The organism is Streptomyces sp. RP5T (assembly GCF_003933965.1).
Lineage (GTDB): Bacteria > Actinomycetota > Actinomycetes > Streptomycetales > Streptomycetaceae > Streptomyces.
The window spans coordinates 1-46,832 of sequence record NZ_RSAJ01000005.1 but is presented as its reverse complement, the minus strand read 5'-3'; the positions used below and the strand labels follow the sequence as shown (position 1 = coordinate 46,832).

At 71.3% G+C, this 46,832-nt stretch carries 53 protein-coding genes; 20 read left to right on the top strand and 33 right to left on the bottom strand.

Annotated features, from left to right (window positions below):
* The 3 genes from EHS43_RS01155 to EHS43_RS01145 all read right to left on the bottom strand — a co-directional run.
* Positions 1-1,317: L-aspartate oxidase (locus tag EHS43_RS01155; protein WP_125188569.1), on the bottom strand; the 1,317-nt coding region annotated here is incomplete at its 3' end.
* Positions 1,314-2,306, bottom strand: a complete 993-nt coding sequence (panC, locus tag EHS43_RS01150) for a pantoate--beta-alanine ligase (protein WP_125188567.1) — start codon at positions 2,304-2,306, stop codon at positions 1,314-1,316. The genes EHS43_RS01155 and panC, both read right to left, overlap by 4 nt.
* Positions 2,303-3,232: a Rossmann-like and DUF2520 domain-containing protein gene (locus EHS43_RS01145; protein WP_125188565.1), complete on the bottom strand. Its 930-nt coding sequence runs from the start codon at positions 3,230-3,232 to the stop codon at positions 2,303-2,305. Before EHS43_RS01145 ends, panC begins: the two co-directional genes overlap by 4 nt.
* Before the next feature lie 171 nt (positions 3,233-3,403).
* Between EHS43_RS01145 and EHS43_RS01140 the strand changes: the two genes are divergently transcribed.
* Positions 3,404-4,642 (top strand): low specificity L-threonine aldolase, encoded by a 1,239-nt coding sequence (locus tag EHS43_RS01140; RefSeq protein ID WP_125188563.1) that lies wholly within the window; start codon positions 3,404-3,406, stop codon positions 4,640-4,642.
* Positions 4,643-4,646: 4 nt separating this feature from the next.
* On the opposite strand, the gene EHS43_RS01135 is transcribed toward EHS43_RS01140, so the two are convergent.
* Positions 4,647-4,862 carry a hypothetical protein gene (locus EHS43_RS01135; RefSeq protein ID WP_125188561.1) on the bottom strand — a complete coding sequence of 72 codons (216 nt, stop codon included), beginning with the start codon at positions 4,860-4,862 and terminating at the stop codon, positions 4,647-4,649.
* A gap of 98 nt (positions 4,863-4,960) precedes the next feature.
* Between EHS43_RS01135 and EHS43_RS01130 the strand changes: the two genes are divergently transcribed.
* The gene (locus tag EHS43_RS01130) at positions 4,961-6,067 is read left to right on the top strand and encodes a DUF5937 family protein (RefSeq protein WP_125188559.1); all 1,107 of its coding nucleotides are present in this window, start codon (positions 4,961-4,963) and stop codon (positions 6,065-6,067) included.
* Between the two features lie 178 nt (positions 6,068-6,245).
* Here the strand turns inward: EHS43_RS01130 and EHS43_RS01125 are convergent, their stop codons facing one another.
* On the bottom strand, positions 6,246-6,911 hold the full coding sequence (locus EHS43_RS01125) for a response regulator transcription factor (RefSeq protein ID WP_125188557.1): 666 nt from the start codon (positions 6,909-6,911) through the stop codon (positions 6,246-6,248).
* A gap of 82 nt (positions 6,912-6,993) precedes the next feature.
* On the bottom strand, positions 6,994-8,196 hold the full coding sequence (locus EHS43_RS01120; protein ID WP_125188555.1) for a sensor histidine kinase: 1,203 nt from the start codon (positions 8,194-8,196) through the stop codon (positions 6,994-6,996).
* A 118-nt stretch (positions 8,197-8,314) separates the two neighbouring features.
* Here EHS43_RS01120 and EHS43_RS01115 point away from each other — a divergent pair, with 118 nt between their 5' ends.
* Positions 8,315-9,343, top strand: a complete 1,029-nt coding sequence (locus EHS43_RS01115; protein ID WP_125188553.1) for an SAM-dependent methyltransferase — start codon at positions 8,315-8,317, stop codon at positions 9,341-9,343.
* On the opposite strand, the gene EHS43_RS01110 is transcribed toward EHS43_RS01115, so the two are convergent.
* A complete protein-coding gene (locus EHS43_RS01110) occupies positions 9,308-10,459 on the bottom strand; it encodes an NADH-quinone oxidoreductase subunit D (RefSeq protein WP_125188551.1) in 1,152 nt (383 codons plus the stop codon). The genes EHS43_RS01115 and EHS43_RS01110 overlap by 36 nt on opposite strands.
* 31 nt (positions 10,460-10,490) lie before the next feature.
* Here EHS43_RS01110 and EHS43_RS01105 point away from each other — a divergent pair, with 31 nt between their 5' ends.
* Positions 10,491-10,994, top strand: a complete 504-nt coding sequence (locus EHS43_RS01105) for a PH domain-containing protein (RefSeq protein WP_125188549.1) — start codon at positions 10,491-10,493, stop codon at positions 10,992-10,994.
* Positions 10,991-12,325: a PH domain-containing protein gene (locus EHS43_RS01100; RefSeq protein WP_125188547.1), complete on the top strand. Its 1,335-nt coding sequence runs from the start codon at positions 10,991-10,993 to the stop codon at positions 12,323-12,325. Before EHS43_RS01105 ends, EHS43_RS01100 begins: the two co-directional genes overlap by 4 nt.
* A 30-nt stretch (positions 12,326-12,355) precedes the next feature.
* On the opposite strand, the gene EHS43_RS01095 is transcribed toward EHS43_RS01100, so the two are convergent.
* The gene (locus tag EHS43_RS01095; protein WP_185806075.1) at positions 12,356-13,612 is read right to left on the bottom strand and encodes a hypothetical protein; all 1,257 of its coding nucleotides are present in this window, start codon (positions 13,610-13,612) and stop codon (positions 12,356-12,358) included.
* Between the two features lie 188 nt (positions 13,613-13,800).
* Positions 13,801-14,928: an esterase family protein gene (locus EHS43_RS01090; RefSeq protein WP_125188543.1), complete on the bottom strand. Its 1,128-nt coding sequence runs from the start codon at positions 14,926-14,928 to the stop codon at positions 13,801-13,803.
* A 174-nt stretch (positions 14,929-15,102) separates the two neighbouring features.
* Here EHS43_RS01090 and EHS43_RS01085 point away from each other — a divergent pair, with 174 nt between their 5' ends.
* The 6 genes from EHS43_RS01085 to EHS43_RS01060 all read left to right on the top strand — a co-directional run bounded on the left by EHS43_RS01085 (position 15,103) and on the right by EHS43_RS01060 (position 20,077).
* Entirely contained in the window at positions 15,103-16,905 is a 1,803-nt protein-coding gene (locus EHS43_RS01085; protein ID WP_125188541.1) for a phosphatidylglycerol lysyltransferase domain-containing protein, read from the top strand.
* A complete protein-coding gene (gene folP, locus EHS43_RS01080) occupies positions 16,902-17,807 on the top strand; it encodes a dihydropteroate synthase (RefSeq protein WP_125188539.1) in 906 nt (301 codons plus the stop codon). The genes EHS43_RS01085 and folP overlap by 4 nt, the downstream gene beginning before the upstream one ends.
* Entirely contained in the window at positions 17,804-18,307 is a 504-nt protein-coding gene (locus tag EHS43_RS01075) for a nuclear transport factor 2 family protein (RefSeq protein ID WP_125188538.1), read from the top strand. Before folP ends, EHS43_RS01075 begins: the two co-directional genes overlap by 4 nt.
* A gap of 248 nt (positions 18,308-18,555) precedes the next feature.
* A complete protein-coding gene (folB, locus tag EHS43_RS01070) occupies positions 18,556-18,915 on the top strand; it encodes a dihydroneopterin aldolase (RefSeq protein ID WP_260470330.1) in 360 nt (119 codons plus the stop codon).
* Positions 18,912-19,523, top strand: a complete 612-nt coding sequence (folK, locus tag EHS43_RS01065) for a 2-amino-4-hydroxy-6-hydroxymethyldihydropteridine diphosphokinase (RefSeq protein WP_125188534.1) — start codon at positions 18,912-18,914, stop codon at positions 19,521-19,523. Before folB ends, folK begins: the two co-directional genes overlap by 4 nt.
* 68 nt (positions 19,524-19,591) lie before the next feature.
* Complete coding sequence (locus tag EHS43_RS01060) at positions 19,592-20,077, top strand: DUF3180 domain-containing protein (RefSeq protein ID WP_125188532.1); 486 nt, start codon at positions 19,592-19,594, stop codon at positions 20,075-20,077.
* 35 nt (positions 20,078-20,112) lie between these two features.
* On the opposite strand, the gene EHS43_RS01055 is transcribed toward EHS43_RS01060, so the two are convergent.
* From EHS43_RS01055 to dacB, 7 genes are all read right to left on the bottom strand, one after another.
* Entirely contained in the window at positions 20,113-20,961 is an 849-nt protein-coding gene (locus tag EHS43_RS01055; protein ID WP_260470329.1) for a hypothetical protein, read from the bottom strand.
* Between the two features lie 177 nt (positions 20,962-21,138).
* Complete coding sequence (folE, locus tag EHS43_RS01050) at positions 21,139-21,744, bottom strand: GTP cyclohydrolase I FolE (RefSeq protein WP_125188530.1); 606 nt, start codon at positions 21,742-21,744, stop codon at positions 21,139-21,141.
* Positions 21,745-21,865: 121 nt separating this feature from the next.
* Entirely contained in the window at positions 21,866-23,899 is a 2,034-nt protein-coding gene (gene ftsH / locus EHS43_RS01045) for an ATP-dependent zinc metalloprotease FtsH (protein ID WP_125188528.1), read from the bottom strand.
* Between the two features lie 205 nt (positions 23,900-24,104).
* Positions 24,105-24,665, bottom strand: coding sequence for a hypoxanthine phosphoribosyltransferase (hpt, locus tag EHS43_RS01040; RefSeq protein ID WP_020122574.1), 561 nt, complete (start codon positions 24,663-24,665; stop codon positions 24,105-24,107).
* A 52-nt stretch (positions 24,666-24,717) separates the two neighbouring features.
* On the bottom strand, positions 24,718-25,746 hold the full coding sequence (gene tilS / locus EHS43_RS01035; RefSeq protein ID WP_125188526.1) for a tRNA lysidine(34) synthetase TilS: 1,029 nt from the start codon (positions 25,744-25,746) through the stop codon (positions 24,718-24,720).
* Positions 25,747-25,939: 193 nt separating this feature from the next.
* Positions 25,940-27,076, bottom strand: a complete 1,137-nt coding sequence (locus EHS43_RS01030) for a zinc-dependent metalloprotease (protein WP_125188524.1) — start codon at positions 27,074-27,076, stop codon at positions 25,940-25,942.
* 66 nt (positions 27,077-27,142) lie between these two features.
* A complete protein-coding gene (gene dacB, locus EHS43_RS01025) occupies positions 27,143-28,780 on the bottom strand; it encodes a D-alanyl-D-alanine carboxypeptidase/D-alanyl-D-alanine-endopeptidase (protein WP_125188522.1) in 1,638 nt (545 codons plus the stop codon).
* A gap of 79 nt (positions 28,781-28,859) precedes the next feature.
* Here dacB and EHS43_RS01020 point away from each other — a divergent pair, with 79 nt between their 5' ends.
* Positions 28,860-29,351: an inorganic diphosphatase gene (locus EHS43_RS01020; protein WP_007383738.1), complete on the top strand. Its 492-nt coding sequence runs from the start codon at positions 28,860-28,862 to the stop codon at positions 29,349-29,351.
* Positions 29,352-29,452: 101 nt separating this feature from the next.
* A complete protein-coding gene (locus tag EHS43_RS01015) occupies positions 29,453-31,120 on the top strand; it encodes a threonine/serine exporter ThrE family protein (RefSeq protein WP_125188520.1) in 1,668 nt (555 codons plus the stop codon).
* A gap of 20 nt (positions 31,121-31,140) precedes the next feature.
* On the opposite strand, the gene EHS43_RS01010 is transcribed toward EHS43_RS01015, so the two are convergent.
* Positions 31,141-32,043, bottom strand: a complete 903-nt coding sequence (locus tag EHS43_RS01010) for a DedA family protein (RefSeq protein ID WP_125188518.1) — start codon at positions 32,041-32,043, stop codon at positions 31,141-31,143.
* A gap of 135 nt (positions 32,044-32,178) precedes the next feature.
* Here EHS43_RS01010 and EHS43_RS01005 point away from each other — a divergent pair, with 135 nt between their 5' ends.
* Positions 32,179-32,544 (top strand): YbjQ family protein, encoded by a 366-nt coding sequence (locus EHS43_RS01005; protein WP_125188516.1) that lies wholly within the window; start codon positions 32,179-32,181, stop codon positions 32,542-32,544.
* 26 nt (positions 32,545-32,570) lie between these two features.
* On the opposite strand, the gene EHS43_RS01000 is transcribed toward EHS43_RS01005, so the two are convergent.
* The 7 genes from EHS43_RS01000 to EHS43_RS00970 form a co-directional block, all read right to left on the bottom strand.
* Positions 32,571-33,332, bottom strand: coding sequence for a MerR family transcriptional regulator (locus tag EHS43_RS01000; RefSeq protein WP_125188514.1), 762 nt, complete (start codon positions 33,330-33,332; stop codon positions 32,571-32,573).
* An 85-nt stretch (positions 33,333-33,417) separates the two neighbouring features.
* Positions 33,418-34,179 (bottom strand): ABC transporter permease, encoded by a 762-nt coding sequence (locus EHS43_RS00995; protein ID WP_185806074.1) that lies wholly within the window; start codon positions 34,177-34,179, stop codon positions 33,418-33,420.
* A complete protein-coding gene (locus EHS43_RS00990; protein ID WP_125188512.1) occupies positions 34,176-35,147 on the bottom strand; it encodes an ATP-binding cassette domain-containing protein in 972 nt (323 codons plus the stop codon). Before EHS43_RS00990 ends, EHS43_RS00995 begins: the two co-directional genes overlap by 4 nt.
* An 84-nt stretch (positions 35,148-35,231) precedes the next feature.
* Positions 35,232-35,873: a PadR family transcriptional regulator gene (locus EHS43_RS00985; protein ID WP_125188510.1), complete on the bottom strand. Its 642-nt coding sequence runs from the start codon at positions 35,871-35,873 to the stop codon at positions 35,232-35,234.
* A 21-nt stretch (positions 35,874-35,894) separates the two neighbouring features.
* Positions 35,895-36,431, bottom strand: coding sequence for a DinB family protein (locus tag EHS43_RS00980; protein ID WP_125188508.1), 537 nt, complete (start codon positions 36,429-36,431; stop codon positions 35,895-35,897).
* Between the two features lie 112 nt (positions 36,432-36,543).
* Complete coding sequence (locus EHS43_RS00975; RefSeq protein WP_125188506.1) at positions 36,544-38,004, bottom strand: aldehyde dehydrogenase family protein; 1,461 nt, start codon at positions 38,002-38,004, stop codon at positions 36,544-36,546.
* Positions 38,005-38,116: 112 nt separating this feature from the next.
* Complete coding sequence (locus tag EHS43_RS00970) at positions 38,117-38,941, bottom strand: helix-turn-helix transcriptional regulator (protein ID WP_125188573.1); 825 nt, start codon at positions 38,939-38,941, stop codon at positions 38,117-38,119.
* A 365-nt stretch (positions 38,942-39,306) separates the two neighbouring features.
* On the opposite strand from EHS43_RS00970, the gene EHS43_RS00965 reads away from it, so the two are divergent.
* Entirely contained in the window at positions 39,307-39,804 is a 498-nt protein-coding gene (locus EHS43_RS00965) for an ATP-binding protein (RefSeq protein ID WP_125188504.1), read from the top strand.
* Positions 39,805-39,904: 100 nt separating this feature from the next.
* On the opposite strand, the gene EHS43_RS00960 is transcribed toward EHS43_RS00965, so the two are convergent.
* The 8 genes from EHS43_RS00960 to rpmG form a co-directional block, all read right to left on the bottom strand.
* The gene (locus tag EHS43_RS00960) at positions 39,905-40,147 is read right to left on the bottom strand and encodes a DUF397 domain-containing protein (RefSeq protein WP_125188503.1); all 243 of its coding nucleotides are present in this window, start codon (positions 40,145-40,147) and stop codon (positions 39,905-39,907) included.
* A 148-nt stretch (positions 40,148-40,295) separates the two neighbouring features.
* On the bottom strand, positions 40,296-40,757 hold the full coding sequence (locus EHS43_RS00955; protein ID WP_125188501.1) for an SRPBCC domain-containing protein: 462 nt from the start codon (positions 40,755-40,757) through the stop codon (positions 40,296-40,298).
* A complete protein-coding gene (locus tag EHS43_RS00950; protein WP_125188499.1) occupies positions 40,754-41,125 on the bottom strand; it encodes a helix-turn-helix transcriptional regulator in 372 nt (123 codons plus the stop codon). The genes EHS43_RS00955 and EHS43_RS00950 overlap by 4 nt, the downstream gene beginning before the upstream one ends.
* 10 nt (positions 41,126-41,135) lie before the next feature.
* Entirely contained in the window at positions 41,136-41,507 is a 372-nt protein-coding gene (locus tag EHS43_RS00945) for a VOC family protein (RefSeq protein ID WP_125188497.1), read from the bottom strand.
* Between the two features lie 64 nt (positions 41,508-41,571).
* Positions 41,572-41,829 (bottom strand): 30S ribosomal protein S18, encoded by a 258-nt coding sequence (gene rpsR, locus EHS43_RS00940; RefSeq protein ID WP_125188495.1) that lies wholly within the window; start codon positions 41,827-41,829, stop codon positions 41,572-41,574.
* Positions 41,829-43,007: a GTP-binding protein gene (locus EHS43_RS00935; RefSeq protein WP_125188493.1), complete on the bottom strand. Its 1,179-nt coding sequence runs from the start codon at positions 43,005-43,007 to the stop codon at positions 41,829-41,831. Before EHS43_RS00935 ends, rpsR begins: the two co-directional genes overlap by 1 nt.
* A complete protein-coding gene (locus EHS43_RS00930) occupies positions 43,007-43,255 on the bottom strand; it encodes a type B 50S ribosomal protein L31 (RefSeq protein WP_125188492.1) in 249 nt (82 codons plus the stop codon). The genes EHS43_RS00935 and EHS43_RS00930 overlap by 1 nt, the downstream gene beginning before the upstream one ends.
* Before the next feature lie 2 nt (positions 43,256-43,257).
* Positions 43,258-43,422, bottom strand: coding sequence for a 50S ribosomal protein L33 (gene rpmG / locus EHS43_RS00925; protein ID WP_015658813.1), 165 nt, complete (start codon positions 43,420-43,422; stop codon positions 43,258-43,260).
* Between the two features lie 62 nt (positions 43,423-43,484).
* Between rpmG and rpmB the strand changes: the two genes are divergently transcribed.
* From rpmB to EHS43_RS00905, 4 genes are all read left to right on the top strand, one after another.
* On the top strand, positions 43,485-43,721 hold the full coding sequence (gene rpmB / locus EHS43_RS00920; protein WP_125188490.1) for a 50S ribosomal protein L28: 237 nt from the start codon (positions 43,485-43,487) through the stop codon (positions 43,719-43,721).
* 21 nt (positions 43,722-43,742) lie between these two features.
* Positions 43,743-44,048, top strand: coding sequence for a 30S ribosomal protein S14 (rpsN, locus tag EHS43_RS00915; RefSeq protein ID WP_125188488.1), 306 nt, complete (start codon positions 43,743-43,745; stop codon positions 44,046-44,048).
* Positions 44,049-44,115: 67 nt separating this feature from the next.
* Entirely contained in the window at positions 44,116-44,616 is a 501-nt protein-coding gene (locus tag EHS43_RS00910; RefSeq protein WP_125188486.1) for a hypothetical protein, read from the top strand.
* 146 nt (positions 44,617-44,762) lie between these two features.
* Positions 44,763-45,302 (top strand): DUF4232 domain-containing protein, encoded by a 540-nt coding sequence (locus tag EHS43_RS00905; protein WP_125188484.1) that lies wholly within the window; start codon positions 44,763-44,765, stop codon positions 45,300-45,302.
* Here EHS43_RS00905 and EHS43_RS00900 read toward each other — a convergent pair.
* On the bottom strand, positions 45,283-46,335 hold the full coding sequence (locus tag EHS43_RS00900; protein WP_125188571.1) for a DUF2786 domain-containing protein: 1,053 nt from the start codon (positions 46,333-46,335) through the stop codon (positions 45,283-45,285). The genes EHS43_RS00905 and EHS43_RS00900 overlap by 20 nt on opposite strands.
* A 246-nt stretch (positions 46,336-46,581) precedes the next feature.
* Here EHS43_RS00900 and EHS43_RS00895 point away from each other — a divergent pair.
* Positions 46,582-46,832: LysE family transporter (locus tag EHS43_RS00895; protein WP_185806072.1), on the top strand; the 251-nt coding region annotated here is incomplete at its 3' end.

Genomic DNA, 46,832 nt, shown 5'->3' with positions numbered 1-46,832 from the left:
GGGGTGGGCCGGCCTCTCGGGGTGCTCGACGGGCACCGGCACGCGCGCGTGGAGGCCGTTCGCCTTCTGGACTCCCACGATGTCGGCCACGATGCGCTCGGCGTAGACCAGGCCCTCGAGGAGCGAGTTGGAGGCGAGCCGGTTCGCGCCGTGCACCCCGGTGCAGGCGACCTCGCCGCACGCGTACAGGCCCGGGACGGTCGTACGGCCCCGGGGGTCGGTGCGCACGCCGCCGGAGGCGTAGTGGGCGGCCGGTGCGACCGGGATGGGCTCGGTGACCGGGTCGATGCCGTGGGCGCGGCAGGCGGCCAGGATCGTCGGGAAGCGGTGCTCCCACATCTCGGCGCCGAAGTGCCGGGCGTCGAGGAACATGTGCTCGGTGTCCCGCTCCTGCATGCGGCGCGTGATGCCCTTGGCGACGATGTCCCGGGGCGCCAGCTCGGCCAGTTCGTGCTGCCCGACCATGAAGCGCACGCCTTCGGCGTCGACCAGGTGGGCTCCCTCGCCGCGCACGGCCTCGGAGACGAGCGGCTGCTGTCCTTCGGCGTCCGGGCCGAGGAACAGCACGGTGGGGTGGAACTGCACGAACTCCAGGTCGCTGACCTCGGCTCCCGCGCGCAGGGCGAGCGCCACGCCGTCGCCGGTCGACACGGACGGGTTGGTGGTCGCGGAGAACACCTGGCCCATGCCGCCGGTCGCGAGGACCACCGCGGGGGCGTGCACGGCACCCACGCCGTCGTGCTGGCCCTCGCCCATGACGTGCAGGGTGACGCCCGCCGTGCGGCCGTCGGCGTCGGTGAGCAGGTCCAGCACGAGCGCGTTCTCGATCGTGCGCAGGCCCCGCGCGCGGACGGCCTCGACGAGCGCGCGGGAGATCTCGGCGCCGGTGGCGTCACCGCCCGCGTGGGCGATCCGGCGCCGGTGGTGGCCGCCCTCGCGGGTGAGCTCCAGGTCGCCCTCCTCGGACTCGTCGAAGTGCGCGCCGGTCGCGATCAGCCGGCGTACCGCGTCGGGTCCCTCGGTGACCAGGATCCGCACGGCCTCCTCGTCGCACAGGCCCACGCCCGCGACCAGCGTGTCGTCCAGGTGCTGTTCGGGGGTGTCGCCCTCGCCGAGGGCCGCGGCGATGCCGCCCTGCGCCCAGCGGGTGGAGCCGTCGTCGAGGCGGGCCTTGGTGACCACGACGGTCCTCAGGCCCTCGGCCTCGCAGCGCAGCGCCGCGGTGAGGCCGGCGACGCCGGAGCCCACGACCACGACGTCCGCGTCGATGGACCACCCGGGTGCGGGTGCGTGCAGTCGTATGCCTGTGCTGGTCACGAGGCGGCTCCGAAGGTCAGCGGGATGTTGTCGATCAGCCGGGTCGTCCCCACCCGGGCGGCGACGGCGAGGACGGCCTCGCCGGTGAAGTCGTCGTCGATCTCGGTGAAGTCGGACGGGTCGACGAGTGCGAGGTAGTCCAGGGCGAGCGGCGGGTCGAGGCGCCCGGCGTCGTCCAGGATCAGCCGGGCGGCCGCGCGGACCGCGGAGGGGGCACCCGGCAGGGCCTTGGCGACCGCGTGCGCGTCGGCGGCCGCGCGGGACTCGCCGAGGGCGCTCAGGGCCTCGGCACGCGCGTGCGTGGCGGGCACCTCGCGGGCCCGCGCGCGCAGCGCCTCCTGGGCCGCGTGCCGGTCGCGGCCCGCGAACAGCGCGCGGGAGAGCGCGAGCGCGGTGCGCCGTTGCCTCGCGTCGAGGTAGCGGTTGCGGCTGGAGAGGGCCAGGCCGTCGTCCTCGCGGACGGTGGGCACGCCGACGATCTCGACGCCGAAGTTCAGGTCGCGCACCATCCGGCGGATCAGGGCGAGCTGCTGGGCGTCCTTCTGGCCGTAGAGGGCGATGTCGGGGCGGGTGAGGTGGAGCAGCTTGGCGACGACGGTGAGCATGCCGTCGAAGTGGCCGGGGCGCGAGGCGCCCTCCAGGCGCTCCCCCATCGGGCCCGCGCTGATGCGCACCTGGGGCTCGCCGCCGGGGTAGACCTCGTCGACGGAGGGCGCGAAGACGGCGTCCGCGCCGGCGCCCTCGGCGATCTTGAGGTCGGCGTCCAGGGTGCGCGGGTAGCGGTCGAGGTCCTCGCCCGCGCCGAACTGAAGGGGATTCACGAAGACGGTGACGACGACCTCGCCGTCCGCTCCGGCGATCTCGCGCGCGGTGCGGATCAGGGTGGCGTGGCCTTCGTGCAGGGCGCCCATGGTCATCACGACGGCCCGGCGGCCCACGCGCGTGCGGGCGTGCAGTTCGTCGGCGGTGCGCAGCAGGGTGGTGGTCATCGGGCGTCCCCCTCGGCGCCGTCGGTCCCGGTGGCGAGTACCCCGAGGAGGTCCTCGGCGAGCTCCGGCTTGAGCAGGCCGTGGGCGAGCGCCCGGTCGGCGGTGGCGCGGGCCATCGCGAGGTAGCCCGCCACTGTCTGCGGGGCGTGCGCGCGCAGTTGCGTGACGTGCGCGGCGACGGTTCCGGCGTCACCGCGCGCGACGGGCCCGGTCAGGGCCGCGTCACCGGAGCGCAGAGCGTTGTCCAGGGCGGCGCCGAGCAGCGGGCCGAGCATCCGGTCGGGGGCCTCGACGCCGGCCGAGCGCAGCAGCTCCATGGCCTGGGCGACCAGCGTGACCAGGTGGTTGGCACCGAGGGCGAGGGCCGCGTGGTACAGCGGGCGCTTCTCCTCCTCGATCCACTCGGGCTCGCCGCCCATCTCGATGACGAGGGCCTCGGCGGCCAACCGCAGTTCCTCGGGCGCGGTGACGCCGAAGGAGCAGCCCGCGAGGCGCTGGACGTCCACGGGGGTGCCCGTGAAGGTCATCGCCGGGTGCAGGGCCAGCGGCAGCGCGCCCGCGCGCAGGGCGGGGTCCAGGACCCTCGCGCCGTAGCGCCCGGAGGTGTGCACGAGCAGCTGGCCCGGGCGCACCGCGCCGGTCTCGGCGAGGCCCTCGACGAGTCCGGGCAGGGTGTCGTCGGGGACGGTCAGCAGCACCAGGTCGGCGCGCTGCAGGACGTCCGCGGGGGTGACGAGCGGGACGTCGGGCAGCAGCAGCGCGGCCCGCCGCCTGGAGGATTCGGAGACTCCCGAGACGGCCACCGGCCGGTGCCCGGCGAGTTGGAGGGACGCGGCCAGCGCCGGTCCCACCCGGCCGGCGCCCACGACGCCGACGGTGAGCCGTGCGGGGCGGTCCTTGCTGTCTGGCTGTTGGGCTGTACTCACGCGTCGGCGGCCTTCCCGTTCCAGTCCGCATCTGGGTACCGGACGATTTCTCGTCATGTTAACGCGATCGGTTCGAGGGGCGTCCGGTTGTCCACAGGCTGTGGGTTTCCGTGGACTCCGGGTGCGCACACGCGCGTGCCCGGCCCCGGGGCCGCGCGAGATGATCCGCGCATGAGTGACGAAGAGGTGCGAGAGGCCGGACGGACGGCGGACGAGGGGCGACCCGAGCAGGTCACGCAGGGGGAGCCGACGGAACGACTCACGGAGGAGGAACGGCTCCTGCGCCGCCGCGCACGGCGCATCAGCGCCTACCGGAGCGCGGAGCGCTCACTGGCCCGCCTGGGACTGTTCGCACCCCTGCGTGAGCGCCTGGCACTGCTCGGCGACGCGGACGCGCTCCACAACCTGGACGAACCGGGTGACCTCTACGGCAACGGCGTCGTCGCCGCCCTGGAGGAGAAAGTGGCCGCTCTGCTCGGCAAGGAGGCCGCCGCCTTCTTCCCGACCGGCACGATGGCCCAGCAGGTGGCGCTGCGCTGCTGGGCGGGCCGCACCGGCAACCCCACCGTCGCCCTGCACCCCCTGGCCCACCCCGAGGTGCACGAGCGCGACGCCTTCCGGGAGGTCTCCGGACTGCGCCCGGTCCATGTGACGAGCGAACCGCGACAGCCCACGGCAGACGAGATACGCGGCTTCGAGGAGCCCTTCGGGGCGCTGATGCTGGAACTGCCGCTGAGGGACGCCGGTTTCGTGCTGCCCACCTGGGAGGAGCTCACCGAGGTCGTCGAGGCGGCGCGCGAGCGGGACGCGGTGGTGCACTTCGACGGGGCCCGCCTGTGGGAGACGACGGTCCACTTCGGGCGCCCCCTGGCCGAGATCGCGGACCTCGCCGACAGCGTCTACGTGTCGTTCTACAAGTCGCTCCAGGGCTTCGGCGGAGCCGCGCTCGCGGGCCCGACGAGCCTGGTCGAGGAGGCGAGGACGTGGCGGCACCGCTACGGAGGCACGGTGTTCCAGCAGTTCCCGACCGCCCTGTCGGCCCTCGCCGGACTGGAGCGCGAACTGCCGAGGCTGCCCGAGTACGTCCACCACGCGCGCGTGGTGGCCGCCGCGCTGCGCGAGGGGTTCGCGCAGGCCGGGGTGGCGTGGGCGCGGGTCCACCCCGAGGTGCCGCACACCTTCGACTTCCAGGTCTGGCTGCCGTACGGCGTCGACGAGCTCTCCGAGGCGGCGATCCGGCAGTCGGAGGAGACGGGGACGGCCTTGTTCATCAACCCCTGGGACGCGAAGGGCCCGGACCTGTCCATGACCGAGGTGTACGTCCGCGCGGCCGCCCTGGAGTGGACGGCGGCGGACGTACGGGCGGCGGCGGTGGACTTCGCCGCCCGGCTGCGGGAGGTGGCCGGCTAGGCGGTCAGCAGCCGGGGCGGACCCGTCGGTGCGCGCGGTGGCGCAGCACGTGCCGCAGCCACCCGCGGGCCGGCCGCCCCGCCAGGACCGCCCGGAAGCGCCGGTACTCGCGCAGCTCGCGCAGGATCCGCACGTCGTGGGTGCCGGGTGCGGGCGGGACGGGGGTGCCGAGGTGCCGGGCGCGGTGGGTGTCGAGGAGGTGCTGCTGGGTGAGGCTCATGCCCCCAGGCTGGGGCGGGACGGCGGTCGCGTCGCGTCGATTGACAGCCCCCGTCAATCGACGACGGCGTTGTCAGTGGCGGGGTGCACCATGAGGTCATGAGCGTGCGCATCGACATCGCGGGGCTGCGGCCGGAGAGGGTCGCCGTCGTGCCCTCACCCCTGGCCGAGCTCGGCATGGCGCTGCACGCGCTGGCCGAACCGGGGCACCATCCGGGGCTCCAGGCCTGGGTGACGGGCGTGACCGCGCGCCTCGACCCGCACCTGGCCGACCGGATGTGCGAGGCGGATTTCCTGTGGCGGACGACGTTCTCGGACCTGTTCATGCCGTTCGCCGGCGTCGCGGGCCGCACCACGCTCCCCGGGGCCTGCATCGCCGAGGACCTGGACCTGCTCGACAAGCTGACGGACGAGCAGTTCGTGGACGCGGCCCTGGAGTTCACCTGCGCGCTTCCCTACTGCTCGCACGGCCCGAGCGCGCTCTCCGACAGCGCGCTGCACCGGCGGGCCCTGGAGCTGGCCGCGTCACGCGGACCCCGGCAGGTGCGGTTCGCCGAGCGGCTGCTGGCCGACCCGCCGCGGATCCGGGCCTGGTTCCGGCAGTTCGTGGAGGACTGCGACGAGGCGTTCTTCGCGGACACCTGGTCGCGGCTGCGCCACCAGCTCGCGGCGGACGCCCGCCACAAGACGGACCTGCTGCGCCGCAAGGGGCTCGCGGAGGCGCTGACCGCGGTGTCGCCCGCGGTCACGCTCGACGAGGCGGCCGGCCGCATCACGGTCGACAAGCTGGGCACCGGGCACAGCGCCACCGCGGAAGGGGGTCTGCTGCTGGTCCCCACGAGCCTGGGCTGGCCGCACCTGAGCGTCCTGCACCGGTACGGCTGGCAGCCCGCCCTGCACTACCCGGCCGGCTCCCCCGAGCTCGCCGCCCCGCCCTCGGTGGAGCAGCTGGCCCTGCGCCTGACCGCGCTCTCCCATCCGGTCCGGATGCGCCTGTGCCGGCACCTGGCCCGCAGCGCCCACACCACCAGCGAGCTCGCCCAGGTGCACGGCATGACCGCACCGGAGATATCCCGGCACCTGAGCGTCCTCAAGAAGGCGGGCCTGATCACCACCCGCCGCCGCGGCCGGTACGTCCTGCACCAGCTGGACGTCACCGTGGTGGCCCGGCTGGGCAGCGACTTCCTGGAAGGGATCCTGCGCTAGCCGGCCCGGGGCCCGGCGAGCGGGACCTCAGCCCTAAAGGCTGTTGCACAACGGCGAACTCGCGCAGATCCAGCCATCGACAGCAAGGTCAACTGCCCGAATATGAATGCCTTCCTGCCGCCTTGGAACTCCGCATGAAGGAGACCCGGAAGATCGACCAGCCGTTGCGCAACACGCCCTAGCCGCCCGCGCGCACCAGCCCGGTCTCGTAGGCGAGGACCACCACCTGCACCCGGTCCCTGAGGCCCAGCTTGGTCAGGATGCGGCCGACATGGGTCTTCACCGTCGCCTCGGACAGCACCAGCCGGGCCGCGATCTCGCCGTTGGACAGTCCCTGCGCGACCAGCACCATGACCTCGCGCTCGCGGCCGGTGAGCCGCTCCAGCTCCTTGTGCTGGGGTTCCTTGCCGGTGGTGGGCAGCATGGGAGCGAACCGGTCGAGCAGGCGCCGGGTCGTCGAGGGGGCGACCACGGCGTCACCGCTGTGCACCGAGCGGATCGCGGTGAGCAGCTCGCCGGGCGGCACGTCCTTGAGCATGAAGCCGGAGGCACCCGCCTTCAGTCCGGAGAAGGCGTACTCGTCCAGGTCGAAGGTGGTCAGGATCAGCACCTTCGGCGGGTCGGGCTCCGAGCAGATGCGGCGGGTGGCCTCCACACCGTCGAGCTTCGGCATGCGGACGTCCATCAGGACCACGTCCACGGCGGTCGAGCGCAGCACCTGGAGGGCCTCCACACCGTCCCCCGCCTCCGCGACGACCTCCATGTCCGGCTGGGCTGCGAGCACCATCCGGAACCCGGTGCGCAGCAGCACCTGGTCGTCGACGAGCATCACGCGGATCGTCATCGGGCCTCTTCCGTTTCCTCGGGGTCGTGCGGCAGGTCGCCATGGGGGCGTGACAGGTGTCAACAGGGGGCGTGCGTGAATGTCAATGCGCTGGTTTGAGCGGCAGCAGCGCGCTGATCCGGAATCCTCCGCCGGGGCGGGGGCCCGCGTCCAGGGTGCCGCCGACCATGCCGACCCGCTCCCGCATGCCGATCAGGCCGTGGCCGGCGCCGTCGGCGCCGCCCTCCTCGTACAGCTCGTGCGGGGCGCCCTTGCCGTCGTCCTCGACGAGCAGGCCGAGGCCGTCGTCGAAGTAGACCAGGCGCACGCTCGCCCCCGCGTTCGGCCCGCCGTGCTTGCGGGTGTTGGTGAGCGCCTCCTGCACGATGCGGTACGCGGTCAGCTCGACGCCGCTGGGCAGCGGGCGCGGGGTGCCCTCGATCTTGAAGTCGACGGGGAGCCCGGAGCCGCGGCACTGCTCGACGAGGTCCTCGATCTGCTCGACGTCGGGCTGCGGGACGTACTCGCCGCCCTCCTGGTGCTCGCCCGTGCGCAGCACGCCCAGCAGGCGGCGCATCTCGGCGAGCGCCTGCCGGCCGGTCGAGGAGATGGTCTCCAGGGCCTTCTTGGCCTGGTCGGGCGCGGCATCGAGGACATAGGCGGCGCCGTCGGCCTGGACGACCATGACGGACACGTTGTGCGCGACCACGTCGTGCAGTTCGCGGGCGATCCGGGCGCGCTCGGCGGCGACGGCGACCTTCGCCTGCGCCTCGCGCTCCTTCTCCAGACGGGCGTTGCGCTCCTCCAGCTGCGCGAAGTAGGCGCGCCGGGTGCGGATCGAGTCGCCGAGCACCCAGGCCAGGGCGAACGGCACGGTCTGGAAGATCACGATCGCGACGTTGCCGAGCACACCGGAGTGCTCGTTCGGCCAGCGCAGCTGCGCGACGGGGGCGGCGCACAGGCCGATCGTCAGCGCGAGCCGGGACGCCCAGCGGGCACCGGTGGCGGCCACGGTGTAGACGATCACCAGGAAGGCGAAGTCGGCGGAGGTGGTCTCCACGTCCAGCGCGACCTGCGCCACACCGAGCCCGATGGCCAGCAGCAGCATCCGCTCCGGCATGAGTCTGCGCAGCGCGATCACCAGGCACAGCAGCAGGACGATCGGAACGATCGTCATCGGGGACCCGGTCCCCTGGGACTTCCCACGGACGGTTTCGCTCGCGAGCGAGATCCCGAGCAGGAAGACGGCCCAGAAGGCGTCCACCCCTGTCGGGTGCCTGCGGAGGAAGTCATAGAGGCGCTGCACGTAACCCAGCGTAGGGAAGCGTGATGTGTGCAGGGGTCAACCGGAGGACCGATCCGTGCCGGCCGCGCGTACTCCCCAAGGTGGAGGCCCCGTTCGCCTGTGCGCCTAGCCTGACGGCGTGACCAATGACACGACGGACGGCTGGACCGGCTGGCGGGCCGCCACCGAGGCCGCGCTCTACGGCCCGGACGGCTTCTACCGCAGGCCGGAGGGGCCGGCCGGACACTTCCGTACGTCCGTGCACGCCTCCGCGTTGTTCGCCGGGGCCGTGGCCCGGCTGCTGTGCCGCCTCGACGTGGCGCTGGGCCGGCCCGCCCGGCTCGACTTCGTCGACATGGCCGCGGGATGGGGCGAGTTGGCCGCAGGCGTCCTCGCCGCCCTGCCCGCGGAGGTGAGCGCCCGTACGCGCGCGTACGCCGTGGAGATCGCCGACCGTCCCGCCGGCCTGGACCACCGGATCGAGTGGCTGTCCGAGCCGCCGAGCCGCATCACGGGCCTGCTGTTCGCCAACGAGTGGCTGGACAACGTACCGGTGGAGATCGCCGAGACGGACTCCGCGGGCGTGCCGCGCCGGGTTCTCGTACGACGGGACGGCCGCGAGCGGCTCGGGGAACCCGTCGCGGGTGCGGAGGCCGAGTGGCTGCGGCGCTGGTGGCCGCTGCCGGCCGAGGAGGGGCTGCGGGCCGAGATCGGACTGCCCCGGGACGAGGCCTGGGCGGCGGCGGTCGCCACGGTCGGGCGGGGTCTGGCCGTCGCCGTCGACTACGCGCACACGGCGGCCGCGCGTCCCCCCTTCGGGACGCTCACCGGCTTTCGCGAGGGGCGCGAGAGCGCACCCGTGCCGGACGGGTCGTGCGACCTCACGGCCCATGTCGCGCTGGACGCGTGCGCGCTCCCCGGAGGGCGCCTGCTGGCCCAGCGCGACGCCCTGCGCGCCCTGGGCCTCACGGGCACACGCCCCCCGCTCTCCCTGGCGTCCGCACAACCCGCGGAATATCTGCGCGCCCTCACGCGCGCCGGCGAGGCCGCCGAGCTCACGGCGGCGGGCGGCCTCGGCGACTTCGGCTGGCTCCTCCAGCCCGTCGGCCTCGACGGCCCGCTCGTCGACGCCCTACTTGTCGATGTCCCCGACCACGAAGAACAGTGACCCGAGGATCGCCACCATGTCCGCGACCAGCGTGCCCGGCAGCAGCTCCACCAGCGCCTGGATGTTGTTGTACGAGGCCGAGCGCAGCTTGAGCCGGTACGGGGTCTTCTCGCCCTTGCTGACGAGGTAGTAGCCGTTGATCCCGAGCGGGTTCTCGGTCCACGCGTACGTGTGCCCCTCGGGAGCCTTGAGGACCTTGGGCAGGCGCTGGTTGATCGGCCCGGGCGGCAGTTCGGCGAGCCGGTCCAGACAGGCGTCGGCGAGGTCGAGGGCGTTGTGGGTCTGCTCCAGGAGGACCTCGAAGCGGGCCAGGCAGTCGCCCTCCTGCCGGGTCACCACCTTCAGGGTGTCCTGGAGCTCCCCGTAGGCGAGGTACGGCTCGTCGCGGCGCAGGTCGAAGTCGACGCCCGAGGCACGCGCCACGGGGCCGCTCACGCCGTACGCGTGGACGGTCTCCGGCGCGAGGACGCCCACGTCCCGGGTGCGCCCCCGGAAGATCTCGTTGCCGAGCACCAGGTCGTCGAAGCGGTCCATGCGCGAGCGCACCGCGGCGACCGCGGCACGCGCACGCGTGGCCCAGCCGGCCGGCAGGTCCTCCTTGAGGCCGCCGACGCGGTTGAACATGTAGTGCATCCGGCCGCCGGAGACCTCCTCCATGACGTTCTGGAGGACCTCCCGCTCGCGGAACGCGTAGAAGACCGGGGTGATGCCACCGAGCTCCAGCGGGTACGAGCCCAGGAACATCAGGTGGTTGAGCACCCGGTTGAGCTCGGCGAGCAGCGTGCGCGTCCACACCGCCCGCTGCGGGACCTCCATGCCGAGCATCCGCTCCACGGCGAGGACCACGCCCAGCTCGTTGGAGAAGGCCGACAGCCAGTCGTGGCGGTTGGCGAGCATGATGATCTGGCGGTAGTCGCGTGCCTCGAAGAGCTTCTCCGCGCCCCGGTGCATGTAACCGATCACCGGCTCCGCGCTCATGATGCGCTCGCCGTCCAGGACCAGCCTCAGCCGCAGCACGCCATGGGTGGACGGGTGCTGCGGTCCGATGTTGAGCACCATGTCGGTGCTCTCCGCGGCGCCGCCGATGCCGACCGTGGTCTCCGTCGTGGGAGTCATGGACACAGTCTCTCCTACGTACGCTGGCCCCATGGAGACGGGGAGCGGGCAGGACACAGAGGTCGCGGGGGCCGAGCCGGTGTGGACCGGGCTGCCGCCGGGGCTGCTGCGGATGCGGCGGCTGTTGCTGGTGGTGTGGCTGGGACTGCTCGCGGTGGCCCTCGGGCTGCTGCTCGGGCTGCTGTGCGGGCCGGTCTGGGCGGCGTTCGCGCTGCTGCCGCTCGCCCTCGCCGGCTGGGGCTGGGTGATGCTCGGCCGCAACTGGCGCTCCTGGCGCTACGCCGAGCGCGCCGACGACCTGCTGATCAGCCGGGGCGTGCTGTGGCGCGAGGAGACCGTCGTGCCGTACGGCCGCATGCAGCTGGTGGAGGTCACCTCCGGTCCGGTGGAGCGGCACTTCGGCCTGGCCAGCGTCCAGCTGCACACCGCCGCCGCGGCGACCGACGCCACCATTCCGGGCCTCGACCCGGCCGAGGCGGAGCGGCTGCGGGACCGGCTCACCGAACTCGGCGAGGCCCGATCGGCGGGCCTGTGACGACGCCGGGCGTCGACGACGCCGTGGACGAGAAGGCGGCCGTCACCGAGCGGCGGCTGCATCCCATAACGCCGCTCAGGCGGGCGTGGGCGCCGGTCGCCGTCGTCATCGGATGGGCCGTGCACGACCCCGACCAGGCGCAGCGCCAGCTGACCCGGCTGACCACCACCACCCTGCTGCTCGCGCTCGCCGTCATCGTCCCGGCCGCCGCCCTGTACGGCTTTCTCACCTGGTGGTTCACCCACTTCGCGGTGACCGACACCGAACTGCGCATCCGTACCGGCCTGTTGTTCCGGCGCACCGCGCACATCCGGCTGGAGCGGATCCAGGCGGTCGACGTCACCCAGCCGCTCCTCGCGCGCGTGGCGGGTGTCGCCAAGCTCCGGCTGGACGTCGTCGGCGCCGACAAGAAGGACGAGCTGGCCTTCCTCGGGGAGCGCGAGGCGCGGGCGCTGCGCGCGGAACTCCTGGCGCGCGCCGCCGGGTTCGCCCCCGAGACCGCGCACGAGGTCGGTGAGGCACCGGCGCGCGAGCTGCTGCGCACGCCTCCGCGTGATCTCGCGCTCTCCCTCGTGCTGACGGGCGCCACCTGGGGGGCGCTGGTCGCCGCCCTCGTCGTACCGCCGCTGCTGTGGTGGGCCACCCACAGCCTGTGGACGGTCCTCGCGACCGCCCTGCCGCTGCTCGGCGCGGCGGGGGCGAGCAGCGTGGGGCGGTTCGTCAGCGAGTACGACTGGACGGTGGGCGAGTCCCCGGACGGCCTGCGCATCGACCACGGCCTCCTGGACCGCACCCACGAGACGGTGCCGCCGGGCCGGGTGCAGACCGTGCGGATCGTGGAGCCGCTGCTGTGGCGGCGGCGCGGCTGGGTGCGGGTCGAGCTGGACGTGGCCGGGTCGTCCAACTCCGTGCTGGTGCCGGTCGCTCCGCGCGAGGCCGCCGAGGCGGTCGTCGCGCGCGTGCTGCCCGGGGTGACCGTGCCGCCGCCGGCGGAGCTGTCCCGGCCCCCGCGGCGGGCCGGGCGGTGCGTGCCCCTGTGGTGGCGCGGCCACGGACTCGCCGTCACCGACACGGTGTTCGCCTCCCGGCAGGGGCTGCTGCGCCGGAGCCTGGCGCTCGTCCCGCACGCGAAGGTCCAGAGCGTACGGCTCTCGCAGGGGCCCTGGGAGCGGCTGTGGCGGGTCGCGGACGTGCACGTGGACACGGGAGCGAACAAGACCGTCACGGCCCGTCTGCGGGACGCTCAGGAGGCCGCGGTGCTGCTCGGGGCGCAGGCGGAGAGGTCGCGTACGGGACGGAAAGGGGCACGGCCCGACCGCTGGATGGTCTGACCGTGCCCCTCGCGAACCGTCGTAAGTCCGTCAGGAGACCGCGCTGCGCAGCCCCTGAAGGTTGATCTGTTCGGTCTCGTCGTGGGCCGTCAGGTCGATGACCTGGCCGATGCCCCGCGACTCCTCGTCGGCCGGCTTGAACTCCGCCTCCGACTCGGCCTTGTGCAGGGCGAGGGCCTCCTGGCCGACGACGTCGGCGAGGTCCTCGTTCTGCACGGCCTCCAGGGCGTCCCGCGAGGCACCCGCCTTCGTGCCGAAGAAGTCGAACCCGCCCTCGACCCGCGGGCGTCGCACGGGAGCCGTGGGCACGACCGCCACCGCGGTCGGCGCGATGAAGTGCCCGGCGGGCTGCTGCTGCGGCTGGGCGGCTCTCGCCGGGGTGGTGGCGGCCGCGTGCTCATGCCCGTCGACCGCCTCGGGCTTCCCCCGCGCCTCGTCCTCCCGCGCGGCCTCCGCCTCGGTACCGGCGGTGGCCGACGGCCCCTTGGAGTCGGCCCCGGCCTTGGGGGCGGGCTCGGGAACGGCCTTGGGTTCGGCCTTGGGAGCGGCCTTGTGGCCGGCCTTGGGATCGGCCTTGGCCTTCGTCCCGGCCTTCGCCTTCTCCCTCGACTTCTCCTTCGTCGTGACGGCCCCGTCGCCTTCCGCGTCGAGCCGCGTCAGTGCCGCGTTCGCCCGCAGGAACAACCGGGACCCCTCCGGGGAGAAGATCGCGGGCCGCTGCGGCTTCTCCTCGGAAAGACCCTCCGAAGCGTCCGAGTCCTCCGCGGCCTCCACGACCTCGGTCCCGGTCAGTGTCTCGTCCTCGGCAGCCACCGCCACGGACTGCGCGTCGGCCTGCTCGGCCGGCGGCAGCTCCCGCACCGGGGCGGCTTCTATCTCCAGCAGTCGGCGGCCCTCCAGGGCGCTCGCCCGCTCGGTCTCCGCCGTGGCGTACCGCCGCAGCAGCGCCGCGTGTTCGTTGCGCAGCCCCGCCAGTTCCGCGCGCTTCGCCCGCAGCCGCTGCTCCAGCTTGACGCGCAGCTCCCGCGACTCCTCCAGATCGGTCTCGAGTTCGGCGACCCGCTCCTCGTGCCGCCACTCGTCGCTCGCACGCGCGCGCGTGAGGTCGGCGACCTGCTTGCCCGCCTGCCCGTCCCAACGGCGCATGACGGCCGCCCCGACGACCGCGACCGCCGCGGCGAACGCGGCTATCACGCGCAGCACGGCCTGTTGCGAGAACACCCAGGGACCGAAGGCACAGACGAGGGAGACGCCTGCGATCGCCGACGGAGGCAGCAGCCTGTGCAAAGGCGGGGAATGGCGGTGACGTCCACGTGGCATGGCCAGAAACTTACCGCGAGTAGGCGAACCATGGTGCCCCGCCCCGTAAAAACACAGCCATACCGCGACCTTCACACGGCATCAGGAATCGCGACCGCCGCCGAATTCGGCATATTGATCACTCATCGATCGCTCGTCGATCACCCACCGGCCACTCACCGGCCGCTCAACCGCTCGCTGACCCACTCCAAGGTCGCCGGGATCTCCCGCCGCCAGGTGGTGAAGTTGTGCCCGCCGCTTTCGAGGATGATCGACGAGATCCGTGTCGTTTCCGTCGCCTTCACCCGCTCTATGAACTTCAGGGTGTCCTTGTAGTTCTTCTCGCCCACCTTGCTGCTGCTGACGAGCAGTGAGGTGTCCGGCGCGGGCAGGTGCTTGAGGCACCACCACAGGTTCGCGCGGTCGCGCAGCCCCTTGTCGCCCTGGAAGAGATCGCCCGTGGTCGGGTCGACGGGCGCGTTGTAGTACGGGGACAGCCCCGCCCCCGCGGCGTACACCCCGGGGTGGTGCATGGCGAGCTTCAGCGCGCAGTAACCGCCCGTGGAGTCCCCGATGATCCCCCAGCTGCCCGGCTCCTTGCCCACCCTGTAGTGCGCGCCCACCGCCTGCGGAAGGTCCTTCGCGAAGAACGTCTCGGTCTGCGGACCGTCCGGAACGTCCGCGCACTCGGTGTCGCGCGGGGGCGCCACCGTCGGCCGCAGCATCACCAGGATCATCGGCTCCATACGGCCGTCCTTGGTGAGTTCCAGAGCCGTGCGCGGATAGTGGAGTTTGTCCACCAGCGCTCTCGCGGTGCCCGGATAACCGGTGAGCACGACCGACGCCGGGAAGGTGTGCGCGCGATAGCGCTCCTGGAAATACTCCGGCGGGAGATAGACGTACGCGGGAGACGCGATGTGCGAGGTCGGGCCGACGATGTCGACCTTCTGGACCTGCCCGACCGACGACGGCCGAAATCCGCCCCTGCCGGGCACGCCCCCGATCTCGGTCACCCTCAGGGGCCCGCCCGACCGGGTGCCCGGCGTGTGGTCCACCACCACGCCCTGGTCGGTCTCCTGGCCGAACAGGTCGGCCCAGGAGGCGTAGAACCCGAACGTCTGGTTGGCGACCAGTCCCACCACCACGAAGATCGAGAGCTGCGTCGCGAGCAACAGCCCGACGCGGCCGCTGACGGACCGCCAGCCACGGCGCGCCAGCCGCGGCCAGAACCACACCGTGCCGACGAAGAGCACCACGGTGGCCAGGACCGCCGGCACCAGCGTGTTGTTGCTCGTGAGACCCATTGCTTGCTTTCGCTTTCCTCGGCCTTTGAAACGGCTTTGAGGAGGTGAGTGAACCTCTCCTCACGAGACACCGTCCTAGAGGGCGCAATGTCGCCGGATGCCCGAATCAGGGCTCCGGATCCAAAGTCACTCGCAGAACCACGGGATGCGATGTCTGTCAGGACAGATGAGGAAATGTCGGGCGGGGTTCCGATCCGATCAACACGGCTGCGGCGTGCCCTGCACGGCCCGCGCCCCGAGGCAGTCCCCGTCCTCGTCGCCAGAGCCTGCACGCTCGTGGGCCTGCTGGACATCGCCGCCGGCGTCTTCCCACGCTTCCGGCACAGCCGTATGCACACCCTCGCCGAAGTGCTGCCCGGCGCGCTCGGCCCGTTCGCGGCGGCGCTCTCACTGAGCACCGGGGTGCTGTTGCTACTGCTCGCCCACGGCCTCAGGCGCCACAAGCGCCGGGCCTGGCGGGCGGCCGTGGCGCTGCTGCCGGCGGGCGCGCTGGCGCAGTTCACCTACCGCCACTCGCTCCTCGGCGCCGCCATCTCGCTCGCCCTGCTCGTGCCGCTGGTGCGCCACCGCGACCAGTTCAGGGCGCTGCCCGACCCGCGCAGCCGCTGGCGCGCACTCGCCAACTTCGTCCTCATGGGCGCCGGTTCCCTGGCCCTCGGCCTGATCATCGTCAGCGTCCACCCGCACCGCATGGTCGGCAACCCGAGCCTGGCCGACCGCCTCACGCACGTCCTGTACGGCCTCTTCGGCTTCGAGGGCCCCGTCGACTACCAGGGCGACACCTCGTGGACCGTCGGCGTCTCGCTCGGCGCCCTGGGCCTGCTCACCGCGATCACCACGATCTACCTCGCCTTCCGCCCCGAGCACCCCGCCGCACACCTCACCGAGGAGGACGAGTCCCGTCTCCGGGCGCTGCTGGCCAAGCACGGCGGCCGCGACTCCCTCGGCCACTTCGCGCTGCGCCGCGACAAGGCCGTCGTCTTCTCCCCCAGCGGCAAGGCGGCCGTCACCTACCGCGTCGTCTCCGGTGTGATGCTCGCCAGCGGCGACCCGATCGGCGACGTGGAGGCCTGGCCCGGCGCCATCGAGCGCTTCATGGACGAGGCCAAGGCGCACTCGTGGACCCCCGCCGTCATGGGCTGCTCGGAGACCGGCGGCGAGGTCTGGACGCGCGAGACCGGCCTCGACGCCCTCGAACTGGGCGACGAGGCGGTGGTGGACGTCGCGGATTTCTCGCTCGCCGGCCGCGCGATGCGCAACGTCCGCCAGATGGTCAAGCGCATCGAGCGGGCCGGTTACGAGACCCGGGTACGGCGCGTCCGTGACCTCGGGGAGACCGAACTGGAGCGCATCCGGCAGGCCGCCGACGACTGGCGCGGCACCGACACCGAACGCGGCTTCTCGATGGCCCTGGGCCGCATCGGCGACCTCGCCGACGGCGACTGCCTCATCGCCACCGCCCACAAGGCGGACGACCAGCCCGGCCCGTACGGCGACCTCAAGGCGATCCTGCACTTCGTGCCGTGGGGCACCGACGGCGCCTCCCTCGACCTCATGCGCCGCGACCGCTCGGCCGACCCCGGCATGAACGAACTGCTCATCGTCGCCGCCCTCCAGGCGGCCCCGAAGTTCGGCATCACACGCATGTCGCTGAACTTCGCGATGTTCCGCTCCGCGCTCGCCCGCGGCGAGAAGATCGGCGCCGGCCCGGTGCTGCGCGCCTGGCGGGGCCTGCTCGTCTTCCTGTCCCGCTGGTTCCAGATCGAGTCCCTGTACAAGTTCAACGCGAAGTTCCAGCCCCGCTGGGAGCCCCGCTTCGTCGTTTACCGAGCCTCCGGCGACCTCCCGCGCATCGGCTTCGCCGCCATGCAGGCCGAGGGCTTCGTCAACCTCGCCCTCCCGTTGCCGCGCTTCCTGCGCCGCCGCTCGCACACCGCACGCGCGTGTGCCCACGCGGGGCCTAGGCTGAACGTATGAGCAAGCACAGCGGACGCGGGCGCGTCGCCGGTCTTCCGGAATGGGACCGCTGCGCGGTCATGGGAGTCGTGAACGTCACCCCCGACTCCTTCTCCGACGGGGGCCGCTGGTTCGACACGACGGCCGCCGTCAAGCACGGCCTGGCCCTCGTCGAGGAGGGCGCGGACCTCGTCGACGTCGGCGGCGAGTCCACCCGCCCCGGCGCGACCCGCGTCGACGAGGCCGAGGAACTGAGGCGCGTCGTCCCCGTCGTCCGCGGCCTCGCCGCCGAGGGCGTCACCGTCTCCGTCGACACCATGCGCGCCTGTGTCGCCGAACAGGCCCTCGCCGCCGGCGCCCGTCTCGTCAACGACGTCAGCGGCGGCCTCGCCGACCCCGCCATGATCCCGGTCGTCGCCGACGCGGGCGCCCCCTTCGTCGTCATGCACTGGCGCGGCTTCCTGGAAGGCGGCAACGTCAGGGGCGTCTACGCCGATGTCGTCGCCGAGGTCGTCGACGAACTCCACGCGCGCGTGGACGCCGTCCTCGCGGGCGGCATCTCCCCCGACCGCGTGGTCGTCGACCCGGGGCTCGGCTTCTCCAAGGACGCCGAGCACGACCTGGTCCTCCTCTCCCACCTCGACCGCCTCCTGGGCCTCGGCCACCCGCTCCTCGTCGCCGCCTCCCGCAAACGTTTCCTCGGCCGGGTCCTCGCCGGCCCGGAGGGCGCCCCGCCGCCCGCGCGCGAGCGCGACGCCGCCACCGCCGCCGTCTCCGCCCTCGCCGCGCACGCCGGCGCGTGGGCGGTGCGCGTGCACGAGGTGCGCGCCACCGCCGACGCGGTACGGGTCGCCCGCGCCGTGGAAGGAGCGCGCACCGACGGCGCGCACGCCGCCGACAGCGGCGCGGAAGGAGCCCGGTGAGCGCCCCCCACACCGACGTCGAGCAGGTCGAGGCCGCCAACACCGCCTTCTACGAGGCACTGGAGCGCGGCGACTTCGAGGAACTGTCCTCGCTCTGGCTCACCCCCGCCGACCTCGGCGTCGACGAGAGCTACCACGACCCGGCCGACGTCGGCGTGGTCTCCTGCGTGCACCCCGGCTGGCCCGTGCTGACCGGACGCGGCGAGGTCCTCAGGTCGTACGCGCTCATCATGGCCAACACCGACTACATCCAGTTCTTCCTCACCGACGTGCACGTCTCCGTCACCGGCGACACCGCCCTGGTGACCTGCACCGAGAACATCCTCAGCGGCGGCCCTGCGCCCGAGGGCGACGGGGAACTCGGCCCGCTGGTCGGCCAGCTCGTGGTCGCCACGAACGTCTTCCGCCGCACGCCCGAGGGCTGGAAACTCTGGTCCCACCACGCCTCCCCGGTACTGGCCGAGAACAGCGAGGACGAGGACGGGGAAGCCAGCTCCTGAACCCGGCTCTGCACCCGGCCGGCCCAAGAAGTGGTTGGAATCACGAGCCCCTGGGTATGGGCGGCTACCAACCCGTGAGCCGCCGGGTTCCCCAGGGGAAACACACGGTGAAACCTCCTGGACCCGGCACCGGCCGCGCCCCCGTGGCCCGGCCCTGTCAGTGCTCGCAGGTAGATTCGTTCGAGGCCGGGGTACCGCCCGCACACGGTACGGACCGGCCGTCACCGACGATTGCAGGAGTGATTCGCGTGGATCGTGTCGCGCTGCGCGGCCTGAAGGCCCGCGGGCACCACGGTGTGTTCCCCGAGGAACGGCGGGAGGGCCAGACCTTCGTCGTGGACCTCGTCCTCGGCCTCGACACCCGGCCGGCCGCCGCCGACGACGACCTGACGAAGACCGTGCACTACGGCGTCGTGGCGGAGGAGGTCGTGGCCGTCGTCGAGGGCGAACCCGTCGACCTCATCGAGACCCTCGCCGAGCGCATCGCCCAGGTCTGCCTGAAACACGAACGGGTAGAGGAGGTCGAGGTCAGGGTCCACAAGCCCGAGGCACCGATCACCGTGCCCTTCGACGACGTGACCGTCACCATCACCCGGAGCCGAGTATGACCGCGTCCTTCGCCGCGGGTCACAGCGACCCGACCGTACAGCCGGTGCCCGCCTCCGTCGTGCAGCAGGTGGACGCCGCCGACACCACCCTCCACAACCCCAAGCGCGCCGTACTCTCCCTCGGATCCAACCTCGGCAACCGACTGGAGACCCTCCAGGGGGCCGTCGACGCCCTGGAGGACACCCCCGGCGTCCGCGTCAAGGCCGTCTCCCCGGTGTACGAGACGGAGCCGTGGGGCGTGGACGCCGACAGCCAGCCCTCGTACTTCAACGCGGTCGTCGTACTGAAGACCACACTCCCCCCGTCCTCCCTGCTGGAGCGGGCGCACGCGGTCGAGGAGGCCTTCAACCGGGTCCGGGACGAGCGCTGGGGCCCGCGCACCCTCGACGTCGACATCGTCACGTACGCCGACGTGGTCCGCGACGACCCGGCCCTCACCCTGCCCCACCCCCGCGCCCACGAGCGGGCCTTCGTGCTCGTCCCCTGGCACGACGTGGAGCCCGAGGCCCAGCTGCCCGGCCGCGGCCCGGTCGCAGCCCTCCTCGACGCCGTCACGCGAAACGGCGTGGAACCCCGCGGGGACCTGGAACTCCGGCTGCCCGAATAGCCGTTAAGGTCAAGACGACCACTGTCCGTGGGACCGCCCAAGGACCTCGGGGGAGCTGAAGGGGCACCGTGAAAGAGCTGCGCATCAGGCTGCTGGCCGCCGTCTTCGCCGTGGCCGGGATCCTGTCCTGGGCGGGCGCCCGGCTGTGGAACTCGATCGGGACCCTGCCCAGCGTCCCGCTCGCCGCCCCCATCGTCCTCGCCCTGATCGCCGTGGTCCTCATGGCCACGGCGCTCTCCCTGCGCGCCCGCCTCAAGGCCCAGCGCGAGCGCGTCCCCGACGCGAAGGGCGTCGACCCGCTGATGGCGGCCCGCGCGGTCGTCTTCGGCCAGGCCAGCGCCCTGGTCGCCGCCCTGGTCTCCGGCATGTACGGCGGCACCGGCGTCTTCCTCCTGGAGTCCCTCGACATCCCCGCCCGCCGCGACCAGGCCATCTATGCCGGCTTCTCGGTCCTCGCCGGCATCGCGGTCATAGCGGCGGCGATCTTCCTGGAGCGAGTCTGCAAACTCCCGGAGGACGACGACCACAACTCGGGCGCCGCGTCGACGGCGTGACGGTCACCAGGGCTCCCGGGCCAGATGACCGTTGATCAGGAAGCTCGGGCTGGATCGAGTCGGTAACTGTGGAGAGTGAAGGGCTTCGGGCTTTCCACTCGGCGAAGACGCACCTCACGCACCTCGGTCCACGCGGATTCCCTGAGTTCCAGTGCATGCTGTTCGGGTTTGAAGATGCCACGTGAGGGCCAGCTCTCGGCCACGACCAGATGTGAGGCCCCTCCATCACGCCGAGGGGTGAATCGGGCGCCGATGACGCGGGCGAGTTCCGCAAGGAAAGGCACGTTGGCACTGACCAGCAATCGGCCACGCCAGCTCTTGGACCTGAATCCGTCTCCGTCGGTGTAGCCGTCCAGGAAACCCTCGAACGTCTCCCGGTCCCGCAGGACGACCCGCGGAAACCGCTGCCGCATGTGATGCGCGTCGCCGCCCACGTACTGCCTCATCAGGTCAGCCAGATACGACGAGACCACACGTACCCGGTATCCCGGCGCATCACGCTGAAGGTAGCCCGAGGGGCGCGTCACCGATTCCAGACGGGTCGGCAGCCCGGTCGCCGTCGTGAGACAGGCTGCGAACCGTGCGGCGAACGCCTCGTCGTTGACGACCAAGGACACATAGTTCCTGCCGACCGTTCCGTCCGCGCAACTCGCCCCGATCATGTACCCCGGCTCGTAACCGGGTCTGACGACCAGGCGCTGACGACACAGCTTGCGCGCGTGGGTCCAGGCGAGAACCGTCCCGTGGGTGTCTCGCGCGTGAACCCACCCGTCCGGTGTGCCCAGCATCTGATCCGGCGCAACCCTGAAGGTCACGTGGTCGGTGACGACGTCCACCACCTCGCGGACCTTGGCGGTCGTCACCTGTGTCACCACCGTCTGCACCGTCCGGTCCCCGTCCAGGGCCCAGAGGCGGCACCCGACCCGCACACTCCGCGCCTGGAGACGGCCTCCCACCGCGTTCACCGTCTGCTTGCTCGGCAGCCCGTACCCCACCGTGATCCCCCTCGGTCACCGTCCAGAACTGGCCGAGGAACGTACACGGCACCACTGACAATCCGGTCAGCGCGCCAATATGAGGCTCATCGCCTCAGCCCGGGTCGTAGCGTCCCGAAGCTGCCCCCGCACCGCCGACGTCGTGGTCTTGGCGCCCGGCTTGCGAATGCCACGTACAGACATGCACATGTGCTCGGCCTCGATGACGACGATCGCGCCGCGAGCCTCAAGGATCCGCATGAGGGAGTCCGCGATCTGCGTGGTGAGTCGTTCCTGCACCTGTGGCCGACGAGCGAACACCTCCACGAGACGCGCGAGCTTCGACAAGCCCGTGATCTTGCCCGTGTCAGCCGGGATGTAGCCGACATGAGCCACGCCGTGGAACGGCAGAAGATGATGTTCGCACAGAGATACGATTTCAATGTCCTTCACCAGGACCATCTCATCGTGCCCCAGATCGAACGTCGTCGTCAGAACGTCCTCAGGCACCTGCCAAAGCCCCGCCAGGATCTCCCGATACGCCCGCGCCACCCGCCCCGGCGTCTCCCGGAGGCCCTCGCGGTCCGGGTCCTCGCCGACCGCGATCAGCAGTTCGCGGACCGCGCTCTCGGCGCGCTTCTCGTCGAACTCGCCGATGGAGCCCTCGCCGTCCAGCGTCACGGGGTCGGTCATCTGGTGCCTCGTTCCTAGAGTCCCTCACGGCCGAAAAACGCCGCGCCCCCCAGGCTAAAACCTGGGGGGCGCGGCATCCATTCCGGGCCCGGTGCGCTCACCGGGGCGGTACGGGTGAGCGTCAGCTCTCGGGGCGCTCCTCGGGAACGGCCTCCGTGGCCGGCTCCGACGAGGTGGCCTTGGCGGTGCTGATCGCCGGGGCCGCGCCGTTGGCGCCGTTCGTCAGTGCGAGCTCCTTGGGGGAGAGCACCGGCGGACGGGTGGACGGCGTGCGGCGCGAGGAGCCCGTCCAGGCCGGGCGCGGGGGACGCTTGACGATGGGAGCGAAGATCTCGGCGATCTGCTCCTTGTTCAGCGTCTCCTTCTCCAGCAGCTGGAGCACCAGCTGATCGAGGACGTCGCGGTTCTCGACCAGGATCTCCCAGGCCTCGTTGTGCGCGGTCTCGATGAGCTTCTTGACCTCTTCGTCGACCAGCGCGGCGACCTCTTCCGAGTAGTCACGCGGGTGCGACATCTCACGTCCGAGGAACGGCTCGGTGTTGTCGCCGCCGAACTTGATGGCGCCGAGACGCTCGGTCATGCCGTACTGGGTGACCATCGCGCGGGCCGTCGCCGTGGCCTTCTCGATGTCGTTCGCGGCGCCGGTGGTCGGGTCGTGGAAGACCAGTTCCTCGGCGGCGCGTCCGCCCAGCATGTAGGCGAGCTGGTCGAGCATCTCGTTGCGGGTGGTCGAGTACTTGTCCTCGTCCGGCAGGACCATGGTGTAGCCAAGGGCACGGCCTCGGGAGAGGATCGTGATCTTGTGGACCGGGTCGGAGTTCGGGGAGGCCGCCGCGACCAGGGCGTGTCCGCCCTCGTGGTACGCGGTGATCTTCTTCTCCTTGTCCGACATGATCCGGGTCCGCTTCTGCGGGCCCGCCACCACACGGTCGATCGCCTCGTCCAGCATGGAGTTGTCGATCAGCTTCTTGTCGCTGCGGGCGGTGAGCAGGGCGGCCTCGTTGAGGACGTTGCTCAGGTCCGCGCCGGTGAAGCCCGGCGTACGACGCGCGACGGCCGACAGGTCGACGTCGGGCGCGACCGGCTTGCCCTTCTGGTGGACCTTGAGGATCTCCAGACGGCCCTGCATGTCCGGTCGGTCGACCGCGATCTGGCGGTCGAAGCGGCCGGGGCGCAGGAGGGCCGGGTCGAGGATGTCGGGCCGGTTCGTCGCGGCGATGAGGATCACGCCGCCCTTGACGTCGAAGCCGTCCATCTCGACGAGCAGCTGGTTGAGGGTCTGCTCGCGCTCGTCGTGACCGCCGCCGAGGCCGGCGCCGCGGTGGCGGCCGACCGCGTCGATCTCGTCGACGAAGACGATCGCCGGGGCGTTCGCCTTGGCCTGCTCGAACAGGTCACGGACTCGGGAGGCACCGACACCGACGAACATCTCGACGAAGTCGGAACCGGAGATCGAGTAGAACGGCACGCCGGCCTCGCCCGCGACGGCGCGCGCGAGCAGGGTCTTGCCGGTGCCGGGGGGGCCGTACAGCAGTACGCCCTTGGGGATCTTCGCCCCGACGGCCTGGAACTTGGCCGGCTCCTGGAGGAACTCCTTGATCTCCTGGAGTTCCTCGACGGCCTCGTCCGAGCCGGCGACGTCCGAGAACGTCGTCTTCGGGGTGTCCTTGGTGATGAGCTTCGCCTTGGACTTCCCGAAGTTCATGACCCGGGAGCCGCCGCCCTGCATCTGATTCATCAGGAACAGGAAGACGACCACGATGAGGACGAAGGGGAGCAGGGAGAGCAGGATCCCGACGAAAGCGTTCTGCTTCGTCGGAGAGACGGTGTAACCGTCGGGGATCTGCTTGTCCTGGTACTTGTTCTGCAGCACGGTGGCGAGGTCACGGCCCTGGTCGCCGATGTAGCTCGCCTGGATCTTCGAGCTGCCCTCGACCTTTTCGCCGTCCTTGAGCGAGACCTTGATGGTGTTCTCGTCGCCGGTGGTCAGCTTGGCTGATTCGACCTTGTTGTCATTGATCGCCTGGACGACCTGGCCGGTGTCCACCGTCTTGTAGCCGCCGGACGAGCCGACGACCTGCATCAACACGACCACGGCAAGGACGGCCAGCACGATCCACATGACCGGCCCACGGAAGTATCGCTTCACGTCCATCCATACGGAGCGGTGTCGCCCCGTCCCTCCTGCCATAGTGAGTTTGATAAGACAGTTCTTCTGACGGTACCCCAGCATCGTCGCCCGAAGCGGCACGGGAGGGCTGGCGGGCCCGTCTGCATGCTCCAACGGCGCGAAACCCGCGAGGGTTCCCGATCGTCCTACAAAGACGGCCCTGTTGGCTCAGCGGGCGCTGCAGCCACGTTCAGCCGCCGTAGACGTGGGGCGCGAGCGTACCGACGAACGGGAGGTTGCGGTACTTCTCGGCGTAGTCGAGACCGTAGCCCACGACGAACTCGTTGGGGATGTCGAAGCCGACCCACTCGACGTCGATGGCGACCTTGGCGGCGTCCGGCTTGCGCAGCAGGGTGCACACCTTGAGCGACTCCGGCTCGCGCGAGCCGAGGTTGGACAGCAGCCAGGACAGGGTCAGGCCGGAGTCGATGATGTCCTCGACGATCAGGACGTGCCTGCCCTTGATGTCGGTGTCGAGGTCCTTGAGGATCCGCACCACGCCGGAGGACTGGGTGCCCGCGCCGTAGGACGACACGGCCATCCAGTCCATCGTGACGGGGGTGGACAGCGCCCGGGCGAGGTCGGCCATGACCATCACCGCGCCCTTGAGGACGCCGACGATCAGCAGGTCCTTGCCCGCGTACTCCGCGTCGATCTTCGCGGCGAGCTCCACGAGCTTCGCGTCGATCTCTTCCTTGGTGATGAGTACCTCTTTGAGGTCGGCACCCATGTCTTTCGCGTCCACCCGCATCACTTTCGGTCGTCCCACCGGCTACCCGTCGCCTCCCGGAGGGGGCGGGGGTTCAGCCTTGCCGAATCACCAGTCTGCCACCCTGCCGCTGGGCGACGACCTTGCCGGGGAGGTTGATGGCTCCCTGGCCGCGCCATCCGGTGATCAGCCGGTCGACTTCCTCGATGTGGCGGGCGAACAGCGATCCGGCCGGGGCACCGGCCTCGATGGCCGCCTGGCGCAGGATGCGGCGGCGCACGGCGGGCGGCAGCGCGTAGAGCTTGGCGCACTCCAGGAGGCCGGCGGCGTCGCGTACGGAGGCCTCGGCCTGGCGGGCCCAGGCGTCGAGGGCGTCGGCGTCGTCGCGGGAGAGCTGGGCGGTGCGGGCGAGGGCCTCGACGACTCCTTTGCCGAGGGCCTTCTCCAGGGCGGGCAGGCCTTCGTGGCGCAGCCGGGAGCGCGTGTAGGCGGGGTCGGCGTTGTGCGGGTCGTCCCACACGGGCAGGGACTGGACCATGCAGGCCTTGCGGGCGGTCTGGCGGTCGAGTTCCAGGAACGGGCGCCGGTAACGGCCGTCGGCCCCCGAGACCGCGGCCATGCCGGACAGGGAGCGGATGCCGGAGCCGCGGGCGAGGCCGAGCAGGACGGTTTCGGCCTGGTCGTCGCGGGTGTGGCCGAGCAGGACGGCGAGCGCGCCGTGGCGTTCGGCCGCGGCGTCGAGGGCGGCGTAGCGGGCGTCGCGGGCGGCGGCCTCGGGGCCGCCTTCGCGGCCGACGCTCACGGCGGTGGACTCGACGGGGTCCAGGCCGAGTTCGCGCAGTCTGAGGACGACTTCCTCGGCGCGCAGGTCGGAGCCGGGCTGGAGGCCGTGGTCGACGGTGATGCCGCCGGCGCGGAGGCCGAGTTTGGGGGCCTCGAAGGCGAGGGCGGAGGCGAGGGCCATGGAATCGGCGCCGCCGGAGCAGGCCACGAGGACGAGCGGGCGCGTGGGCGGGCGCTCGTGCGGGTGCTGCTCGGAGGAGGTGTGGTGGTCGGTGAGGAGGTCGTGGAGGACGCGGCGGACCGCCAGGCGTATCGCCGCGACCGCAGGATGGGGACCCATGTCCGGTTCCCTTCATGAAGTTTTCGGGGGGTGAGCCCGAGGTTCGGTCACTCAGAGTGTGTAGATGGTGACAGAACCGGGGCGTTCCCCGAGCATTGCACGCCTACCCATGGCTCACGGTCCCTCGGACGGGTGATTGGAGGGGCGTTTGCCTGCCGTCGGCCGGATTCCTCTCACGACGTCCGTACACGGTTCACGACTCGGCCTTGCGGTGCACCCGTGCGACCCAGTCCGCCGGTTTGGCGATCTCGGTCTTGGTCGGGAGGGTGTTGGGGGAGGTCCACACGCGGTTGAAGCCGTCCATGCCGACCTGGTCGACGACGGCCCGCACGAAGCGTTCGCCGTCGCGGTACTGGCGGAGCTTGGCGTCCAGGCCGAGGAGCTTGCGCAGGGCCATGTCCAGGCGGGAGGCGCCCTTGGCCCGCCGCTGCTGGAACTTCTCGCGGATCTCGGCGACGCTCGGCACGACGTCCGGGCCCACCCCGTCCATGACGAAGTCGGCGTGGCCCTCCAGGAGGGACATCACGGCGGTGAGGCGGCCGAGGATCTCGCGCTGGGCGGGCGTCTGCACGATCTCCACGAGCGAGCGTCCGCCGTCCTCGTCCTCCTCGCCCTCGGGGCGGCCGCCGGCCAGCGACTGGGCGGCCTCGCGGATGCGTTCCAGGACGGTCATGGGGTCGACCTCGGTCTCCCCCAGGAACGACTGGATTTCGCCCTCCAGGTGGTCGCGCAGCCAGGGCACGGCCGTGAACTGGGTGCGGTGCGTCTCCTCGTGCAGGCACACCCAGAGGCGGAAGTCGTGGGGCTGGACGTCGAGTTCGCGCTCCACGTGCACGATGTTGGGGGCGACCAGGAGGAGTCGGCCGCCGCCGTTCTCCCCGGCGGGGAGTTCGCGGGTGGCGGGGGCGAAGGTCTCGTACTGGCCGAGGACGCGGGACGACAGGAACGCCAGGAGCATGCCCACTTCGACGCCGGTCACCTTGCCGCCGACGACTCCGAGGACCGCGCCGCCGGGAGTGTTGCCGCGCCGCTCCTGCATCTTCTCCAGGAGCGGCTTGAGGATCTCCCGAAACCCGGCGACGTTGGCCCGGACCCAGCCGGGGCGGTCGACGACGAGTACGGGAGTGTCGTGGACGCCTTCCGTGCCCATCCGGGTGAAGCCCCGGACGTGTTCCTCCGAGGCCTTGGCGTGCCGGCGCAGTTCCGCGACGACGGCCCGGGCCTCGTCGCGGCTCACGTCGGGGCCCGGCCGTACGAGCCGGGTCGCGGTCGCCACCGCGAGGTTCCAGTCGACCATCTGAGAAGAAGCAGCACCACCGATGCTCGTCATGCGTCAACCGTACGTGAGCCCTCCCGCTTGGGGCAGGCCGCGCGGGAGGGCGAGGCGGGCACCGGGTCAGCCGCAGCCGCAGGCGGCCAGCGCCGAGGCCGTGCGGTCCAGCGCGCTCTGGGCCGCCGCGGGGTCCGTGGTGTCGGAGGCCAGGAACGCGAAGGCCAGCAGTCGGCCGTCCTGGTCGACGACCGTCCCGGCGAGGGTGTTGACCCCGGTCAGGGTGCCCGTCTTGGCGCGTACGACGCCTGCCGCGCCGTCGGTGTAGCGACTGGTCAGGGTGCCGGTGAAGCCGGCCACGGGCAGGCCGGTGAGGACGGGGCGCAGGTCCGGGTGGTCCGGGTCGCCGGCCTTGACCAGCAGGGAGGTCAGCAGGTTCGCCGTGAGCCGGTCGGTGCGGTCGAGTCCGCTGCCGTCGTGGAAGTCGGCTCCGGCGAGCGGGAGTCCGAGCCCCGCCAGCCGGTCGCGGATGGCGTCGCCGCCGCCCTCGAAGTCGGCGCGCTGCTTGTCCGCGACGGCTGTCTGGCGGGCGAGGGCCTCGGCGATGTCGTTGTCGCTGTTGGTCAGCATGCGTTCGACGAGGGCGGACAGGGGCGGTGAGGAGACCTCGGCGAGGTCCTCGGCGCGGCCGGTCGCCTTGGAGGGGCCGGGCGAGGTGGTCTTGATGCCGTGGTCGGCGAGGAAGCGCGCGAAGGTGCGGGTGGCGTCGGCGGCCGGGTCGCCCACGCGCGGGGCGGGGCCGCTGGCAGATTCGTCGGTGCGGGCCTCGTCCACCATGAGGGCGCTGACGGGGGCGAGGTTGTCGTTGACCCCGATCGGGTGGATCTCGGGGCCCGCGTAGAGGGTCTTGTCGTAGGAGAGCGTGACGGTTTTAATGTCGCGCTTCTTGAGGGCCGTGGCGGTCTCGGCGGCGAGCTCGCGCAGGCTCGCCCAGCCGTCGGCGTCCTGGCGTGCGGTCAGTGTGGGGTCGCCGCCGCCGACGAGGACGAGTTCCCCGGTGTCGGGTTCCAGGGCGGTGCGGGTGGTGAGGCGGTGGTCGGCGCCGAGGGCGGACAGGGCGGCGACGGCGGTGGCGATCTTCGTGGTGGAGGCGGGGGTCAGCGCGGTGCCGGCGCCCGCGCCGTAGAGGCGCTTGCCGCTGGTGAGGTCCACGACGGCCGCGGTGTGGCGGGCGCCGAGCGCGGTGTTGCCGAGGAGCGGGCCGAGGACCGTGGCCAGCGCCTTTCCGGTGGGGGCGGACTTCACGGTGCGGGTGCCGCCGCCCAGTCCGGTGAGCACGGACGCGGCGCTCGGGGCGGGGCGCGGCCCGGTGGGGGTCGTACCGGAGTCCGCTTCGTGATCTGTGCCACCCGGTCGTTCCAGTGCGACCGCCCGGTCCCGCTCGGCCGTACGCTGACCCGAGGAGTCCCAGGGACCGGCGGCGGTCGCCACGGTGGCGGCCAGTGCCAGACCGGCGCCGGCGGCACCGGCGGTGTACTGCCAGGTCTTGACGGTCTTCGGCCGGGTCACCCCGGCAAGCCGTGTGACCTGCGGTTTCACGGCGGCGGCGGTCCGCGCGAGATACGGCCGCACGGCGCCTGTGGCCCGGGTCAGTCCTGGACGTACGGCGTCCGCGGCGCGTGCCAGACGCGGTCGTACGGCGTTCGCGACCCGCACCGCGTGCGGTCTCGCGGCCTGCCAAGGCCTCAGTTCAGGCACGACCAACAGCCCCTTTCGCGATCACAGACCTGCGTGAGGGACACTTAACCACCAGAACTATGTGTTGATCATGGAGGAGCCACCGGTGGAGTTCGACGTCACGATCGAGATCCCGAAGGGTTCGCGGAACAAGTACGAGGTGGACCACGAGACCGGTCGGATCCGCCTGGACCGTCGACTCTTCACCTCGACCGCCTACCCGACCGACTACGGCTTCGTCGAGAACACCCTCGGCGAGGACGGCGACCCGCTGGACGCGCTGGTCATTCTTGACGAGCCGACGTTCCCGGGCTGTCTCATCAAGTGCCGTGCGATCGGCATGTTCCGCATGACGGACGAGGCGGGCGGCGACGACAAGCTGCTGTGCGTCCCGGCGACGGACCCGCGGGTGGAGCACCTGCGTGACATCCACCACGTCTCCGAGTTCGACCGCCTGGAGATCCAGCACTTCTTCGAGGTCTACAAGGACCTGGAGCCCGGCAAGTCCGTCGAGGGCGCCGACTGGGTCGGCCGCGTGGACGCCGAGGCCGAGATCGAGCGGTCCTACAAGCGCTTCAAGGACCAGGGCGGCCACTGAGCACCGAGTCCCGGACGGGCCGTACGCGCACGCGTGCGGCCCGTTCGCATGCCCGCGCATACTGAGGCTTACGGAATGTGTCGTTCAGGGAGCGTTACGGAGTGACGGAGGCGGAGCACCGCAAGCCGCAGTCGGACGAGGCCAGGGGTTTCCACGACTCCGAGATCACGTCCGAGTTCGCCGTTCCCGACGGGCTCGCGATGCCGAGAACCGTCGGCGGTGAGGCGGAGACCACGTCGGAGTTCGCGCTGCCCAAGGGGCTGGAGGTCCCGCAGCCGCCGGGCGCCGAGCCGGAGGGGTCCGCGTTCAACACGCCGCGCACCTACAGCGCGAAGGACGCGCCGCCCGCGTTCACGCCGGCGACCGGCATCCCGGTGGTCAGTCTCACCAAGGACCTGCCCTGGCAGGACCGGATGCGCACGATGCTGCGGATGCCGGTGGCCGAGCGGCCCGCGCCGGAGCCGGTGCAGAAGTCCGAGGACGACACCGGTCCGGCCGTCCCGCGCGTGCTCGACCTGACCCTGCGTATCGGCGAGTTGCTGCTCGCGGGCGGTGAGGGCGCCGAGGACGTGGAGGCGGCGATGTTCGCCGTGTGCCGGTCCTACGGCCTGGACCGCTGCGAGCCGAACGTCACCTTCACGCTGCTGTCGATCTCGTACCAGCCCTCGCTCGTGGACGACCCGGTGACGGCCTCCAGGACGGTACGGCGGCGTGGCACGGACTACACGCGCCTCGCGGCCGTGTTCCGGCTCGTGGACGACCTCAGCGACCCCGAGACGGCCATCTCGCTGGAGGAGGCCTACCGGCGGCTCGCGGAGATCCGCCGCAACCGGCACCCGTATCCGACCTGGGTGCTCACCTCGGCGAGCGGGCTGCTGGCGGGCGCGGCCTCCGTGCTGGTGGGCGGTGGTCTGCTGGTGTTCGTCGCGGCCATGGTGGGCGCGATGCTCGGCGACCGGCTGGCGTGGCTGTGCGCGGGGCGCGGGCTGCCGGAGTTCTACCAGTTCGCGGTCGCCGCGATGCCGCCGGCCGCGATCGGGGTCGCGCTGACGCTGGCCGACGTGGACGTGAAGGCGTCCGCGGTCATCACCGGTGGGCTGTTCGCGCTGCTGCCCGGGCGGGCGCTGGTGGCGGGCGTCCAGGACGGCCTGACGGGCTTCTACATCACCGCGTCGGCCCGGCTCCTGGAGGTCATGTACTTCTTCGTGGGCATCGTCGTGGGCGTGCTGGTGATGCTCTACGTCGGCGTGCAGCTGGGGGCGCACCTCAATCCCGACGAGGCGCTGTCGACGCAGCCGCGCCCGCTGTGGCAGATCGCGGCGTCGATGCTGCTGTCGCTGACCTTCGCGGTGCTGCTCCAGCAGGAACGATCCACCGTGCTGGCCGTGACCTTGAACGGCGGTGTCGCGTGGTGCGTGTACGGCGCGATGCACTACACCGGCGAGTTCTCCCCGGTCGCCTCGACGGCCGTGGCGGCGGGTCTGGTCGGGCTGTTCGGGCAGCTGCTGTCCCGGTACCGGTTCGCCTCCGCGCTGCCGTACACGACCGCGGCGATCGGGCCCCTGCTGCCGGGTTCGGCCACGTACTTCGGGCTGTTGTCGATCGCCGGGAACCATGTCGACGAGGGGCTGGTGTCCCTGTCCAAGGCGGCGGCCCTGGCCATGGCCATCGCCATCGGGGTCAACCTGGGATCCGAGATCTCCCGGCTGTTCCTGAGGGTCGGCTCCGCGGGCAAGCGGCGGGCCGCCAAGCGGACGCGCGGGTTCTGACCCGCGCTCCGCGGCGGCTCTCAGTACCCCTGGTTGTTGTAGGGGTTCTGCTGCCCGTACTGCTGGTTCTGCTGTCCGTACTGCTGGTCCTGCCCGCCGTACTGCTGGCCGCCGTAGCCCTGCGGGTACTGCTGGGCGTAGGGCTGCTGCTGGGGCTGCTGGCGGCCGTAGTACTGGTCGTGGCCGTTGTGCTGCTGCTGAGGGGGCTGCTGGTGCCCGTCGTCGGACGGGATGCGGCGAAGCTGGGTCGTCGCGTCGTCCATGGGCTGGTACGGCTGCTCGGGCGGGGTCTGTCCCGCCGCCCGCTTCTTCTTGGAGCGCTCGCGCAGGTACTCGATGAGGATCGGGACCACCGAGACCAGGACGATCAGGACCAGGATGGCCTCGACGTTCTTCTTGATGACGTCGATCTGGCCGAGCCAGTAGCCCGCGAGGGTCACGCCGGTGCCCCAGGCCACGCCGCCGATGACGTTGTACGTCAGGAAGGTGCGGTACTTCATCCTGCCGGCGCCCGCCACGATGGGCGCGAAGGTGCGCACGATCGGCACGAAGCGGGCCAGGACGATGGCCTTGGGCCCGAACCGCTCCATGAACTCGTGGGCCTTGTCCAGGTTCTCCTGCTTGAAGAGCTTGGAGTTGGGGCGGCTGAAGATCCGCGGCCCGAAGAACTTGCCGATCATGTAGCCGACCTGGTCGCCGAGGACGGCGGCCGCCACGATGAGCGTGCACACCAGCCACAGCGGCTGGCTGATGAAGTTCCCCTCGGCCACGAAGAGACCCGCCGTGAACAGCAGGGAGTCGCCCGGCAGGAACGCGAAGAGACCCGACTCGGCGAAGACGATCAGCAGGATGCCTGGCAGGCTGAACGTCTTGATCAGATAGTCGGGACTGATCCACTCGGGGCCGAGCGCGAGCATGGTCACGGGATTGTGGCTCCTGCATGTGGGGATCGGGGGCTGGGACTGGCTGCCCTCAAGTATCAACGCAACCGCGGTGGCCCAGGTTCCATGGGGGTCCCCAGGATGCACTGTGGTCCGTCCGGGACAAAGCTGTGAGCCATGGGTATTGACGAATACGGCGGCGGCCAGGGGCCCCGGCCCGATGTGCTCGTGGTGACCACCAATGACGTGCCCGGCCACCGGGTGCAGGAGGTGCTGGGCGAGGTGTTCGGCCTGACCGTGCGCTCCCGCCACCTCGGCAGCCAGATCGGCGCCGGGCTGAAGTCCATGGTCGGCGGCGAGCTCAAGGGGCTCACCAAGACCCTGGTGCAGACCCGCAACCAGGCCATGGAACGGCTTGTGGAGCAGGCACGCGCGCGTGGCGCCAACGGGGTTTTGGCGTTCCGGTTCGACGTCACGGAGGCGGCGGACGTGGGCACCGAGGTGTGCGCCTACGGCACGGCGGTGGTCCTGACCCGGGAGTAGCCCCCGGGTCAGGGTTCTTCAGGTCCTCAGGAGGCGTGCCGGGCGGCGTTCGCCCGGATCGCCTCCCTCAGGTGCTCGGCCAGGCCCGGGCGCATGGCGTCGTAGAACGCCTTGAAGCGCTCGTCCGACACGTACATGTCGGCCAGGCCCTGGTGCATGTCGTACGGGCAGTCGTAGAACCAGCCGCAGATGTGCTGCCGGTGCTCCTCCGCCATGTCCATGGCCGCCGGGGAGTCCGGTGTGCCGCCCGCGGCCATCAGGGCGTCGTAGCGCTCGCCCCAGTCGGCCACCTCGGCCTGCATGCGCTTCCAGTCGTCCTTGGTGTACCGGGCCGCGCGGCGCTGCGACTCGGCGTACGCCTCGGTGCCACCCCAGCGCCGTTCCGCCTCCTCGGCGTACTGCTCCGGGTCCTTGTCCCCGAACACCTCGAACCGTTCCTCCGGTGTGAGATCGATCCCCATCGTGCGTGCCTCCATGGCGTGCTCCACGGCCGCCGCCATCTTCTGCAGCTTCTCGATCCGGGCGGTCAGCAGTTCGTGCTGCCGGCGCAGGTGCGCGCGCGGGTCCGCGGCCGGGTCGTCGAGCAGGGCGGCCACCTCGTCGAGCGGGAAGCCGAGCTCCCGGTAGAACATGATCTGCTGCAGCCGGTCGAGGTCGGCGTCGCTGTAGCGCCGGTGACCCGCGTTGCTGCGCTCGCCGGGCACGAGCAGGCCGATGTCGTCGTAGTGGTGCAGCGTGCGCACCGTGACGCCGGCGAAGCCCGCGACCTGTCCCACGGAGTAGCTCACTTCGTCCGCTCCCTTCTCGGTACGCGCTCCACGGTGGCTCCTCACGCGACGTGAGGTGCAAGCCCGGGGCCGCCGGGCAGTGGTTCTAGCGGCTCAGGCGCGTGAACCTTCGCACCGCCAGGGGGAAGAAGACCGCGAGCAACGCCAGCGGCCACACCACGGCCGCCCACACGTGTCCCGGTTCGCCGCCGGGGCCGCCCAGTTGGTCACGGACGGCCGTCGCCGTCTGCGACATGGGGTTCCAGTCGACGACCGTGCCGAGCCAGCCGGGCATGGAGTCGGGGGTCGCGAACGCGTTGGACAGGAAGCCGACGGGCCAGATCAGGATCTGCACGGCCTGCACCATCTCCGGCTTCCCGGCGACCATCGCCAGATGGATGCCGATCCAGAGCATGGCGAAGCGGAACAGGAGCAACAGGCCCACCGCGGCCAGGAGTCCGGGGACGCCTCCCTGCACCCGCCAGCCGATCGCGTACCCGACACCGATCATCGCGGCCAGGCTCAGCACCGACTGGAGCATGTCGGCGGCCGAACGGCCCACCAGCACGGCCCCGTTGGCCATCGGCATGGACCGGAAGCGGTCGATCACCCCCTTGTTGAGGTCCTGGGTGACCGCGATCATGGTCGACTCCAGCCCGAACGCCATGGTCAGCGCGAGCATCCCCGGGACCAGGTAGTCGACGTAGTCCCCGTCCACACCCCGGCCGCCGCCGACCAGGTAGCCGAACATCAGCAGCAGCATCACGGGGAAGACGAGGCCGACCAGCACCCGCACCGGCTGCCGGGCCCAGTGAGCGAGTTCGCGCCGGGTCATGGTCCAGGAATCGGTCAGCGCGTACGTGCTCACACGGTCTCCTTCACTCGGTTCTCGTCCCCGGTGAGGTGCAGGAACACCTCGTCCAGTGTGGGCCGGCGCAGCGCCACGTCCTCCGCCTCGATCCCGGCCGCCCCCAGGGCCCGTACGACCTCGGAGAGCGCCGCCATCCGGTCGGTGACCGGGGCGCTCAGCAGACGGCGGTCGGCGTCGACACGGACGCCCTCGGAAGGCACCGGCAACAGGGCGAGCGCCGCGCCCAGTTGGCCCGCGTCCCGCAGGACCACGTCGATACGGTCGCCCCCGGTGCGCCTCTTGAGCTCGTCCGGCGTGCCGTCGGCGACGACCCGGCCGCGGTCGACCAGGGAGATCCGGTCGGCGAGCTGGTCGGCCTCCTCCAGGTACTGCGTGGTCAGCAGGACCGTCGTGCCGCCGCCGACGAGGGAGCGGACCGCGGCCCACACCTCGGCGCGGCCGCGCGGGTCGAGGCCGGTGGTGGGCTCGTCCAGGAACAGCACCTCCGGGTCGCGGATGAGGGAGGCGGCGAGGTCCAGGCGACGCCGCATGCCGCCGCTGTAGGCGCGGACCGGTTTGCGGCCGGTGTCGGCGAGGCCGAAGCGCTCCAGGAGCTCGTCGGCGCGCACGCGCGCGTAGCGGGCGCCCAGGTGGTGGAGACGGCCGAACATCTCCAGGTTCTGGCGACCGCCCAGTTCCTCGTCGAGGGCCGCGTGCTGGCCGAGCAGGCCGATGCGCAGCCGTACGTCGTAGGCGGCCCGCTCCACGTCGTGGCCCGCCACCTCGGCGCGGCCCTCGTCCGGGCGCAGCAGGGTGGACAGGACACGGACCAGGGTCGTCTTGCCCGCGCCGTTGGGTCCGAGGACGCCGTGGACGCTGCCGCGCGCGACTCTCAGGTCGAGCCCGTCCAGGGCGGCCTTGTCGCCGTACCGCTTGCGCAGGCCCTCCGCGACGATCACGTCGGCCGCCTCGGTCGCATCTGTCATCGGGCACCCTCCCCAGGGGTTCCAGCGTAGTCAAACTTGACTACGCCCCAAAGTAACTCCGCGGTCCGCACTCGTCAAACTTGATTAGCCGACATCCCCGGGATGCCGCTCCCCCGTCGCGTACGGGTTCTCCTGGCCCTCGGCGAGGACGCCGACGAACGGTTCGCCCTCGCCCGCGAAGGTGTACGCCCCGTCCTCGATGCGGGCGATGAGCCCCTGGGTCCACTCCGCCTCGGCGTCGGCCGTGTGGATCCAGAGGTTCATGATCTCGCCGATGTGCCCGAGCTGCTGCGGGCCTTCCTCGGGCACGTAGTGCTCGGTGACGGCGGAACGCCACTCCTCGATGCGCCGGACGCGCTCATTGAGCAGCGCCACCGCCTCCGCGCGCGGCAGGTCCACCATGAAGCCGATGGCCGCCGACTTCATGTCCGTCTTCTGGTCGTAGGAGGTCAGCGCCTCCCGCACCAGCCGCAGGAACTCCTCGGTGCCCCGGTCGGTGATCTCGTACTCGGTGCGCGGCGGGCCGCCGACCGTGGAGGGCGCGACCTCGTGCGCGTGCAGCAGTCCCTGCTTCGCCATCTGCTTCAGGGCGTGGTAGATCGAGCCGGGCTTGGCGTTGGACCACTCGTGCGCGCCCCAGTACTCCAGGTCGCTTCGCACCTGGTAGCCGTGGGCCCGCCCGTGCTGGCGCACCGCGCCGAGCACGAGGAGACGGATCGTTGACATGCGGTCCAGATTATGGCTTCCTCACTTCTCGGCGAGGGCCACCAGCTCGAACGCCGTCTTCCCGTCCAGGGACTCGCGGATGATGTCGGCGTGGCCTGCGTGCCGGGCCGTCTCCCGGATCAGGTGCAGCAGCACCCAGCGCACGGAGACGCGGCCCTCGGGCGGGAACCAGGGCTGGTCGGGGAGCGCGAAGGTGTCGTCGAGGCTCGGCACCGAGCGGGCGAACGCCTCCGTCTCGGCGGCCACCTTCTCCCAGTGGGCCAGCTGGGACTCCACCGTCTCGTCGCCGACCAGGGCGAAGCACTCGTGCCAGTTCGACTCGTCCCGGCGCACGGCCGGCTCCTCGCCCTTGGCGCGGGCGATCCAGCCCTGCTCGACCTCGGCGACGTGCTTGAGCAGACCGCCCAGGGACAGCTCGCTCGCGCTGGGCTTCGCGGCGGCCTGCTCTGCCGTCAGCCCGAGCAGCGACCGCCGGATTCCGCCGCGCTGCTCCTCCAGGAAGGACAGGAGCGCTCCGCGCTCGTCGCCGTACTCCTCCGCGGGAACGTGAGTGACCATGGCAGCCGCCTTTCGTGAGGCCGGGGCCTTCCCCCTGACACTCATGAAACTACGGGCCCTCTAGGACAGTTTCGGTCCTAAAGGGCCCGTGGCGGTCGTCTTGTGTCGGCGGTCAGAACGGGAAGCGGCTGCGGCCGTGCTGGACCGAGATCCACTTGGTGGTGGTGAAGGAGTCCAGCATGGTGTCGCCGTTCAGGCGGCCGATGCCGGAGTGCTTCTCGCCGCCGAAGGGGACGATCGGCTCGTCGTGGACCGTGCCGTCGTTGACGTGGAACATGCCCGTGTCGATCTGCTTGGCGAAGGCGACGCCGCGCTCGATGTCCGCGGTGTGGACGGCGCCGCTGAGGCCGTACGGGGTGTCGTTGACCAGGCGGACGGCCTCCTCCTCGCCGTCGAAGGTGACGAGCAGGGCGACCGGGCCGAAGAGCTCCTGCCTGAGCAGGGGCGAGTTCGCCGGGAGGTCCGTGAGGACGGAGGGCTCGACCAGGTTGTCCGTCGTGGAGCCGTGCACCAGCGCGGTCGCTCCGTCGGCGATCGCCTGCTCGACGGCGCTCGAAACGGCCTCCGCCTGCGAGGAGTTGATGACCGGGCCGATGACCGTCCCGGGGTCGCGCGGGTCGCCGGTCTTCAGCGTGCGCACCTTGGCGACGAACTTCTCGGTGAACTCCTCGGCCACCGTACGGTCGACCAGGATGCGGTTGGCGGCCATGCAGACCTGGCCCTGGTGGACGTACCGGCTGAAGACGGCGGCGTCGACCGCGTAGTCGATGTCGGCGTCGTCGAGGACCACCAGGGCGCTGTTGCCGCCCAGTTCGAGCACCGAGCGCTTGAAGTTGGCCGCGCAGACGGTGGCCACGTGGCGGCCGACCTTGTCGGAGCCGGTGAAGGAGATGACCTTCGGGACCGGGTGCTCCAGGAAGGCGTCGCCGATCTCGGCGATGTCGGTGATGACGACGTTGAGCAGACCGGCCGGCAGTCCCGCGTCCTCGAAGATCTTGGCGACCAGGGACCCGCCGACGATCGGGGTGTTCTGGTGCGGCTTGAGGACCACGGCGTTGCCGAGCGCGAGCGCCGGGGCGACCGACTTGATCGACAGCAGGAAGGGGAAGTTGAAGGGGCTGATCACGCCGACGACGCCGACCGGCACGCGGTAGAGGCGGTTCTCCTTGCCGTCCACCGGCGAGGGGATGATCCTGCCCTCGGGACGCAGCGACAGGTTGACCGCCTCGCGCAGGAACTCCTTGGCGAGGTGGAGCTCGAAGGCGGCCTTCAGACGGGTGCCGCCGAGCTCCGCGATGATCGCCTCGGCGATCTCCCCCTCGCGCTCCTCGACCAGCCTGAGCGCCTTCTCGAACACCGCGCGGCGGGCGTAGGGGTTGGTCCCGGCCCACTTCTTCTGCGCCCGGGCGGCCGCCTGGTACGCCTCGTCGACCTCGTCGACCGTGGCTATCGTGATCGACGCCAGCTTCTCGGCGTCGTACGGGTTGAAGTCGATGATGTCCCAGGAGCCTGTGCCCGGGCGCCACTCACCGTCGATGTACTGCTGGGCCAGGTCGGTGAAGTACGACGACATGTGATCCCCAAATCACTAGCAGACACACGATCAACGTCACGGTCTGATCACACGTCATCGTACTTGCGCGACACGCCAGTTGGGCACGCTGAGCAATCTTCTGGGGAGAACCCTAGGAGAGCTGGAGGAGACCTCGCAGAAGGTCCCGGCTCTCGTCCGGGCCCGGACTGTCCTGCTGGAGTTCCTTCAGCGCCCTCTCGTACTGCGTGACGTCCTCGCGCTTGTCCAGGTAGAGCGCGCTGGTGAGCTGCTCCATGTAGACGACGTCCGTCAGGTCGGACTCGGTGAAGCTGAGGATCGTGAAGGCACCGCTCTCACCGGAGTGCCCGCCGAAGCCGAACGGCATGATCTGCAGCCGTACGTTGGGGCGTTCGGAGATGTCGATGAGGTGCTGGAGCTGTCCGCGCATCACCTGGCGGTCGCCGTACGGGCGGCGCAGGGACGCCTCGTCGAGCACCACGTGGAACTCGGGACCGCCGTCGTCGGCCAGGTACTTCTGGCGCTCCAGACGCAGCGCCACCCGCTTCTCGACGTCCGCCTCGCTCGCGCCCTGCATCCCGCGCCGCACCACTGCACGTGCATACGCCTCGGTCTGCAACAGGCCGTGGATGAACTGGACCTCATAGGCGCGAATGAGGGAGGCCGCGCCCTCCAGGCCCACATAGGTGGGGAACCAGCTCGGCAGGACGTCGGAGTAACTGTGCCACCACCCCGCGACGTTGGCCTCGCGGGCGAGGGAGAGGAGCGAGGCCCGCTCCTGCTCGTCCGTGATGCCGTACAGCGTCAACAGGTCTTCCACGTCACGCGTCTTGAAGCTCACCCGGCCCAACTCCATCCGGCTGATCTTCGACTCGGACGCGCGGATCGAGTAGCCCGCCGCCTCACGCGTGATGCCCCGTGCCTCACGCAGTCGCCTGAGTTGCGAGCCGAGCAGCATCCGCCGCACCACCGATCCGGGCTCTCCCGCGCTCACGTTCGCCAGCCTCCCCAACGTCTTCAGGGCTCGAAGTCTGCCACTAAAACACTCCGAGCAGTACTCGTCCGATTACAGATATGGAAAGAAGCCAAAGTTTCCGCACAGGGTCGAGACACGTGGCGGGGAGGAAGAGGCAAGAAACAGTGGAGAAGATGGCGGAAAAAATGGCCAACAAGCGGTACGGGTAGGGCCAATTCGGTCACGTGCACGTGCATCTGCACCTTGCATCTGCATCGCTCATCCGAAACCATGGTCCCGCGCAACCGCTGCATCGCAACGACCGCGAGTTCCCGGGAGTGCCTCGCATGGGGATGAATGGATCGACCATGCTCGAGCCGTTAAGGCAGGGCCTTCCGCCGCTGGATCCCGCGGCCGTGTCCGACGCCGCCTCCTGTTCCCTGCCCGCCCGCTACGAAGCAGTGGGCGACGCACGGAGGTTCACCCGCAGAACGCTCGACCAGTGGGACCTGGGCGACCGCTTCGACGACGTCTGCCTCGTCGTCTCCGAACTGGTCACCAACGCGCTGCGGCACGCGATGCCGGCACCCGGCGTGCTCGCCGGGGAGCCGAATCCGCCCGTGCGGCTGCACCTGATGCGCTGGACCGGACGACTGGTGTGCGCGGTGCGCGATCCCAGCCAGGAAAGCCCGGTCGCGCGCGATTCCGACGACTTCTCGGCGGAGTCGGGGCGCGGGCTGTTCCTCGTCGACTCCTTCAGCGACAGCTGGGGATGGCATCCCATGGCGGGGACGCTGGGCGGCAAGGTGGTCTGGGCGCTGTTCCGGCTGCAGCCGCACGCGGGCCCGGCCACTTCCGCCGAGTGAGACACCGCGGCGTTTTACGACGCCGCGGTTCTACGCGCGTTACTCCGTGCGTGACAATGGTTACCGCGGGTCATGAACAGGTCGCGGGCACCAACCGGTGTCAACCGGCTATCAGGTGGTCGAACTCGCCGTCCTTGATGCCGAGAAGCATCGCCTCGATCTCCGCGCGTGTGTAGACGAGCGCGGGACCGTCCGGGAAGCGGGAGTTGCGCACCGCGACTCCCCCGTCCGGCAGGCGCGCGAACTCCACGCAGGAACCCTGCGAGTTGCTGTGTTTGCTTTTCTGCCAGGCCACCCCGCGCAGATCCGTGGCCGTCATGCCGTTGTACACGTCGAGGTCCACAGGTCGCTCCCCGGTGGTGCGGTGGCCTTGTGGCCAGTGATGCAGTAATCAACTGGTCCGGATCATAGCTCTGTTCACGTGCAGATGCATGAGCAGATGCACGTGCACGAGGGGTGTTCCCGTGGTTACAGATGTGACGTGTGGGGCACTACATACGTTCCATCGTGTGCCCCAGCCTCCGCATCACATGCGTCCGCCAGCCCCCGTCCATGATCGTCCGGGCCATCAGCTGAGCGGGGTCGTCGGGATCGAATCCCTCGTGCACTAGAAAGAGACGCGAACCGCGCCCTTCCTGTTCCACCTTCCAAGTGATCGTCCATTGTGCGGAGTTGGCGGGATTCGTGTCGGTCCACCGGAGTCTGAGCATCCGCTGCGGCTCGAACGCGAGAACCTCCACCTCGACGCTGCCCGAGAAGTTCGCGTGGGGCCGCGGGACGGAGGTCAGGGTGTACCGGTGCCCGACCTCCAGCCGGAACGCCTCCGCCCCCTGCATCTGCCACTGCACGAGCAGTTCGGGCTCGGTGAGGGCGCGCCAGACCTTCGCGGGCGGGTGCGGGAAGAACTGGTCGACGCGGATGACAGTGAGGTCGTCATCAGGTGGGCCGGTCATGACGCGTCATCGTCGGGCATGCGGTCGAGCAGCGCGCCCAGGTCCTTCAGCCGGCCGCGCCAGAACCGCTCGTACGGGTGGAGCCAGTCCTGCACCTCGGCGAGCGGGGCCGCCTCCAGCTGGTAGATGCGCTGTCGGCCGGAGCGCCGCTCGGAGACGAGTCCGGCCTCGCGCAGCACCCGCAGGTGCTCGGACAGGCTCGGGCGCCGCATGTCGAAGTGACCGGCCAGGGCCTGGACGGGCTGGGGCCCGCCGTCGCGCAGCAGCCGCAGCACCTCGCGGCGTACGGCGCTCGCGAGCGCGGCGAAGACGCGGTCCGCGTCGGCCTCCTCGGCGGTCCCGGTCTCGACGGGTCCCGGTGCGGTCATGCCGGCCTTCCTACTGGTGTGCCTCCGTCAGCAGCATCAGACCGTTGCCGTCGGGGTCCGTGAAGGTGGCCATGCGGCCCCACGGGAGCTCGTCGGGTCCCTGTACCGGGGTCCCGGCCTCCGCGAGCCGCGCACAGTCCGCGTCGACGTCGGTCGTGACCAACATGATCCCCCGGGCCGAGCCGGGCTCGAAGCCGCCCATGCCCGGACCGGACAGCGTGAAGACGGTCTGCGCGCCCTCGGGGGCCACCTGGAGCCAGCGCCCCTGGGGCAGGTCCCGGTCGGCGGTGACGACCATGCCGAGGACCTCGGTGTAGAAGCGCAGGGCGCGGTCCTGGTCCGAGACGGGGAGGGTGACGAAGGAGGCGTGTGTGAGGGGCATGCACCGAGAATAGGTAGGAGTTTCCCTACGCGTCAACCGTAGGGAAACTCCTACCTGTCCGCACTCACCTGCTGGCGTAGGGCAGCAGGGCCATCTCGCGGGCGTTCTTGATGGCGCGGGCGAGCTGGCGCTGCTGCCGGGCGGAGACGCGGGTGACACGACGGCTGCGGATCTTGCCGCGGTCGGAGATGAACTTCCGCAGCAGGTCGGTGTCCTTGTAGTCGATGTAGGTGATCTCGGCGGCGTCGAGCGGGTTGGGCCGGTTCTTGGCGAGCTTGCGGTCCTGCTTGCGGCCGGAACCGCGGTCGGCGTTGCGGGGCATCAGACCTCCAGGAGGGTGTCGAAGGCGGGCGGCAGTTGTTTCCAGGCGTCGCGCCCGGCGGCGTACTCGGCATCCGTCAGCAGGCAGGACTCCAGCAGCCGTTCGAGTCCGTCGCGGTCGAGGCCGGGCGAGGTGAAGACGAGGTGCTGGCAGCAGTCGCCGTGCTCGGGGTGCCAGTCCGTCGCGGCGGCGGCCCGGCGCACCGGCGGGACCATGTCCCAGGCCGCGTCCGGGAGCGAGGCCAGCCAGGGCCCCGCGCTCTCCACGCACAGGGCGCCGCCGGCCGCGTCCCAGTGCAGCAGCACGTCCGGCTTGTCGGCGAGCCAGAACCGGCCCCGGCTGCGGGCGGCCGCACAGGTGATGTCCTCCAGCGCCTCGTACAGCCGCTCCGGGTGGAAGGGCCGGCGGCGGTGCCAGACGAGGGTGGCGACACCGTGCGCGTCGGCCTCGGCGGGCAGCAGGGCGCAGGCGGGGTGCTGGGCGGCCGCGGCGGACTCCACATCGAATCCGGCGAGGGCGGCGCGGGCCAGGGGCGAGGGCCCGCGGCGCCGTACCGGGAAGCGGGTGCCGGCCGCGTCGGTCGGCTCGCCCGCGCGGATCGGGACCCGGCGGGCCGTCGGGTGGAGCTGGGTGAGGAGTTCGTGGTCCTCCTCGTCGGACTCCGGGGAGTCGAGGAGGGCCAGGACGGGCGCGTACTCCAGCTGGCGGGCGAAGGTGTCGGCCACAGTGCGCTGGTCCGTGGCCGCGGCGGCGAGGCCGCGGTCGGCGAGGTCGTCGCCGTTGCCGAGATACGGCAGGACGAGCGCCGGGTCGACCGCGGTGATCACGCCGGTGACGGTGAGCCCGGCCGCCGCGACCACCTCGGCCATCGCCTTGGGCTCGACGGAGTCCCACAGCTCGACGACCGCGAGCCGGAGCGTCCCGGCCGCGTCCAGCCGGCGCAGCTCCGGGACCAGGTCCTCCCGGAGCGCGCAGCAGGCGCAGTCGTTGACCAGCGGCGCCTCCCCGGCGGACAGGATGCCGGTGGCGTCGCGGATCGTCCGTACGACGGTGCCGGCCGCGGCCGTCGCCAGGTCGTGGTGGAGGACGACGCTGCCCGGCACGTCGGCAAGGAGCTCCTCGACGGCCGCCTTGCGGGCGTCGGCGTGCAGCCCGCCGACGATCACGACGGAGAGCATCAGCCCTTCTTTCCGTACCGGCGCTCGAAGCGCTCCACGCGGCCCGCGGTGTCCAGGACGCGGGCGGTGCCGGTGTAGAAGGGATGGCTGACGTTCGAGATCTCGACGTCCACGACCGGGTAGGTGTGGCCGTCCTCCCACTCGATCGTCCTCTCGCTCGTCATCGTCGAGCGCGTGAGGAAGGCGTGGTTCGCGGCACGGTCCCGGAAGACGACGGGACCGTAGGACGGGTGGATTCCCTCGCGCATGGTCAGCGCTCCTCTCGGAAGTCGACGTGCCGGCCGGCGACCGGGTCGTACTTCCGCAGGGTCATACGGTCCGGGTCGTTGCGGCGGTTCTTGCGGGTCACATAGGTGAAGCCGGTCCCGGCGGTGGACCGGAGCTTGATGACCGGGCGGAGTTCGTTGCGTGCCATGCTGCTATCTTACTGAAAATGAATTCCATTTACACAACCGCTTCGAGAGAGGTGCGTCACCCGTGTCCGCCCACTGCATGCTGACCGGCGCACAGCCCGGCTTCGGCAACCGCGTCTCCCACTCCCACCGGCGCACCTCGCGCCGCTTCGACCCCAACATCCAGTCCAAGCGCTACTGGCTGCCGAGCGAGGGCCGCCATGTGCGGCTGCGGCTGAGCACCAAGGGCATCAAGACCGTCGACTCGATCGGCGTCGAGGCGGCCGTGGCGCGGATCCGCGCGCGCGGTGTGCGGATCTGAGGAATCGAGAGGGGAACCGGTATGGCGAAGAAGAGCAAGATCGCGAAGAACGAGAAGCGCCAGGAGATCGTCGCGCGGTACGCGGCGCGGCGGGCCGAGCTGAAGGAGATCATCCGCAGGCCGTCGTCCACGGACGCCGAACGGCTCGCCGCACAGGCGGAGTTGAGGCGGCAGCCGCGGGACGCGAGCGCCACGCGCGTGCGCAACCGCGACCAGGTGGACGGGCGCCCGCGCGGCTACTTCCGGGCCTTCGGACTGTCCCGGGTCGGTCTGCGCGAGCAGGCGCACGCGGGACATCTGCCGGGTGTCCGCAAATCTTCCTGGTAGCTCCCACGGGTGGTGCTGGTAGCTTGCTGCGGTCGTCTGGCCGACCGCTACAGCTTGGGAGCTTCCAGTGACTTCGGCGATCTTCTCGCGCACTGTGCCGGTTCGGCGGGCCGGGCTCGCGGCCGCGGGGCTGGTGGGCGTGCTCGCCCTGACCGCGTGCAGCGGAGGGGGCTCGGACGACGACGCGTCCCCCAGCGCCGGTGCGTCCGTGTCCTCGTCGGCCTCCGCCTCCTCCCCGGCTTCCGGCGGTACGTCGTCCTCGGCGTCCGGCGAGGTCGCGGGCAGCTGGCTCACCACCACCGGCGGCAAGGCGGTGGCGCTCCTGGTCAACGGCGACCAGGCCGGCCTCTTCGCCACCGGCGGCACGGTGTGCAGCGGCAGCGCCGACGCGACGACGATCCGCCTCAAGTGCGCGGACGGCAACACGGACCGGGCCGAGGGGACCGTCGAGTCGGTCGACAAGACCAGGCTCAAGGTGAAGTGGTCCGGCAGCGCCGGCACCGAGACGTACACCCGGGCGGAGGGCGGCCAACTGCCCAGCGGGCTGCCGACCGCGGGGCTCGGGTAGCCGAGGGCATCGACGGGCCCCGGCCTCGCGCACGGCTCGTCGGCAGGGCGGGGCGCGACCGCGGTCCGCGTCGGGGGCGGGCAACCGCGCGGCTCGGGGATGCGTGATGATCCATGCACCGGATCGCTCACATCAGAGGACTTCACATGCGCGCCGCCCCCCTCGCCGTCACCGCCCTCGCCGCGGCCCTGCTCCTGACCGGCTGCTCCGACGGGAAGGACAGCTCGGGTGGTGACAAGACCACCGCGAGCCCGAGCAACGGCACCACCTGCCGGATCGAGTCCATGGACGTCGAGGTCGGCCCCGCCAGCGTGGCCCCCGCCGCCGGGGACAGCGGCAACATCCCCGTCACGCTCACCAACCAGAGCGCCGAGTGCACGCTGGACGGCTTCCCCGGCGTCGACCTGAACGCCGCGGACTCCTCGGCGAGCCTCTCGCCGACGGAGGGCTCCCCGTCCGCCGAGCTGACCCTGGCCAAGGGCACGGCCGCCACCTTCACCCTCACCTACACGCGCGGCGAGGCCGGTGCCAAGGCGAGCCTCGACGTGAAGACGCTGGAGATCAGCCTGCCGGGCGCGGACACCCAGAAGAGCTTCAAGTGGTCCTACGGGCCGGTCCAGGGCAAGGGCGACAACGCCGGTGACCCGAACGCCTCCGTCGGCGCCTTCACTCAGGCCGGGGACTGAGCCGGGACCGGTTGCCGACCTGCGCCCGGTCGGCCGCCCGGGCGCCCTCGGTCCATCCCGCCTCGTCACCGGCACCGCGCAGCCGGGTCGTGGTGGTCCGCGGGAACATCCGCTCCATGCGGTCGGTGACGGCGACCTCGCGGGAGGCCAGCACGGGCAGCAGGTCGTCGGTCACCGGGGTCTCGGCGGCGGCGCGCAGACGGTCGCCGACGCGGTGGGCGTAGGCCGCGAGGAAGGACTGCCGGAAGGTCTTGGTGCGCCTGCGGCCGCCCGCCCGCTGGGCCGCCTCCGCCTTCGCCATCGCGGACTGCGCCTGCACGAGCAGCGAGGTGTACAGGAGCTCGACCGCCTCCAGGTCGCCCTCGAAGCCGACCACGGTGGAGAAGGCGAACGGTTCGTTCCACACCGCCCGGCAGTGGTTGGCGGTGGCGACCGCGTCGAGGAGCACCGCCTTCGCCTGCTCGTACGGCGACTCGACCCCGATCCGGCAGGCGCCGGGGGTGTCCTTCGCGGGCGCTCGGGCGTCGAGCAGCGCCTCGTCGACACTGTGCCGGGCCATCAGCTCCTGCGCCTTGGCGGTGAGCGCCTCCGCCTCCTCGGGGTAGCCGGTCCCCTCCGCCTTGGCGAGCAGGGCCCGGATCCGGCCGAGGACGCGGGTGTCGCCCCGGTGCTCCCGCCGGGGTTCCTCCAGCGGCTCCAGCGCGGGCAGCCGCAGCAGCAGGCGGTACAGCTCCAGTACGGCGACGGCGTGCGTGAAGCGGTCGGAGCGGGGTCCGCTCTCGTCCGGCTCCTCCAGCTGGGCCAGCTGGGCGGCCCAGCGATGTCCGCGCGGGCGGTCGTCGGGGGCCTGGGCGCGGATGAGCTCGGCGACGAGGCGGACGTGGGTGTCGTCCAGTTCGCGTCGCACGATCCGTACGACGTCGGCGGGCTGCCAGCCGCGCCGCCAGGCCTGCGCCACGAACTCGGCGCCGCGCCGGGCCAGTTCGGCGTCGGTGGCGGGGGCGGCGGCGAGGAGTGAGGCGCCGGTGTCCAGGGCGGTGTCGTCGTCGGCGTAGAGGGCGGCCCGGAAGGCGCGGTCGACGGGGTGGGGCGGGTCGCCGGGCGTACCGCTGCCGTCGCCGCCGGTCGCACCGCTGCTCGTGGCGCTGTCCTCGCGGTTGCCCCCGCTCCTGTCGGTGCCCTTGCTCCTGCGGTTGCCCTTGCTCCTGCTCACGGGGCGATCGTCTCACCCTGCGAAAATCGCTCGCCCACGCGCGCGTGCCGCTCCGAGCATGGCGGCATGGTGGACATGTCTCTGTACGCGGCGTTTCTCGTCGCCGCCTTCGCGCTCTGTGTCACCCCCGGTCCCGACATGATGTTCATCGTGGCGATGGGCGGCCGCGGCGGGCCCGCCGCCGGGGTGATGGCCGCGTTCGGCGTGGCCTGCGCCATGCTCGTGCACACGGTCGCGGCGGCGCTCGGGCTGTCGGCGCTGTTCAGCACCCTGCCGACGCTGTACCACGTGCTGCGCTGGGTGGGAGCGGCCTATCT

What these genes read in the sequence shown, in the direction of transcription:
- panC (WP_125188567.1), bottom strand. Translation starts at nt 2,306, where the DNA reads ATGACCACCACCCTGCTGCGCACCGCCGACGAACTGCACGCCCGCACG.
- EHS43_RS01140 (WP_125188563.1), top strand. Translation starts at nt 3,404, where the DNA reads ATGAGTGACGAAGAGGTGCGAGAGGCCGGACGGACGGCGGACGAGGGG.
- EHS43_RS01135 (WP_125188561.1), bottom strand. Translation starts at nt 4,862, where the DNA reads ATGAGCCTCACCCAGCAGCACCTCCTCGACACCCACCGCGCCCGGCAC.
- EHS43_RS01130 (WP_125188559.1), top strand. Translation starts at nt 4,961, where the DNA reads ATGAGCGTGCGCATCGACATCGCGGGGCTGCGGCCGGAGAGGGTCGCC.
- EHS43_RS01125 (WP_125188557.1), bottom strand. Translation starts at nt 6,911, where the DNA reads ATGACGATCCGCGTGATGCTCGTCGACGACCAGGTGCTGCTGCGCACC.
- EHS43_RS01110 (WP_125188551.1), bottom strand. Translation starts at nt 10,459, where the DNA reads ATGACTCCCACGACGGAGACCACGGTCGGCATCGGCGGCGCCGCGGAG.
- EHS43_RS01105 (WP_125188549.1), top strand. Translation starts at nt 10,491, where the DNA reads ATGGAGACGGGGAGCGGGCAGGACACAGAGGTCGCGGGGGCCGAGCCG.
- EHS43_RS01090 (WP_125188543.1), bottom strand. Translation starts at nt 14,928, where the DNA reads ATGGGTCTCACGAGCAACAACACGCTGGTGCCGGCGGTCCTGGCCACC.
- EHS43_RS01085 (WP_125188541.1), top strand. Translation starts at nt 15,103, where the DNA reads ATGTCGGGCGGGGTTCCGATCCGATCAACACGGCTGCGGCGTGCCCTG.
- folP (WP_125188539.1), top strand. Translation starts at nt 16,902, where the DNA reads ATGAGCAAGCACAGCGGACGCGGGCGCGTCGCCGGTCTTCCGGAATGG.
- folK (WP_125188534.1), top strand. Translation starts at nt 18,912, where the DNA reads ATGACCGCGTCCTTCGCCGCGGGTCACAGCGACCCGACCGTACAGCCG.
- folE (WP_125188530.1), bottom strand. Translation starts at nt 21,744, where the DNA reads ATGACCGACCCCGTGACGCTGGACGGCGAGGGCTCCATCGGCGAGTTC.
- ftsH (WP_125188528.1), bottom strand. Translation starts at nt 23,899, where the DNA reads ATGGACGTGAAGCGATACTTCCGTGGGCCGGTCATGTGGATCGTGCTG.
- hpt (WP_020122574.1), bottom strand. Translation starts at nt 24,665, where the DNA reads ATGCGGGTGGACGCGAAAGACATGGGTGCCGACCTCAAAGAGGTACTC.
- tilS (WP_125188526.1), bottom strand. Translation starts at nt 25,746, where the DNA reads ATGGGTCCCCATCCTGCGGTCGCGGCGATACGCCTGGCGGTCCGCCGC.
- EHS43_RS01030 (WP_125188524.1), bottom strand. Translation starts at nt 27,076, where the DNA reads ATGACGAGCATCGGTGGTGCTGCTTCTTCTCAGATGGTCGACTGGAAC.
- EHS43_RS01005 (WP_125188516.1), top strand. Translation starts at nt 32,179, where the DNA reads ATGGGTATTGACGAATACGGCGGCGGCCAGGGGCCCCGGCCCGATGTG.
- EHS43_RS00990 (WP_125188512.1), bottom strand. Translation starts at nt 35,147, where the DNA reads ATGACAGATGCGACCGAGGCGGCCGACGTGATCGTCGCGGAGGGCCTG.
- EHS43_RS00985 (WP_125188510.1), bottom strand. Translation starts at nt 35,873, where the DNA reads ATGTCAACGATCCGTCTCCTCGTGCTCGGCGCGGTGCGCCAGCACGGG.
- EHS43_RS00980 (WP_125188508.1), bottom strand. Translation starts at nt 36,431, where the DNA reads ATGGTCACTCACGTTCCCGCGGAGGAGTACGGCGACGAGCGCGGAGCG.
- EHS43_RS00975 (WP_125188506.1), bottom strand. Translation starts at nt 38,004, where the DNA reads ATGTCGTCGTACTTCACCGACCTGGCCCAGCAGTACATCGACGGTGAG.
- EHS43_RS00970 (WP_125188573.1), bottom strand. Translation starts at nt 38,941, where the DNA reads ATGCTGCTCGGCTCGCAACTCAGGCGACTGCGTGAGGCACGGGGCATC.
- EHS43_RS00965 (WP_125188504.1), top strand. Translation starts at nt 39,307, where the DNA reads ATGCTCGAGCCGTTAAGGCAGGGCCTTCCGCCGCTGGATCCCGCGGCC.
- EHS43_RS00955 (WP_125188501.1), bottom strand. Translation starts at nt 40,757, where the DNA reads ATGACCGGCCCACCTGATGACGACCTCACTGTCATCCGCGTCGACCAG.
- EHS43_RS00950 (WP_125188499.1), bottom strand. Translation starts at nt 41,125, where the DNA reads ATGACCGCACCGGGACCCGTCGAGACCGGGACCGCCGAGGAGGCCGAC.
- EHS43_RS00945 (WP_125188497.1), bottom strand. Translation starts at nt 41,507, where the DNA reads ATGCCCCTCACACACGCCTCCTTCGTCACCCTCCCCGTCTCGGACCAG.
- rpsR (WP_125188495.1), bottom strand. Translation starts at nt 41,829, where the DNA reads ATGCCCCGCAACGCCGACCGCGGTTCCGGCCGCAAGCAGGACCGCAAG.
- EHS43_RS00935 (WP_125188493.1), bottom strand. Translation starts at nt 43,007, where the DNA reads ATGCTCTCCGTCGTGATCGTCGGCGGGCTGCACGCCGACGCCCGCAAG.
- EHS43_RS00930 (WP_125188492.1), bottom strand. Translation starts at nt 43,255, where the DNA reads ATGCGCGAGGGAATCCACCCGTCCTACGGTCCCGTCGTCTTCCGGGAC.
- rpmG (WP_015658813.1), bottom strand. Translation starts at nt 43,422, where the DNA reads ATGGCACGCAACGAACTCCGCCCGGTCATCAAGCTCCGGTCCACCGCC.
- rpsN (WP_125188488.1), top strand. Translation starts at nt 43,743, where the DNA reads ATGGCGAAGAAGAGCAAGATCGCGAAGAACGAGAAGCGCCAGGAGATC.
- EHS43_RS00905 (WP_125188484.1), top strand. Translation starts at nt 44,763, where the DNA reads ATGCGCGCCGCCCCCCTCGCCGTCACCGCCCTCGCCGCGGCCCTGCTC.